Raw genomic sequence first — 55,796 nt, 5'->3', positions numbered from 1 at the left:
GGTATCTGTGCGGGCACTGGCGTGAAGCCCATCCGGACGGGCCGGCCTTGTCCAGCTTCATCCTCTATTTCCAGATCGAGATCTCGCAGCCTCCGGGCGTGCCGAAGGAAGTGGAAACCCAGCAGGTCTGGAGCCATGACTGTTTCGGCTGAAGCCTTTTTCCGCTCCTCTTCCTGAATTGTGCTTTCCGCGCGAGAGGCCTATATGTGGCCCCGCAATACACGCCCGCCAGCGATCCAGGAGACAGGCATGTCAGACGATCACGAAGCCCGTCTGGAAAAACTCGAAATCGATCTTGCCCACGCCACCAACACCATCGACGAACTCAACGCGGTGGTCGTGGACCAGGCGCGCAAGATCGAGCGTATGACCCGGCTTCTGGCCAACATGACCGATCAGGTGGAAGAGCTGATGGACAATGTCCTGCCTGGCCACCACGTCGAAAAGCCGCCACATTACTGAGGCGAAATCCTCCGCATATTTACGGATTTGATCCAGGCCATGGCGTCCCACCTATGAGAGGCTATGCTCACGGCCAATGGGAGAAGTGCGTCATGCGGTTGATGAAAATTCTGGGTCTCGTCCTGCTGCTCGCTGCCGGCATTGGCGGCTGGAACTGGTGGACGGCCCGCCCGCAAAAGGTCGAGGTGGTTGCGCCTTACAACGGCCGGGCAGCCGAAGTCGTCTATGCCACCGCCGTGGTGGAACCGGTCCGCTGGGCCAAGGTCACCAGCATCATCCGCGAGCGGATCATTTCTCTGTGCGGCTGCGAGGGGCAGGAAGTTGCCCAGGGCGATCAATTGGCCGAACTCGACAGCGGCGACGCAAGGGCGACCCTCGCCGAACTGGAAGCCCGGCAGGTATTGGCCCAGTCCGACCGGGAGCGGGCCCAGCAGCTTCTGGAACGCCGGGTGGTCAGCCAGCAGCTTTATGACAAGGCGCAAAGCGAGCTGGTCCGGGTCAATGCCATGATCGCCGCCCAGAAGGAACGGCTGCGCGACTATCGGATTGTCGCGCCGATGGACGGCATGGTGCTGCGCCAGGACGGCGCGGTCGGCGAGGTGGCGGAACCCGGCGAGATCCTGTTCTGGATCGGCCAGCCCAGCCCGCTGCAGCTGGTTGCCGAGGTCAATGAAGAGGACATTCCCAAGGTCGCCGAGGGCCAGACCGCCCTGATCAAGGCCGACGCCTTCCCGGACCGGGAGCTGACGGCCAAGGTCTCGCGGATCACGCCCAAGGGCGATCCGGTCCTGAAGAACTATCGCGTCTATCTGGATCTGCCCGAGGACACGCCGCTCAGGATCGGCATGACGGCGGAAATCAACATCGTCACGGCCGAAAAGACCGACGCCCTGCTGCTGCCGCTGGCCGCCTTTGATGGCTCGAAAGTGCAGATGATCGGTGAAGACAATCAGGTCCGTCTGGAGACGCTTCAGACCGGCATCCGCGGCACCCGTGCCGTTGAGGTTCTGGGTGGTTTAGGCACGGATGCCCGTGTGGTTTTTCCCTTCGACGCAACGCTCACGGAGGGCGATAAAGTGCAGCCGGAGACCGGAGCGCGGCCATGATCCTGCTGCTCCGGATCGCGGCGACCCACGTGCGCAACAGGCTGCGGCAGACGGTTGTCTCAACGCTCGGCGTTGCGCTCGGTGTCGGCTTTTCCGTCGCCATGGCCAGCCTGATGGAGGGTTCGCAGCGCGATTTCATGGCGACCCTGATCGAGGCCATTCCCCATGTCGAGATCCTTGACGAACAACGCGCGCCCAGAGATCAACCCGCCAGCCTCAAATACGATGCCGTCGTCTTTCACGGCCTCCGCCCCAAGGAAGACCTGCGCGGCATCCGCAACCCGACCGAGGCGCTGGCCTCGTTGCGTGACTGGGTGGGCGGCATGCTGGCGCCGCGCCTCAGCGGCCAGGCGGTGCTGCGCTACAGTGGGCAGGACATTGGCCTGACCCTGATCGGGGTGGTGCCGCGCCGGGAGCTGGCCGTCTCAAAGATCGGCGAGGACATGCGGCTCGGGTCCTTCAACGACCTGGACACAACCTCGAACGGACTGGTGATCGGCGACAAGGCAGCAAGCCGGCTGGGCGCGGACCTCGGCGACACGGTGACGCTGACCTCGGCCAATGGCGTCGCCAAGCGGTTCAAGATCGTCGGCCTGTTTCACACCGGCATCACCACCAGCGACGAAGGCCTTGCCTATGCGCCGCTGAAGGCGGTGCAGATCCTTCTGGAAAAACCGGACATCATCAATTCGATTTCCATTCACCTGAACAGGATCAAGGACGCCAACGAGGTTGCGGCGCGAGCCGAACGTCAGCTCGGCTACAAGGCGGTTTCCTGGGAAGAGGCCAATGAGGGCCTGATGGAGGCCTTCTTCGTGCGCAACGTGATCATGTACACGGTGGTCGGCGCGATCCTGGTGGTGGCCGGCTTCGGCATCTACAACATCGTCTCCACCATCGTGCATGAAAAGGCCAAGGACATCGCCATCCTGAAATCGCTCGGCTTTCCGGAAGGCGATATCCAGCGGATCTTCGTGCTGGAGGGCCTGGTGATCGGCGTGCTCGGTGCCATTGCCGGGTCTTGTCTCGGCTTCGCCCTGTCGAGCTATCTCGCCACCGTAAAATTCGAGCTGACGACCGACGTGGAAATGACACGCCTGCCGATCCACTTTTCCGTCTATCACTACGTCATTGCCTGCCTGCTGGCGCTGTTTTCCTCCGCCATTGCCGGCTTGCTGCCGGCGCGCAAGGCCGCCCGGCTCAATCCGGTCGACATCATCCGGGGGGCGACATGAGTGCGGCACCTCAACCGAAAGCGGACACCCCGCTGCTGGAGGTCAGCGGCCTCACCCGCATCCTGCCCGCCGTTGTGCCGGTGACGCTGGTCAAGGATGTGACCTTCACGGTGGGCGAGAGCGAGTTCGTCGCCATCACCGGTCCGTCCGGATCCGGCAAGTCGTCCCTGCTCTACCTGCTCGGTCTGCTCGACCGGCCGACGAAGGGCGAGGTCCGGATCGGCGGGAGCCCGACCCATGATCTGTCCTCCGCCGAGATGGCGCATCTGAGGCTGGAAAAACTCGGTTTCGTGTTCCAGTTCCACTTCCTGCTGCCGGAATTCACCGCGCTCGACAATGTGCTGATCCCGATGCAGCGGCTTGGCAAACTGTCCCGCAAGGCGCAGGAGGAGCACGCCAGGGGGCTGCTTGCGGATCTCGGCCTGGAGGCGTTCCTGCACCGGCGGCCGGAGCAGCTCTCGGGCGGTCAGCGCCAGCGGGTCGCCGTTGCCCGGGCGCTTGCCAATTCGCCGGACCTGATCCTGGCGGACGAGCCGACCGGAAGCCTGGATTCAGCCGCGACCGAGCAGGTCTTCGAAAGCCTTCAGAAGATCGTCGAACGGCAGGGCACCACGGTGATCGCCGTCACCCACGACCTGGAGCTCGCCGCCCGCATGGCGCGGCGCATTCATCTGGTGGACGGCATGGTCGATTTTGACCGGCGCAGCTGAGCCGTGATCACTCCGCCGCGTCACCGGCCAAAGGTTGCACTGCCGCAAGCAGCAGCAGCACAGCGACCGGCACCGCGAGCGCCCAGAAACCGGCGAGCGTCATCAGCAGGCTGGCCAGCAGGCCACCGGTGGCGAAGGCCGCGATGACCAGGGCCTGATGCACGATCCTGGCGCGGCTGTCGGCCCGGGTCTCCGGATGCTGGAAATAATCGGCAATGCCAAGCACCAGTTTCAGGGAGTTGCCTGTCATCATGGTGGTCGGCACGTGCCGGTTCAGAAGCGTCAGCATGATCACGTTCTGCAGCGCCATGGCCACAGTCGACAGGCCGACGGCAATCAGCGTCACGCTTCCCAGCGGTCCTGCCGCTTGCGGATCGCCCAGCCCCGCCACCAGCATGAAGCCCGCCACAAGTGCGGCCTCGAGGGTGAACAACTGCGCGACGCTGACCCTTTTTGCCTGGATCAGGCGGCTGACGGTTGTGTACCAGAACAGGGTGGAGACCAGGAACATCGCCAGCACGAAGACCTTCAATGCCGCGTTGTCGCCCTTGTGAAACACTTCGGTGCACAGAACCACAAGCGTGCCGGTGATAAAGGCTGTGAAGGTGTGGAACAGGCCGAGAATACACACGACGTCGATAAAACAGGCGCAGAAGGCCAGCAGGATCGGCACCAGCGGCCGGCTGTGATGCAAGGCGGATCGGTCCAGCAATGAAGGTCTCCGGTCATGCGGTTCAAGTAGATGTGCCATGCGCCGGGGGACTTGCCAAGCATCCTGTGTCGTGGCATAAGCGCGCCATCATCAAGAGAAGGGCTGGCGCCCTCGCCAACCTGCCGACCGGGCAAGGTGGTTTCCGCAACAGGGATGCGGCCGGATCGATCCTATTGGGGCGCTTCGGCAATCAAGCGGTTTTCTTCAATGCGCCAGTCCTCCTCGGGCAACCGATGGAGGATTAATTGTCTCAGGACCCGTTTGCCGGACGTGCGGCAGATCTGATCGAGAACCGGCTGGACGACCAGCCACATCTTGCCAGCGACGATATCTGGCGCAAGGCAGCGGAAGACTGCGTTTTGTCGCGGATCCGGACCTTGCGCATTCTCGGCGGCCTGCCCCGCCACAAAGCCCCGCTCAGCCATGATGCCAGGCTCGAGCGCCTCAAAGGCCTGCTGCAACTCTGGGCCAATGGCTGCACCTGCGCGGTCGACGAGGATCTCTTCGCCGACATTCTCAACCGGCAGCGGTCGGGTCGGCTTTCCTGAGTTTTTGGCAGGCCAGCACTTCGATCTATAGGAGCAACCACGCATTCGGCGTCATCCTGAGGGGCGCGCCTGCGCGCGTCTCGAAGGACCGGCTGCACGGTTGGAACAAGCGGCCCGTCCTTCGAGACGCCGCTTCGCGGCTCCTCAGGATGACGCTGTTGGGTGTAGCTAGCGCGGGAAACCAGGCCTCAAGACTTCCCTGCAACGGGAGGGTCGCTGAAACAATTCAGTAAAAGCCGTTTCAACAAGACCTTTTCCGCACCCATTGACGTCATCCTGAGGAGGACCGTCAGGTCCGTCTCGAAGGAGCGGCCGCTTGTTCCACCACTTGTGACTCGGCTTTCGAGACGCCGCTCCTAAGCAGGACGCCGCCGGGTGAGGCCAAGCTGCGATGAAAGAGACGACCCAAACACCTCAGTGCTGGGTGGGCACCGGGCGCGGTTTGCCGCTGTCGTCGACGGCGACCATGGTGAAGATCGCCTCGGTGACCTTTTCCCGGTGGCCGTAGCGATGGCGCAGGGCCCAGGCCTCGATCTTGATTTCCATGGACGACGTGCCGACCCGGCCGACGCTGGTATAGACGCATAGGACATCGCCGACATGGACCGGTCGGATGAACTTCATCTTGTCGACCGCGATGGTGACCACCCGCCCCTCGGCGCGCTGACCGGAGGCGATGCCGCCCGCCAGATCCATCTGCGACAGCACCCAGCCGCCGAAAATGTCGCCGGAGGCGTTGGTGTCGGCCGGCATGGCCATTGTGCGCAATGTCAGCTCGCCCGTTGGTTTGTCGTCGCTCACGCCTGATCCCCTCTTTCCGATTCAGACAGGAAGACTACCCGGAGGCGCGGCGAGCACAAGATCTTTCCGCTCAGATCACCATCATCAGAACGGCCATGATCCAGAGCGGCAGCGGCGCCGCGATCCAGATCAGAAGGATGGGCAGACCGCGGCTGAGAAGGTTCGAGGTGGACATTGGATAGCTCCTTCGGAGGGCGATCAGCTGATCGCCTTGATTTCAAGAACGGTCATGACGGCAAGCGCAACCATGCCGGTGACAAAGGCCAGCTTGGCGCTGCCGATCAGTGTGCGGCCGGCGATATCCAGCTTGGGCAGGGGCATGTCGCGGCTGTCCAGATACATGGACATCAGCATCAGCGAGAACACTGTGAACCAGACGGCCACGAGGGCTTCGGCGACAAGGACGACGGTTACCAGCATGATCCGCTCCAGTCAGAGTGTTGCGAGAAGAGTTCGGCGGGCGGGTTTGCCCCGGGCGTGCCGAAGGTGGCAAGCCAGAGGCTCTGGGCAATGCGTTCGGCGACGGCGATGATTTCGTCGGCGAGATCCGGCACGAACAATTCGCGGATCACCGGCCGGAACACGGACAGCCAGGCGGCGTAGTCGGCACTGACGAGTTCCTTCTGTTTCAGATGGGCCGGCACCGGCTTGCCCTTATAGGCGCCGTTCTTCATCAGCACCGACTGCCAGAAGGCTTCCATCTTGGGCAGATGTTCGTCCCAGCGGCCGGCGAGCCGGCGCTCGAAGATCTCGCCGAGACGCGGATGCTCGCGGATGCAGCCGTAGAACGTGTGCACCATGATATGGATCACCTGTTCGTCAATCAGCTCGTAGCGCTGCAGCCGGTCGCCTGTGTCGGGCGCGACCCGGCGCTTGAGCTTGTACCGATGTTCCGAAGTTTCACGGGCTTCCATCGCCGCCTCCAAACATTCATTTAAGATGCATCTTTTAAGTGACACAGGCCCGCGCTAAAATCAACATCTAAGATGAATGTTTTACGGGATGCAGCCATGCGCCTTAGTCAGGCCAGCGATTTTGCCTTGAGGATCCTGATGGCCGCCGGCCAGTCGGACGCACCGCAGACCGTCGAAAAATTGTCGACGCAGCTCGGACTGGCGAAGTCCCATGTCATGAAGATCGTCGCCCATCTGGCCAAGGGCGGTTACCTGGAAACGACCCGCGGGCGCGGTGGCGGCATCCGGCTGGCTAAGGCGCCGGAGCAGATCCGGCTCGGCGACGTGGTCCGCCTGATCGAGCCGGATCTCGGTGTCGTCGCCTGCCTGAAACCGGACACGGAGACGTCTTGCGCCTTCCTGCCCCGCTGCGCCCTGAAAGGCGCCATGGCCCGGGCGGCTGAGGCGTTTCTGGACAGTCTCAACACCCAGACGCTGGCGAGTATTCTTGTGGGGACGCAAAGGGCGGTGATGGTGGGAAGCAACTAAACTCGCCTCACCTCGGTGGTCATCCCCGACTTGATCGGGGATCTATTGGCCTCTCAACCCGGCACCAAATTGCACAGGTGTCTGTGAACTTGCGGCGCCCTTAGCACCAAATCCATAAGAGCTCTGGTGGTGATTGGGTCCCCGATCAAGTCGGGGATGACCACTGAATGTGTCGAATGTCCGAGTGCTTGGAAAAGGTCTGCAAGACTCCGCCCCCTAAAGCGTCGAGGCCTGTTCCAGGAACTCGATCTGTTCAATGCAGTAATAGCCGGAGATGCGGCTGATGGTGCCGGCGCGTTTCCAGTCGTTGAGCACACGGCTGACATTCTCGCGCGCGGCGCCGGCCATGTTGGCAATATCCGCCTGGCTGAGCTTGTAGTGGATCAGCAACCGGCCATCATCGAGCTGCTTGCCAAAGGTTTCCGACAATTGCAGCAGGGTTTGGGCGACCCGGCCCGGCAGTGGCAAGAAGGAGCGCGCGGCGAGCACGTCATTCGCGTGACGCAGGCGCTTGCCGACAATCGACAGCATATGGCGGTAGACCGCCGGGTTTTCATCGGCGAAGCGCTGGAATGCGGCCTTGTCGATGAAAGCGAGCTGGGCTTCCTTCAGCGCACTGACCGTTGCCGAGCGCGGGCGCCCGTCCAGAAGGGCCAGTTCGCCGACGAGATCGCCGGGACCGAGCACGGCCAGAAGCTGCTCATCGCCCTCCACCGACAGAAGCGCCACCTTGAGCGAGCCTTCCAAGACGGCGTAACAGCCGTTTCCAGGGTCGCCGTTTTCGAACAGGATCGTGCCCGCGGCAATTTTCATCGGCCGTGCCAGGCGCGACAAGCCGACCGCCAGCTCGGGGTCCAGCCCCTCCAAAGAAAAGCTGTTTCTCAAAAAGTCTTTAATTTCCGCCACACCGACCCCCTGCCTAGAGCGCTGCATGTGAAAAAGCGGATCAACAGGAAAACTTGTGATCCTCATCACGTGCAATGGAGCAAAATAACCCTATATCAAAGGACATGGAAGCGGGGTTGCCCCTCCCCCCTTCCAGACCTCCACGAAAAACGGTCCTGTTCCCCGCAGGACCGTTTTTTCGTTTCAATTCAGGAACACGTCCTTCTTTTCCAGCGTATGGAAGAATCTGTCGCTGGCAAGCACCTCATACTGACATTCCCTGATGGCAACCTTGCGGCGCGGCTCTTCGCGCCTCAGGCGGTCGTCCGGCTGCCCCGGAATGGCCGCCACGAAACTCCGGTCGCTCATGCCGTCAAAATGGTTGTGCAACAATCGCTGCAGCTCTTCCGGATCCTCGGTTTCCGGCAGGGGATCGGCCTTTGGCAGCATCTTCAAGCCGTAGGATTTCGCCAAATGCGCCAGGCGCATCGGTTTCAGACCGGAGCGCACCGGCGAGATCACCAGCGGGGGCCTGTCGTAATCGGCATGCACAATGGCCTTGAACACCAGCCGCGCCAGAGAGGTTCGGGCCAGCAGGCCTTCGCGCACGGCAACGAAATCCGGCTGCCTTTTCATCAGAACGCTGTAGCGGGCCAACTGTGCCTGGGCCTCTTCCAGAAGCAGCTCGTCGGGCAGCAGGCGGAACAAAGCACGGCGCTGCAATTGCTCACGCGTGAACATGCGGTCGCCATAGGTGTCCTGCATGCGGCCGCTGACCGGCGACACCCGGTCGCCGCTGAAGGCCAGCGTCACGCCGAAGAGCGCGCGGTCGCCAACTTTTTGAACCGTATCCTGAAGAGGACGGAATTCACGCGGCCACAGATCCGTGGTCACCATGGCCCCGAGCGCGCTCAAGCGCCCCTGCTCGACAAGCTCGCGCAGGGCGCGGTCGACCCCGAAGGCCAGACCGTAATCAAGGGCACCAAGTGTAATACGCTTCATATAATTCCGCGGACGGACCGGACAAACTGACTAATCGGTCATAATCCCTGCGGCATTCGGAGAAGCATTGCAAGTCAGTTGTTTAATGAAGGCGATCTCTGCTGCCAGTCATCTGTCCGCGATCGGCTCGAATACCGGACCGATCCGGCCGCCCAGCCTGTAGACCACCAGTGTCTCCAGAGGAACCCCCTTGACGGTCCGCGTCAGCTCGGCAATCGGCTTGACCTGGCCGAAGCTGTCTTGCAATTCGTCCGCCTTGTCGCGGCGCTCGACCGCCACATAAAGCCCCGGCCCGTCGAACAGCGACAGGTCCGGATCGCCGGCCATGATGTAGCGGATGCGCTCTGTCACCTGAACCACCGGAACGGTATCCTTCAAAAGGAAATCGAGCTGGCCGTTGAGGCCGTAGCTGGAGGTCGCGACGAAGCCCGCCCCTTCTCGATGCGCGATTTCTTTAAGCTCGGCGCCGATCTCCGGCCAGCCGCGAAGCTGGAAGGTGGGGTCCTTGCGGGCAAGGGTTCCCGTGATCGGCCAAACCGCATGCAGCTGCACGACAATCGCGACGATCAGGCCGAGCAGCACGCCCGCCTGCGCCAGCCGGGTCCAAGGCATCTTCGCGGCGGAAAGACCGGCCACGAACACGGCCGCCATCATGGCGAAAGCCGGGAACAGCGGCGCGGGCCAATTGGCCTGAACGCGGGCATGCAGCGAATGGTAAAGCAAATAGGCGAGGAACGGCAGCACGGTCAGCAGCAGCAGGGAAGCCGCGTTGTCGTGGTTCCTGAAGCGCCTTGCCAGGATCACAGCGCCCGGCACAGCCAGCACCGCGATCAGCGGATTCATCAGCCCGATCAGCGCGCCCAGAAACTCGAAGATATATTTAAAGGTGAAGCCGCCCGAGCCTGCCCGGCCGAACTGCTTGTAGAAGCTGACCCAGTCATGCAGGTGGTTCCAGTAGAGCACCGGCGCGAAGCAGAGAACGGCGATCAACCCGCCGGCCCAGAGCTGCCAGCTGGTCCACCAGCGGCGCGCCTGCGGCACCCACACCAGCCAGAGCACGATGCCCGCGCCCAGGAACAGGACTGAATATTTGGCCAGCAGTCCGAGCCCGGCCATCAGGCCGACAACCAGCCACCAGTTGGCGTTTCTTGATTCGGAAAGTTCAGCCAGCGCCCAGAGGCTCAGCCCCCAGAACAGCACCGACGGCGCATCGGGTGTTGCCAGGATGCCGCCGATGCCGACCAGAAGAGAGGTGTTCAGAAAAAGCACCGCCCAGCCGGCAACCTTGCGGTCGAAGAGCAGCAAAGCCGTGCGCCACAGCGCCAGCGAGCCGATCACGCCGGAGCCGATCACCATCGCCCTGACGGCAAAGACCGTGTCGCCGAAGAGTGCCTGGCCTGCCGCGATCCACCAGCCGATCATCGGCGGATGGTCGTAATAGCTGGGCGCCGGATAAAGCCCCCAGATCCGGTAATAGGCCTCGTCCTCGACGAAATGCGCATTGGACGCGGCAAAGATCTTCAACGCCGTCAGCAGGCCAACCAGCAGAGCCAGGCCGGCCGGGCGCAGGAAAAACGGAAGCTCGGCTCTAGGCTCTGTCGTCGTCACGCCGGACCTTCAGGACTTGCGCCAGGTCAGCGCCGAGCTCGCGGCATAGTTCCAGACCGCGCCCATGATCGCCCCGGCCGTGCCGGCGAACCACCAGTAGCTGGGATCGGCATAGATCAGGTTGGCGACGCCGACATTGGCGAGCACGCCGACCGAACAGACGGCATAGAAGGTCAACAGGCCGATCACCGCCTGAACGCCGCGCAGGCGCCGGTCGCGATAGGTCAGCTGATTGTTCAGAAAGAAATTCGAGGTCATGGCGACAAAGGACGCCGCCGTCTGGCCCATGTTGAAGTCCAGCCCGCCGAGCAGGAACAGGCGCAGCGCGACCAGGTGCACCACGAGACCGCTGGCGCCGACGAGGCCGAACATCAGGAAGCGCACGGATATGACGTCGCCGAAATATTTCGCCAGCAGCAGCCCGAAATAGTCGAAGGTGACCAGTGTGTCGAGCTTGCTCTCGCCATGCTGGCGCTCGCGGAAGGTGAAGGGCAGTTCCCTGATCCGGAGCGAGCCCTTGGCGCTGGAGACCAGATCGAGAAGAATCTTGAAACCCTGCGGCGACAGTTTCGGCGCCAGCGCCTCGGCCTTTTCCCGGCGCACCATGAAGAAGCCGCTCATCGGGTCTTCCAGGGTGACGTTCAAGAGCTTCTGGGCGAGCGAATTGGCAATGTTGGAGCCCCAGGCGCGAATTTTCGACAGCCCTTCGCCGACAGTACCGCCATCCACCTTGCGGCTGGCGACCACCAGATCGGCATCGCCGGTCCTGAGCTCCGCCAGCATTTTCGGCAGCATGGTCTCGTCGTGCTGCAGGTCGGCGTCCATCACGGCCACGAAGGGGGCGGAAGACGCCAGGATGCCTTCGATACAGGCGCCGGAGAGCCCCCGGCGGCCGATGCGGCGGATGACACGGATGCGCGGATCGATCAGCGCAATCTTGCGGGCGACATCGGTGGTGCCGTCCGGCGAGTTGTCGTCGACAACGATCGCTTCCCAGGCGATGCCGGCGAGCGCGGTGTGCAGCAGGTTGACGAGGATCGGGATGTTGGCGGCTTCGTTGAAGCTCGGCAGGATGACGCTCAGCTCGGCGGCCTGCGCCGCTACGCCCGTTTGAGCCTCCGCTCCGCCTTCGCCGGCATTGTCGTCTGACATGCGCACCGCACTGTCCATCTTCTACCCGTTCTGCCCGTCTTTGCCGGCCTTTTCCCGCCGGCAGGTCCCTGTGTCCCGCGATTGGCGCGGACCATAGTCCCATAGAGATTAAATACAAGGAAAGACAGAGCGGAAATCCGTCGGAACGCCCACCCGTTGCCCCGGCGCAGCTTTCGCCAGACCCTGCCTTGATCAAAGGCCTTTTAACCCGAACTGTGATGCAAACAAGGCGATGTCCCGTTTTCGCGCTTGAAAGCCTGCTTTTACGATCCAGAGCCATCGTCAACCGGGGTGTCACCCCGGACAAGTACAGCGCAGAATCCGGGGCCTACTCGCAGGGCTGCTTGTCGAAACAAGGGCGGTGTTGCCGGAAGCGCAACAGGGTCCGTCAGCACTCTGGAAACGAGTGGGCCCCGGCTCTCCCTGCGGTCGGCCGGGGTGACACTGGGAGGAACCGAGATCAGAAATCAGCGCTTCAGTCAGGACAAGATCGGTGAACGATGTCCGTGCGAGCCGTCAACCTGGTGCATTGCCTTGCCCTAGCGGCCTGTTTCGTCTAGGACATCGGCACCATCACCACGCTGGACGCCTGCGTTTTCAGGGCGCCGAACCACGACCTTAAGATTTTCATGGCCAAGAAACCGAACAAACTGAAGGCCCGCCTGCCGCGCGGCTTTGTTGACCGCTCTGCCGAGGACATCCGCGCCACCGACGAGATGATCGGCAAGATCCGCGGTGTCTACGAGCAATACGGCTTCGATCCGGTCGAAACCCCGGCCTTTGAATATACCGACTGCCTCGGCAAGTTCCTGCCCGACACCGACCGGCCGAATGCCGGGGTGTTTTCCGTGCAGGACGAAGACGAGCAATGGATGAGCCTGCGCTACGACCTGACCGCACCGCTCGCCCGCCATGTGTCTGAAAACATCAACGAGATCCAGCTGCCCTACCGCACCTACCGGGCCGGCTGGGTGTTCCGCAACGAGAAGCCTGGCCCAGGCCGGTTCCGCCAGTTCATGCAGTTCGACGCCGACACGGTCGGCGCCCCCGGCGTCCAGGCGGATGCGGAAATGTGCATGATGATGGCCGATACGATGGAAGCCCTCGGAATTCCGCGTGGCGACTATGTCATCCGCGTCAACAACCGCAAGGTTCTCGACGGTGTTTTGGAAGCGATCGGCCTCGGCGGCGAAGAGCATGAGGGGCGCCGCCTGACGGTGCTGCGCGCGATCGACAAGCTGGACAAGTTCGGTATCGAAGGTGTGAAACTGCTGCTCGGCGCAGGCCGCAAGGACGAGAGCGGCGACTTTACCAAGGGGGCTGAGCTGGACGCTGCGGCGATCGAGCAGATCGTCGGCTTCGTCTCCGGAACCGGATCCCTTGAAAACGAGGGCATGACCGAGCTCAATACCATGGCCGGCATTTTCGAGGCCTGCGGTTATGGCGAGGATCGCATCAAGATCGATCCGTCCGTCGTGCGTGGTCTCGAATATTACACCGGCTGCGTCTTCGAAGCCGAGCTGCTGTTTGATGTCACCAACGAAAAGGGCGACGTCGTCCAGTTCGGGTCCGTCGGCGGCGGCGGGCGTTACGATGGTCTCGTCAAGCGCTTCACCGGCCGCGACGTGCCGGCGACCGGTTTCTCCATCGGCGTTTCCCGCCTGATGACCGCGCTGAAGAACCTCGGCAAGCTCGGCAAGGCCGACGTGGTCGCCCCGGTTCTGGTCACCGTCATGGACGGCGATGTCGCCGCGCTCGGCCGGTATCAGAAGATGGTCCAGGACCTGCGCCAGGCCGGCATCCGCGCCGAGATGTACCAGGGTAACTGGAAGAAATTCGGCAACCAGCTGAAATATGCCGACCGGCGCAATTGTCCGGTCGCCATAATCCAGGGCTCGGACGAGCGCGAGGCCGGCGAGATCCAGGTCAAGGACCTGATCGAGGGCAAGCGCCTGTCGGAAGAGATCACCGACAACATCACCTGGCGCGCAAGCCGCCCGGCCCAGATCACCGTGAAAGAGACCGACCTGGTTGCGACCGTAAAATCCATCCTGGATGGCCAGGCGGACGACCGCCAAAGGGCAAGCGAGGCCTGAGCAAATGGGAGCGGCTGAGATGAACGGACTGGATCCGGCGAAGATCGACGCGGTGCTGGCGCTGTTTGAAGCCGCCGGCCACGCACTCGTCAGTCCGCCGATCCTGCAGCCGGCCGATGTCTTTCTGGACCTCACTGGCGAAGACATCCGCCGCCGCCTGTTCCTGACCAGCGGCACGGACGGTGTCGACCTGTGCCTGCGGCCTGATTTCACCATTCCGGTCTGCCGTCATCACCTGGCGGACGCGAAAGCGAAACTGCCGGCTGCCTATTGCTACAACGGCCCGGTGTTCCGCCAGCGGCAGGACGGGCTTGGCGAGATCCCGCAGCTCGGCGCGGAGAGCCTCGGCCGCTCAGATACGGCCGAAGCCGACGCGGATCTTCTGGCGCTGTCGGTGAAGGCCCTGGAAACCTTCGGTCTGAAAGACAGCCTGATCCGCATCGGTGACGAGACGATCTTTGCCGCCATTCTGGAAGGGCTCGATTTGCCGACCGTCTGGCGCCGGCGCCTGCGCGACCTCTTCGGCGAGACCGACCGGTTGAACGCCGCCATCGGCCGGATGGCCGGCAGCGCGGCCTCCGAGGATGACAGCCGCGATGTCCGTCTCGGTTTCCTGTCGGCCCTTGAAGGCGCCGATCCGGAAGCCGCCCATGCCGTTGTCGAGGACCTTCTGTCGATTGCCGGCATTTCCGCTGTCGGCGGGCGCACGCCGAGCGAAATCGCCGACCGGTTCCTGGAACAGGCGGCTCTGGCCAGCGGTGCGCGCGGCCATGACAAGGCCGCCGAGACGCTGACCGCCTATCTGTCGCTGAAGGCGGACGGTGCCGCCGCCCCCGGCGCCTTGCGCGATTTCGCCAGGGATTTCAGCCTCGGCCTCGACACGCCGCTCGCCGCCTTCGAGCAACGGCTTTCCGCGCTCGCCGCCAAGGGCATTGACCCGTCCCGGCTGAGTTTTGCCGCCGACTTCGGCCGGCGCCTCGATTATTATTCCGGCTTCGTCTTCGAGATCCATGCCGCCAGCACCAAGGTCGAAGGCGCGCTGGTCGGCGGCGGCCGCTATGACAAGCTGGTCACGCTGCTGGGCGCGGAACAGGATGTCCCGGCCATCGGATTTTCCATGTGGCTGGACCGGATTGCAGCGAGTGTAGACGCATGAGCAAACTGATTATCGCCATTCCGTCCAAGGGCCGCCTTCAGGAAAACACCAGTGACTTTTTCGGCCAGGCCGGGCTCAAGGTTCTGCAGCCGGGTGGCGCGCGCAACTACCGCGGCGCCATCAAGGGGCTGCCGAATGTCGAGATCGCGTTCCTGTCGGCTTCGGAAATTGCCCGGGCGCTCTCTGACGGCGATGTCCATTTCGGCATCACCGGTCTCGACCTGGTACATGAGAATATCAGCGACCCGGACTGCACCGTGCACATCGTCACACCGCTCGGCTTTGGCCCGGCGGATGTGGTTGTCGCCGTGCCCAAGGCCTGGATCGACGTTGAGACGATGGCGGACCTCTCCGATGTCGCCTCCGACTTCCGCAACCGGCATGGCCGCCGCCTGCGGGTCGCGACCAAATATGTCAATCTGACCAGGTCCTTCTTTGCCGCAAACGGAATTGCCGATTACCGCATCGTGGAAAGCGCCGGGGCGACCGAAGGCGCGCCCGTGGCCGGCTCGGCGGAGCTCATCGTCGACATCACCACCACCGGCTCGACGCTTCAGGCCAACAACCTGAAAATCCTGGCCGACGGCGTCATGCTGAAAAGCCAGGCCAATCTGGTCGCCTCGCTCAATGCCGACTGGTCGGCAACCGCGCTGACAGCAGCCCGCGCCATCCTGGACCGCGTGGCCGCCGAAGAAGCCGCGCGCAATATCAAACTGGTGAAAGCCGTCGTCGACAACCGCACCCAGGCGCTGCGGTCCGTCAGCAAGGTTGGCGCCCTGCAACGCTTTTCCGACAGCGATGACGCCCATCATGTCAGCGTGCTCTGCCCGAAGGACGCCGTCGCCGACTGTGCCCAGCTCCTGATCGACGAAGGCGCAGACACGGTCACGGTGGAAACGCTGGACTATGTGTTCTCGAAGGAAAACCGCCTGTTCGCACCGCTGAAGGCGAAGGTCGGCGGGTGAAATCCGCAGGAGACGGGCCCGTCCGCGCTCAGGATTGGATCGGGAGAATTGACCTGCCTCAACGGCACAATTTTATATTGAACGTCCCCGCCTATCTTTTCTAAGGTCAAGTCATTACGACTTTTCTGGTGGGGCTGTTTCAATGCAATTCAAATTTCTGCTGGGCGTCCTGTGCTTGGCGCTCGCTCTTTCAGGCTGCCGCGCGTTGACAGCCAATGAAAAAAACTTCGCGTCCAAGATCTATTCTGGTCAGCTCAACGCCAACAAAATTGAAGTCTATTCGCCCGGAAAGTCCTCACAAGACACAAACGACAAGCTCAAGAGCACTCTTGCCGAGGATTACGCATCAGCCAAATCCGTTGAGAGCTACGGTCTCACCAAATCGGAACTGTTGGAAAGGGCGGCGGTTTCGCTGCGCAGCAAACCCGAAGCGTTGGTGATCCACAATCGCATCTACTACAAGACAGGCTCCTACAAAGCCGATTTCGCTGAAGGGTTTCCGACGCGCGTAAACGTCGATGACCTGGACCTGCTTGCCCATGAGATCATGCATGTCTGGCAGTACCAGAACAGGGAAAGGACCGGCTTTTCCTTGCTCGCAATCGCCATGGAAAACATCCGTTACCGGGATCCCTATGCCTACACGATCGTTCCCGGGAAACGGTTTTTGAGCTACCGTTTCGAGCAGCAGGGAAAGATGGCCCAGGACTATGTCCGTCTGTCCTACATTCAGCCGAATTCCGCCAAGTTGAAAAAGCTGCGCAAACTTCTTTCAGAAGAATTCGACCTGAAAATTTTCAACGAGACCCTGATGTCCCAGGCCGGGTAAGTCGGCTCAGGATCCAGTGCGTTTTTCAGGTCTGCGAAACGTGTCCCTGGCCGCTTCCACACCGTTCCGGCAGCAGCAGCCTTCGAGGTGGTCGTTGACCATGCCCATGGACTGCATGAAGGCATAGACGGTGGTCGGGCCGACGAAACTCCAGCCGCGTTTTTTCAGATCCTTGGAAAGGGCCGTGCTTTCCGCCGTCTTGCCGAGGGTGCGCGCGGTAGCGAAGTCGATCCGTGCCGGGCGGTCTTCCGGCTTTGGCTCGAAGGACCAGAAATAGGCCGCGAGCGAACCGAATTCGGCGCGCAGGTCCAGCGCCCGCCTGGCGTTGTTGATGGTCGATTCGATCTTCCGGCGGTGGCGGACAATGCCGGCATCCTGAAGGCAGCGTTCGACATCGGCCTCGGTGAACTCGGCGACCTTGTCGAATTCGAAATTGGCAAAGGCTGCCCGGAAAGCGTCCCGTTTGCGCAGGATGGTCAGCCAGGAGAGGCCCGACTGGAAACCTTCCAGGCAGATCTTCTCGAACAGCCGCCGGTCCTCATCCACCGGCCAGCCCCATTCCGTGTCATGGTAGCGCTGGTAATCGTCCAGGCCCCCGTGCCACCAGCAGCGCTCCTTGCCGTCGCTTCCCATCAGCAACCCGGTGTCCGGATCGCGCTCCACCTTTGCCGCCGGTTGTTCGTCTGCCATGACCACCTCGATATTCACTCTTTGTTCTCGCCTTGGTAGCGAGTCCATCCATCAAGGGCAAGTCCTAAACGCGCCTTGTCCGCAAGGCAGTCTCCCCCCACCCGCATCTCGTCCCCCCAAGCCTATCGATCGTCATCTCGGACGCAGCGTAGCGGAGATCCGGGACCGGGGAGCCCGAGCCTGACGAACGTCAGCCACTGAATACCAAAGACATGTGGCTCCCCGATCCCGGCTCGCGCTGCGCTTGGCCGGGATGATGCTCGAAAGGGTGAAGGGGTCCCAAAAACAAAAAACCCGGCCAACCGGCCGGGTTCTTGAAATGGAACAGAAGTGCGAAGGATCAGGCGAACAGGGCGTCGATGTCGTCCTGGGTCGCGACATCGACATCGCTTTCCAGCGCCGGACCGTTGAGCAGGGCCGCGTCGCCTTCCTTCAGGTCGCGCTGCTCGACTTCGATGTCCTTGAAGGTCTCGATGCCGCCCCAGATGTCCATCATCTGGATAATGCGGTCCTCGACGAAGCGCAGGGTCGAGACAACCTTGGTGATGCGCTGGCCGGTGAGATCCTGGAAGTTACAGGCCTCGAAGATCTGGATGACCTTGTCCTGAATGTCGCCGGCAAGTTCCGCGTCTTCCTTGTCGATGCGCGCCGACAGGGTGTTGGCGGTCTCGTCAATGAATTCGGCGGCAGACAGGATGGTTTCCGTGGCCCCTTCCGTGCCGATGACAACCGCATCGAGCTCATTGGTGACACGGGTCATGTCTTCACCTTCCGCACCGGTGGTCTGGTGCAGGGTGGCGATTTCCTTCTTGGTCTGGGCAATCGCTTCGTAAATGGCGTCCAGTTCGACCTTCAGCTTGGCGGCTTCGGACAGTTCCTTGCGGAACTCCGCCATGAACTTTTCGCTCATGGCTTCCGGGTCAAGAGCGCCCTGCTGTTCGGGGCCCTTCTTGATCAGGGAGCGCAGGCCAGCGATTTCTGCCATGACTTCCTGGTGACGGCGTTCCTCTGCAAAGGCGGGGTCTTCCTTCGCCCCGGCATTCATACGTATCAAGCTCTCCGCTCGAAAGGATCTTTTCACCGCGGCCATGCCTACTCCCGTCCCCAGCCCTGCAGGCTTCCTTCATTCGCAATATGTTCCAGCTATAACAGTCGAAGTTTAAGGAATTGTTTTTTCGATGCTTGGCTCATCCGGCGGCGCGATTTGCGCTTTGGTAACGGTTTCTTGGCTTTCCTCTTCCCGGTCCATTGGCTATCCTCGCCCGGCCAAAATCAGACTCCCGCCAGGCGCCTGCCCAGGCCATGATTTTTAGGGCCAAGATGGTTGCAGACGGTGCTTAGAGCGATATGACTTTTATGCGGTGTTTCCTGGTTTTCCTGTTTCTGTTGACCGCCGCGGTAACCTCGCGGCCGGCCCTTGCCGCGAGTGGCTCCTTTTCCACCGAGGAACTTCTGGAAGGGTTTGAAAAAACCGTGTTCGGGCTCGAATACCGCAGCTGGAGCTGGCGCCCCTATCTGGTCAAGAAGTTCACCCGCCCGGTCCTGTTCTATGTCCACAATCTCGCGTCCCGGGACCGCAAGCACACGGTTCACCGGTTCGTGCGGGAAATGGGCACCCGCATCGGCGGCCTGACCACGGACGTCACCAATGATCCCGCCGCCGCAAATTTCGAGGTCTATGTCGTCGACCGGGCGCAATATGAGCAAGTGGTGAAAAAGGACATCTACAAGAACGACCGCGCTCGCGTGCCCGGCCGGTGTCTCGTTCGTGTCGTTTCGGGGCGCAACGGCATCAAGCGCTCGGCGGCTGTGATTGTCTCGGACGAGGGCGAGTTCCTGTTCAAGCGCTGCCTGGTGGAGGAACTGCTGCAGGGCCTCGGGCCGATGAACGACGATGAAGACCTCGTTCATTCCGTCTTTAACGATTCCTCCCGGCACAGCCGGTTCACCGTGTTCGACCAGATCATTTTGAACATGCTCTACGACCCGCGCATCAAGCCCGGCATGTCGATAAAGCAGACAAAGCCGATCCTGCCGCTGGTCCTGCGCGATGCCCGCAGGCGCGTGCGTTAACCAAGGAATCCTGGAAAGCGCAGAGGATTCAATCCCCGTTGAAATCGTTAACCAAACGACTGGTCCACGACTCTCGTTTTATTAAGCCTGTTCCTCAAGAAAAGAATAACCATAAGAAAAGATTACCTGAATTCTCCATGCGGGATTCACGATTAGCTGAGGACAGCCACTTATCATCCTTGCCAATCCGTTAACCGGCGGCTTGAGGACGGCCTCAATCCGCTGAACGTGGTCGATGACAAGTTTGCGAGTGCTGCCATGTTCTTTTCACGTGCATTTTCTCTCAAGGCGATCGGCATCGCCGGGGCATTGATTGTCTCCACCGGACTGACAGGCGTTCCCACGGCCTCTGCCCAGACCGCGCCGCCGCCTCTCGTGCTCAGTCCCAATCTGACCGAACCCTGGATGCTGCAGCTGCAGCCGCGTGTGCAGCGCCGGTCGACGGCCACGCGCTACCAGTTCCGCCAGGTACCGCAGCAACAGCAGCGCCAGGTGCGCCGCGCCAACTGGTGGTCGCCGCGCCAGCAGCCGGTGCGCCAGCAGCAGCGACGCGTTCAACAGCCGCAGACCCGGCAGATCTCACCGCAATTCCTGCCAACGGTGGTCGACTATGACGGCCCGCACAAGGCCGGCACGATCGTCATCGACACCAATGCCCGCTATCTCTATCTGGTGCAGAGCGACGGCACGGCCCGCCGCTACGGTGTCGGCGTCGGCAAGCCGGGCTTTGAATGGGCCGGCACGCACAAGGTCACGCGCAAGGCCGAATGGCCGGACTGGCGTCCGCCCGCGGAGATGCGCAAGCGCCGCCCTGATCTGCCGACCTTCATGGCCGGCGGACCTGAAAACCCGCTCGGTGCCCGCGCCATGTATCTCGGTTCAACCCTCTACCGGATCCACGGTTCCAACCAGCCCTGGACCATCGGCCACGCGGTCTCCTCCGGCTGCATTCGCATGCGCAACGAGGACGTCACGGATCTTTACGAACGCGTGCGGGTCGGCACCACGGTTCACGTGATCTAGGGTCTTTCGAACGATTAGAAAACGCGCGGCCAGCCCGCGCGTTTTTCCGTTCCGCAGCTCCCTTGCGCACCATGCGTTTTCCTTGCAGGCTTCTCGCTGACGCGGGTCGAATCGCCGGCCGGCACTGCCCATCACCCCAGCTCACCGGATCGCCGGCATGCAAGTTCCCTCCAGTTCATATTCCGCGAAATCGGATGCCGCCTATTTTGTGAAGGCCGCGCTCGTCGGCCTCCTGGTCGGCGCGCTGGCGACCGGGTTTCACACCGGCCTGGAGTTTCTGTTCGCTGAATACGCCGCGCTCAGAACCGCGCTCGGCACCGGCTTTTTGCCCTATGCCGTGTCGATGGCAATCTCCGCTCTTTGCGTGACCGGTGCCTTTTTTCTGGTCCAAAGGGTCGCGCCGGAAGCCGCCGGCAGCGGAATTCAGGAAATCGAGGGCGCGATGGAGGACAAACGTCCCCTGCACCCCGTGCCGGTGCTGGTCGCAAAGTTCTTCGGCGGTTTGCTGGCCCTTGGCTCCGGTCTGGTTCTCGGGCGCGAGGGACCGACCATCCATATGGGCGCGATGACCGCAGAGGCAATCGCACGCTCCCGGCCCCACTCGCCGGATGAGCACAAGGGCCTGCTCGCGGCCGGCGCGGCGGCAGGTCTTGCGGCCGCCTTCAACGCACCGCTGGCGGCGATCCTGTTCATCGTCGAGGAAACACGCCGGCAGTTTCCCTTCGGCTACCGGACCTATATGGCGGTCATCATCGCGTCGATCCTGAGCGCCGCGGTCACCGAGCAGCTCACCCATGTCGGGCCGCCGCTGCTGGTGGAAGTAAGCTATGTGCCGATCTGGAGCTTCTTGCTTCTGGCCATCCTGGGCTTTTTTCTCGGCGGCCTCGGTGTCTTGTTCAATCGCGCCCTGATCATGACCATGGATCTGTTTCTGAAGATCCCCAAGGGAATGCGCTGGCTGCCGGCGCTCGCGGTCGGTGCCGCCACCGGCATTCTCCTGAACGCCTTTCCGGATGCGACCGGCGGCGGCGAGGATCTGGTACACGGCCTGATCGCAAGCAAATACGGCATCCTGGCGCTGCTGTTGATGACGCTGCTCCGCTTTGGCGGCGTGCTGTTCTCCTATGCCTCCGGCGTGCCGGGGGGTATCTTCGCCCCGATGCTGTCGATTGCGACTTGTGCGGGCCTCGCCTTCGGCGTCCTTTTCGTCAGTTACCTGCCGATCGAGGACGAGTTCCGCGCCGCCTGCGCGGTCGCCGCCATGGGCGGGTTTTTCGCCGCTTCCGTGCGCGCGCCGATGGTTGGCGTGGTTCTGGTGATGGAGCTGACCGGCGCCTATGCCCTGATCATGCCGGTGCTGGTCACCTGCACCACCGCCTCGCTCACCGCCCATCATCTGGGCGGCCGGCCAATCTACGAAGAGCTGCTCGAACGCACCCTCCGTCTTGCGGGTGAAAAGGAGGACAGCGAACCGGACGACAAGACCCCGGTTCAGCTGGGCACGCGGGAAAGCTGAGCGGTCCTACTCCGCTGCTTCAGTGGTGCGAAGCACCGACGACAGCCCCTCCGGCTCCGGGCCGCCATAGACCCAGTCGAGCAGTTCGGCCGTGTGCAGAATCGGGATTTCCGTGCCGAGGCCGATCTGGGTCATGCAGCCGATATTGCCGGTCGCAATCAGGTCGGGCCGGGTCTTTTCGATATTGGCCACCTTGCGGTCGCGCAGACGACGGGCGATGTCTGGCTGGAGTATGTTGTAGGTGCCCGCCGATCCGCAGCACAGATGCCCCTCGGGCACGTCTTTCACGATAAATCCGGCGGCTTTCAGCAGGTCCTTAGGCTGGCGCGTGATCTTCTGGCCGTGCTGCATCGAGCAGGCGGAATGATAGGCCACCGTCAGGCCCGGCTTCAGGAGCGGCTCACCGAGCTCGATGCCTGATAGAAACTCGGTGATGTCCTTTGCCAGCGACGACACCCTTGCGGCCTTTTCCGCATAGGCCGGGTCGTCCTTCAGCATGAAGCCGTAATCCTTGATCGTGGTGCCGCAGCCGGAGGCGGTGATCAGGATGGCATCGATGCCCTCGCCTTCGGCTTCCGCCGTCCAGACATCGACATTGCGGCGGGCGTTTTCCAGCGACGCCTCTTCCTTGCCCATGTGATGGACCAGGGCGCCGCAGCAGACCTCGCCCTTCGGCAAGACGATCTCGTAGCCGGACCGGCGCAAAAGCCTAATGGTGGCATCGTTGATGCCCGGATTGAGCACCGGCTGGGCGCAGCCGCTCAACAGCGCCACACGGCCCTTGCGCGCCGGCGCCTCGGCTGTGAAGACGCCGGGACCTTCCAGCTGGCCGCGCACCGGTGCCCTGGCAGGCGCCAGTTCCAGCATCGCGCCCATCTTGGCCAGCGGTCCACCCATCATTTTCAGCACGCCGGCGAGCGGACGACCGAAAAACGCTCCTATGAGCGCCGCCCGGAAGCGTTTCGGGTAAGGCAGCACGAAGGCCAGCAGCGACCGCATCAGACGGTCGGTCAAAGGACGCTTGTAGGTCTTTTCGATGTGGATGCGGGCGTGATCGACCAGGTGCATGTAATGCACACCCGAGGGACAGGTGGTCATGCAGGCGAGGCAGGACAGGCAACGGTCGATATGCTTGACGATCTTCTCGTCCGCCGGCCGATCATTTTCCAGCATGTCCTTGATGAGATAGATACGCCCGCGCGGGCTGTCCAGCTCATCGCCGAGCAGCGTGAAAGTCGGGCAGGTCGCCGTGCAGAAACCGCAATGCACGCATTTGCGCAGGATCTTTTCGGACGCCGCGACGTGGCTGTCTTTCAGTTGTTCCGCGGTAAAATTGGTCTGCATGTCGGCTCGCGTCCCCTCACCCGATGCGGGTTATCTACCCTGAAGTGACGCGGATCGTACGGTCTGCCGAAAAACCGCACAAGGCACCTTTCGGGCATAAGGGTTTTGCGGTCAGGGACAATCTGTCCCACAGGACCAGGACCGGAACAGGATGCAACCACTCCCCGTCCGGCGCACAACCGCGCGCCGGCGGCCTGTCTCCAGGATGGATCGATTTGGACGGCCTTCAGAACATCCAGGTCTGCGGGTTCGGGACGGCCTCATTGCGCCCGGCCAGCTGCATGCCCTTGATACAACGCACGATCATCCAGATGAGCACCAGGAGGATCATCAGGAAGCCGATCAGGATGACGGTCAGAAGGGCACTGACAATGCCGAACAGAAGCCCGATCCAGAAGGTCCGGATCTGGTAGGTGTAATGGCTGTCGACCCAGGCGCTGCTCTGGCCCCGGTTCAGATAAGCGAAGATCACACCAACGATGGCGGTGAACGGCACGATAATATTGGCTAGATAAAGAATATAGATGAGCGTTGCGTTCTTCCCGCCCGGCTCCATGTAACCTGCAACGTCGGATTGCTGTTCCATAATCGAACTCCGCTAAAAATTGCCCCTCGACACGATCTCCTCCAGACTACAGACCGGTGACCATACGTCCAGGGTTTAGAACGCCTTTCGGGTCGAATTGCTCCTTCAGGCGCCGGGACAGCGCCGCCAGCGGCGACGGTTGCGGCTGGAACACGGCCGCCTCCGAGCGCACGGACGGATCCGCGCGCACCAGCGTGGCATGGCCGCCGCCGACCGCTTCAACCGCATTGCGCACCTTTGCCTGGTGGATGTCACCGTCGGTGCAGGACAGCCAGACCAGGCCGCCGCTCCAGTCATAGAGTGCATCCAGCTCGAAAGCGGTTTTCAGGCGCGCCACCAGTTGCGGTCCGGCCGTCGGAGCAACGGAAATCCGCCAGACCGGTGTATTCCGCGCGGCAAAGTCTTCCAGGTTCTTGATACCCGTCCAGAGTTTTTGCGATTCGTCCCTGTCAAGCTGATGGGAGGTCCCGTAGGCGCCGAGCCGATCGGCAAGGCTCTTCATCCGGTAGTCGACCGAGGACTTGAAGCCCTCCAGGCGCAGGACCGTCCTGCTCTTGTCACTATCGCCCCATCCTGGCAGATGCGCCGCGCCCGACACTTCCGCCGACGAGCCCATGGCCTCGCACAGCGCCTGGATGCCGTCCTGGTCGTCCAACCCGTTCAGCACGAATGTCACCGATGTCTCGGGCTTGGGATTGACCTTCAAGGTGACGCTGGTCGCCACTGCGAGCGTGCCGTAAGAGCCGCAGAGCGTTCGCGGCAGATCGTAACCGGTGACGTTCTTTACCACCTTGCCGCCGGACTTGAAGAGTTCGCCGCGTCCCGACACCGCTTCCATCCCGAGCACATGATCGCGTGCGGCACCGGCCTTGATCCGTCTGGGACCCGAGAGATTGACGGCCAGAACGCCACCGATCGTGCCGCGCCCCGGCGCTTTGCCGAACAGCGGGCCATAGTCCATCGGCTCGAAGGAAAGTTCCTGGCCGTTGTCGTCGACCAGTTTCTCAACCTCGGCAATCGGCGTGCCGGCTTTCACCGTCAGCACCAATTCGGCAGGCTCATAACTTTCAATGCCGGCGAGGCCGGAGAGATCCAGCACATGGGCGGCCTGGATCGGCCGGCCCAGAGCCCGTTTCGAGCCCTGCCCCAGGATTTCCAGCGGCTGGGTCTCGGCAGCCGCCCATCTGACGGCCTCTTCGACGTCTTCAGCGCTGCGCGGTTTCAAGGTTGCGTCCATGGTGGCCTCTCAGAACCGCGGAATGTCGGGAAAGGGCAATTGGCCCTTGTGCACATGCATCTTGCCAAGTTCGGCGCAGCGGTGCAGCACCGGGAAGACCTTGCCCGGATTGAGCAGATGCTTGTCGTCAAAGGCGCATTTGACCCGTTGCTGCTGTTTCAGATCGGCCTCGGAGAACATGTCCGTCATCAGGTCACGCTTTTCGATGCCGACGCCGTGTTCGCCGGTCAGAACCCCGCCGACCTCGACACACAGGCGCAGGATGTCCGCGCCGAAGGCCTCGGCGGCGTCCAGCTCCCCCGGTTTGTTGGCATCGTACAGGATCAGCGGGTGCAGGTTGCCGTCTCCTGCGTGAAACACATTGGCGACCCGAAGCCCGTGCTTGTCGGCGAGTTCGCGCATCCGCGCCAGAACCTTCGGCAATTCGCGGCGCGGGATGGTGCCATCCATGCAAAGGTAATCCGGCGAGATCCGGCCAACCGCCGGAAAGGCCGCCTTGCGGCCCGCCCAGAAGGTCATGCGTTCTTCTTCACTTTCGGAAACCCGCAAATGACGGGCCTTGTTGGCCTTGGCAATTTCCTCGACCCGGCCGATCAGGTAATCGACCTCGCCTTCCGGCCCGTCGAGCTCGACGATTAGCAGCGCCTCGACATCGCGCGGATAACCGGCATGGACGAAATCCTCCGCCGCGTGAATGGCGGGCTTGTCCATCATTTCCATGCCGCCCGGGATGATGCCCGCGGCAATGATGTCGGCGACGCAGCGGCCGCCATCCTCGCTGGTCGGAAAGCCGATCAGGAGCGCGCGCGCGGTTTCCGGCTTCTGCAGGATGCGCACGGTGACTTCGGTGACGACGCCCAGCAGGCCCTCGGAGCCGGTCATCAGCGCCAGCAGGTCATAACCCTCGCTGTCGAGATGCTTGCCGCCCAGACGGATGACCTCGCCGTTGATCAGCACCATTTCCAGGCCGAGCACATTGTTGGTGGTCAGGCCGTATTTCAGGCAATGCACACCGCCGGAATTCTCGGCGATGTTGCCGCCGATGGAACAGGCAATCTGGGAGGACGGGTCCGGCGCATAATAAAAGCCCTCGCCCTCGACCGCCCGTGTGATGCCGAGGTTGGTGACCCCGGGCTGAACCACGACGGACCTGTTGTCATAGTCGATGTCGAGCACCTGGTTGAACTTCATCATCGACAGCAACACGCCGTCTTCCAGCGGCAGGGCCCCGCCGGACAGAGACGTTCCCGCCCCGCGCGGGACCACCTTGACGTCATTGTCATGGCAGTATTTCAGGACCCTGGAGACCTGCTCGACCGTTTCCGGCAAAACGACGATCAGCGGCAGCTGGCGATAGGCCGTCAGGGCGTCGGTTTCGTAGGCGCGCATCTCGCGCTCGTCGTGGATCACGCCTTCGCCCGGAACGATCGCCTGCAGCGCGGACAGGATTTCCCGGCGGCGGGCGATCACGGACTGATCGGGAGCGGGCATCGCAATTGCGGTCACAGGGTAATGATCCTTCTACTATTTGTTACGTTGATCCAATCGGCTAGGTCCAACGTAAAGTGGCCATGCAGTGCAGCTCTTTTTCCGAAGTCTGGCAAGGTTCACGACCCGGGAAAAGGTACGGAAAATACTAATTGCCTTTCTGAGAGATTGAAAATGAGCAATCTGACGGACATGGAGATTTTCGCAAGAGTGGTCAGCGCCGGCAGCATGTCGGCGGCGGGCCGCGAGATGAGCCTGTCGCCAGCCGTTGTCTCCAAACGCATCCGCCGGCTTGAGGAAAAACTCGGCACGCGGCTTCTGCAGCGGACCACCCGCCAGATCGCCATGACCGAGGCCGGCCAGGGCTTCTATGAGCGCGTGGTGGCCATCCTGGCCTCCGTGGAAGAGGCCGAAACCTTCGTCTCGCGCGGCTCGGCCAAGGCGCGCGGCAATCTGAAGGTCGCCGTGCCTACTTCCTTCGGGCGCCTGCATATCGCGCCGCATCTGGGCACCTTCCTGACCGAGAACCCGGACCTGTCCGTCAATCTCGACCTCTCCGACGATTTCGTCGACATTGTCGGTGACGGCTACGATCTTGCCATCCGTATCGCGGAACTTTCCGACAGCAGCCTGGTCGCCCGGCGCCTGGCCCCTGTGCACCGGATCCTCTGCGCCAGCCCGGACTATATCGCCAAGCACGGCGCACCCGACAGCATCGACGATCTACTGACAAACCACGTCACCATCGCGGCGACCAACCAGGACCCATGGCGGCTCGCCGGCCCGAACGGCATCGAAACCGTTCGCACCCAGGCGCCGATCAAGACCAATTCCAACGAAGTCGTGCGCGAATGCCTGATGGCCGGCGTTGGCATCGCCCTGCGCTCCACCTGGGATGTCGGCCCGGAGCTGCGCGAGGGCAAATTGCAGATCCTGCTGCCGCAATACCGCGCTTCCAAGGATGTCGGCCTTTACGCCGTCTATCCCAGCCGCCAGTTCCTTCCCGCCAAGGTGCGGGTGTTCATCGACTTTCTTGCAGGCCTTTACGGCTCCTCACCTTATTGGGACGCGGGCCTGGAGGAGTGGCTGCGCCTGCCCAGCAGCGCGCGTGCCAGTTGATACCCGCCATCAGTAAACTACAAAGTTTACCTCATCGACAAGCTCCGGTCTGGGCTGCGACGGTGCGTCGCTTGCATCTCAGCCGGTCATCCTGTTCTGTGGGCTGGGGTTTCAACCACCCGAATTGAGGGAGAGACACATGCAGCGACTGCTGATGATCGCCGGAACCGCGCTTCTGGCCTTGAGCGTTCAGGCGAGCGCCGAGGGCGACGCCGCCAAGGGCGAAAAAGTTTTCCGGAAATGCAAGGCCTGCCACGCCGTTGGACCTGATGCCAAGAACAAGGTCGGCCCCGAGCTGAACGGCATTGTCGGCCGCGAATGGGGTGCGGTCGAGGGTTACAAGTATTCCAACGCCCTGATCGAGATGGGCGACGGCAAGGTCTGGGACGTGGAAACGCTCGACGCTTACCTTACCAAGCCGAAGGACGTGATCCCGAAGGGCAAAATGGCCTTTGCCGGCCTGAAAAAGGAAGACGACCGCGCCGACGTGATCGCCTATCTGGCCCAGTTCAACGCCGAAGGCGCGACCGAATAAGACGGTTCAACCATCAAAAAAGAAGAGGCCGGGATTTTCCCGGCCTTTTTCTTTTGTGGGTGGTGGATGTCGGTGAGGATAGCGGGTCTTTGGATTGGCGGGGTGAAGGGAGTTCCGGGTGTTTGCAAGAAATCTGGGACGAGGAAAAGAGATGGCTTCTTGAGGCGAGGTTGGTGTGGACTGGATCGCCTGCTTTGCGTGCCCATTGCGGTTGTTCGCAGTATTCAGGTCCGAGTTGCAAAGCAGCCGTTCGTTGCACGACGTGTGAAGGTCATTAGAGGGCGGGGCGCGGTCATTTACCGCGGTTGGGACGAATGTCCGAAACGGGGCCGGGAGCTGTCAGTCAACTTTTGAGAGAAATGTGCGAGCAGCTGTCTTAGAAAAATGGATTGCATCGATTGGTCCTCCCAATAATTTCTTTCCGTCCTATCTGCCGGCCAGTTGCTGTTTGCAGTCAAATTCCGTGTCAATTTAGCTCATTGTGTCTCAGGCACGACCGGCCAGTGATCGGGGGACTGAGCGGGTTTCTCGGAAGCATTGGGCGTGATGACGTTCATTGCGTCCACCTTGAACGCCCAAGCGCTGGCCATCACAAGCTGCCCGTCGACAACACGGGCCAAAACGCTATCAGGGGATGCATGCAGCGTCCCGGTGATTTCAACAAACGCGTATGGCTTCTCAGGATAGTTGGTGTTGGACGGTAACTTCAGTTGCACCAAATTGTTGGGAGCTGGCGGTGGAGTGTGGGAGCACATACCGAGTTCCGGCACCAGATAGGGCAGCACTTTCTTTTCCGATAATGAACCAGCGACCAGAAGATACCCTCTCAATTCCACTGTCCGACCGTCCAGGGCGGCGTTGACCGCCCACGCGGCAGTCTTGCGCTTTTCGGCAATGGCCCAACGCTGAGATAGGAGCCAATCAGGGTCGATGCCCGCTTCCTTGAGACCGTTTTCCTTAAGCCGCAAGCGTTCAACCAGACGCGGACGCGCTTCGTCTGCGACCTCATCACTCTCAAGTCGTTTTCGAAGCCGTTCAACCGTGGAAAGATCGCTCAATTCACGCACGGACAACGCTTTGAAGGGGTCTTCGAAGGTCTGAGCTTGCTGATCGACAAGGCTCGACCAGCTCACACTCATCTGCGTTGCCGACGCGGGCGCAATCGACAGGATCAATGCCGTCCAAACACTGATGAGCCGCATCGTTTTTTCTCCAACCCTCATCAGAGCGTGTTTTTGTAGATCACGCCATCTTTCATGATGAGATCGAAATTCTCATGAGGATCGGAGACGAGATCGATGTCTTCCAGCGGATTACCATCAACCAACAGGAGGTCCGCATAGGCCCCTTCCTCGATGACACCAAGCTTCCCCAGAGGATAAGGGGTTAGCGGGCCAGACAGCTTGAGCAGCTCTGCGTTGTCGCAGGTTGCCATTTTCAGGGCCTCGTAGGGTGTAAACCACTTTTTCAGCTTGGCGAGCTGCGCACCCTGACGTTTCGCCAGATCGGCGCTGAACAACGTGTCGGTGCCAAAAGCAATTTTGACACCAAGCTCTTTGGCAGTCTTGTAGACGAAATCGGTTCCATCGGTGACGAACTTGTACTTTGCCTTCTGGAAGTCGTTCAAAGCCGGCGCATCCTCATCATCCAGGAAGGGCTGCATGCTGAGCCAAACGTCTTCGTCGACGAACTTCTGGAGTGTCTCGCGGGTGGACATATGGCCGTGTTCGACGCTTTTGACACCCGCGTCGATGGAATGATTGACGGCTTCATCGTTGATGGCATGGGTGAGTACGTAGGTGCCCCAATTTGCCGCCTGTTCAACCGCCGCTTCCAGCTCGTCTTTGGTGTACTGCATCGTGTGGATCGGGTCATAGCTCGACGTAACGCCGCCACCTGCCATCAGCTTGATCTGCGTAGCACCCTGCATGAGGTTTTCGCGCACACGTTTCAGAACCTCCGGCACGCCATCGGCGATGTAAAACATGTCGGATGTTTCGAAGGAATTGAGTTTGTCAGGGGTCGCCGGAACATCGCGAGTCATCCTGAAGTCCATATGTCCCGAAGTCTGCGAGATCGCCGGACCGGAGGGGAAAACCCTCGGCCCTACAATAATACCAGCATCTGTTGCGCGAGCGATGTCGAACATCGGACCAGCCGTGTCCCGAACGGTTGTAAACCCGCGATAAAGCGTGTCGCGCTGCGCCACCGACGTCAGGAGGTTCCAATAGCCCTCGTTGGTCGTCATGAGTTCAACAATTGTAGCTGTCGCAAACACACCATGCCAGTGCGCGTCGATTAGGCCCGGAATCATGGTGTGACCATCGGCCACGATTTCATGACTGCCCTCGGGAGCTTGCAAGTCGGATCCGATTTTTGCGATCAGGTTGTCAGTGATCAAGACATCGGCTGACACCAGATCCTCATCACATCCGTTGAAGATCTGCGCCCCTCGAATGACGACATTGTCGTATTTAAGGGCCGGGCCATAGGTGTGACCATGAACGATCTTGCCACCGTCGGGTGAAAGCGCAATGGGTTCGTGCGCAAGCCCAATACCAGGTGTGACCGCCATGACTGTGCCAAGCAGGAAGGCTGTTGTCGTCCGCAGCATGGGTCAGTTCTCCAATTCGTTTTTGTAGATCACGCCATCTTTCATGATCAGATCGAAATTTTCGTGCGGGTCGGCGACCAGATCGAGGTTTTCAAGTGGATTGCCGTCCACCAGGATCAGGTCGGCATAGGCCCCTTCCTTGATGACGCCGAGCGGGCCTTCTTGATAGGGATGGCGCGGACCCGCCATTTCCATGAGCTCCGCATTGTCCGAGGTCGCCATTTTCAATGCTTCGTAGGGCGTGAACCAACGCGACAGCTTTGCCAGAAGCTTGCCCTGTTTTTCTGCCATTTCGGGATCCATCAGAGCGTCGGTTCCAAACGCGATTTTAACCCCGATTTCTTTTGCAAGCGGATAAACCTTTTCGGTTCCTGCCGTTGCTTCCAGCCATTTTCTTGTCGACTCCTGGGTCGGAAAAATCATTCGGTCTTCGTCATCGACCAATGGCTGCGTACTCAGCCAAACGCCGTTTTCTTTCATTATCTCAAGAGTTTCGCGGCCAATCAGCATGCCGTGTTCGATGGTCTTGATACCGGCTTCAACGGCCATTTGCACAGCCTCGTCAGTGAAGACATGTGCCGCGACATAGCTGTTGTAGCTATCGGCGACATCGACGGCGGCTTTCATTTCATCAAGAGAGTATTGACGCACGTCCAGTGGATCAAAAATGGAAGCCACGCCACCACCTGCTGCGATCTTGATCTGGCTCGCCCCCATGCGGAACAATTCACGAGCGCGCTTTTGAACTTCGGGTACACCATCGCCGATCACGAAGAAACCAGTCCGCCCCCAATAATCAAGGGTGCTGTCAGCCGGCACTTCGTGGGGCAGGCGGTAGTCGTAGTGTCCGCCGGTCTGACTGAGCGGCGCGCCGGCGACCAGCATGCGTGGTCCCAAGATCACGCCGGCGTCGATCAGCTTTTTGAGGGAAAAGCTGTTTCCACCGATGTCCCGCACAGTTGTAAAGCCTCTCATCAAGGTGCGTTCTGCCGTAGGGACCGCTCTGGCTGCGATCTCGTAAATGTCTCCGGTAATAATCGTGGTCTGGGGCACCTCTGCCATAGTCATGTGCCAATGCACATCGGTCAGGCCGGGAATCATTGTGCGCCCGCCACCGTCGATTACTGTCGCCCCGTTTGTATCGATCGAATCCGTTGTCACGGACTTGATGAGATTGCCTTCGATGAGGACACTGGCATTTTCCAAAAGCGCTTCGTTCTCGCCGTCGAACACTTGCACGTTTGTTATTAGTGTCTGCGAGGGTGTTTCCTGAGCGGCGGCAGGCAAGGCTGCAAAGGCGATAAGTGACGCAAGAAATAGGTTTTTCATAGGTTTCCTCTCAAAAAATTTTGTCTGCCTCAGGGTCAGTTGAAGGCATTGTAAATGAAGTTTGGAACCGTTGGCGTGATCTTGAAGGTCAGGCCAAAATCAGGTCCAAAATTGTCGTTCTTTTCGACATAGTAGTCGAAGGATGCCGAGAATTGAGTTGGTACATTCCCCAATTTGACAACTTTTCGTATCGTCGCATTGACAGGAACCGTCCATTGTTCGGACTGCCAGTCATAATTGATCTTGGGGTTGGTTCCGACGGTCCAGCCATCGCTGAGAAACTTGAGCGCGAAGAGCTCCAGGGTTGACGTGGAATAGTCAGGCCCGTTTCCGGCAACGTTCCACTGGTGCTGGGGGAAAGCTGCCACAGCACCTTCCTTGTTCAGGAAGGCAATCAGGCCTTCCGGGCCAAGCCGCAACTGCTCGCCCGAGAGCGTGGTGAAAGTCGGGATCGTTCCCTGGATACCGCCCACCATGATCAACCCACTGTCGAATGACTGGCCAACTGCCACATCAAAACCGATGTCGCCGAGCGAAATCTCGTGGGTGAAGCCTGTTCCGGTTGCATTCGGAACAGGCTGATTGGTCGCAAAGGAAAATCCTGGCCGGACGTAGAAATTGCGCGTGCCATCATCTGTCAGTGGAAAGGGGAACACAGGTTGAAACAGGAACATGTTTCCAACCTGATTGTCGGCGTCCGGCAGATCCCCACTGTAGAATGTCGTTATGTTCTGCAAGGTCAAGCTCGACAGAGGAGAGTTTGGATTGTTCAGCTGCTGCGCGAGCTCTTCCGTCGAAAGCTCATCTGGATCTTCAGTCGCTTCCTCCAGTTCGGCAACGGTGTCAATTTGCGCGTGATTGTCGACCGCGTTGAATGCCGCCGAGACCCTGTCCTGTGAAACTTCCTGGGCGATCCCAGGATGCACAGTGCAAGCAACGGTAAGCAAACCAACGGTGACAAATTTCGCTATTTTGGCCGGGCGGTTGATTGGCTTACCGTAGTATTCTGATATTCGGTCACCGGAGATCAGCGTCGCCAAACACGTTGGCAATGTCGTGTGTCTTTGAATAGGTGCTGGCACTTTTCTCTCCCAGAGCAGTCCTTCCCGCTCCAATCCGCTCACCTGCTTGAGTTGCCCCAACCCGGACAGGCTACGAAATAGGATGCGGTTCCGGATTGTGATGCCGCTATGAATTGAAGCGGTGGAAAAAGCTATTTCACCGCAACGTTATTTCAAACTTTCAGGTACCGGAACCTTATGTTTGTATGCGGATTTTATCATTTTCAGTCAGGTCCAAATGAAGATGGATGACAAAACTTCGGATTGATCGGAGAAGACCTCTTAATCCGACAAGATCCTGGACGTAGTTTATTTTCCGTTCAAACGGTTGTGTTTTTCATGGGGAGGGGCGCCGGACATTTTGAGAAGTCAGCAAACGTGATTGTAGTTCGACCCATCCAGCTCAGATTTGATTCAAAGGGAATATTCATTCAGACTAGGGAAACTGTGTTTCTACTCTCAAGGTGTTTGCCTGTTCAGTGTCGCAGATGGTCGTTCCCCGAATAAACGTCGGTACTCGACGGAGAACCGACCCAAATCCGTAAATCCCGCGGAAAAAGCTGCATATTTCACAGCTCCGCGTTGCGGGGACAAGTTCACGAGAGTTCTTCTGGCATCGGAGAGCCTCCGCTTCTGGAAATATGCTAAGGGCGGCATGTCACAGACTGAGTGAAATGCTCGATAAAGAGTCGCTTGGCTAACGCCTGCCGCAACGCAGAGATCGGCAAGGGAAACCGGCGCACCTTGCGAAGCATAAAACCGCTCCTCTGCCAGTCGAACAAGCTTCTCCGGTGCTCCCCCCCGGTAATTACGCGTTTCATGCTGAGTTGAGCGGAGGTAGACATCCACAAGAAGTCCGAAGATCGCCTCACCCTGATTGGCAGTTTCGAGACCTCCCACACCCTGTCTTTCGTGATGAATAGTCCTGTCCAGGCAACCTTTTATGTTTACTCGAAAACGGGCTGCTGCTTCAGGTAGGAGTTCCAGGGCCGATTGATTGAGCAATACATCTTCTGGACCAATTCCGCGGAGCGCTGCAACTGCTCCTATCAAGTCGTCTCGACAAACAGCGGCGCCCATAGTTTGGCGGGCGCCACCGACTGCGTGAAATCCGTCTTGTGCACCTTGCGAATAAAGGACAGTGCTCCGGGCGGTTTCACCATTTATCTTGCAGTTTTCCTGCCCGTCCCACCACATGAAGCCGAAGCACTCAGGTTTGGTGACGATTACTCCAACAGATGCGGCGTGATGATGTACCCCAAGTACCGAAACCTTCTCAGATGAGAATACAGCTAGGTTTGTGGGAGGGGGGCCTGATCGAAGCTGTACCACAGACGCTTCCTGGACCGGGAGCATTGGCTCCACTGTGCCCTGATAATCTACAACCTCGTCCATCTGGAGCGCTGAAACCGCATCTTCAGATTTGCCAATGTGGCCTTGTTCAGTCGATCTTTCCATAGGAATAAAGTTAGGTCACAAGTTAAGAACTGGAACCGCACAACAGAATTCGTTTCAATCGTGGAATAGCCCAGCCTGGAATGATGGTCCGTCAAGCCCAGAGGAAACGAGCTGCAACTTCCTTAAAATGAAGGCAACTTCGTACGCGAGGCCAATTCGCACAACGGGCAACGCTGACTTAAATTGGAGCAATACGATGGCAGCTTTCTTTATCAATCTTGTTAGGTTGCTCAAGGCGATAATCAGATCATGGAAAATCCCGGCATTTCGCTCTGGTGTTTTATTGGCAGTACTAGTCCTGTTTTCCGGAAGCATTTTCTACCGGACGGTCGAAAACTGGTCATGGATCGACGCGCTTTATTTCAGTGCAATGACCGCCGCCACCGTTGGAGTTGCAGACCTGTCACCTCAAACTGATCTCGGCAAGATTTTCACAGTTCTCTATCTTTTCGTAGGTGTCGGAGTCTTTATCGCTCTTTTCGCACAGATCACTCGAGCTCTGCTTAAACTGGAAGACGAGAACGGTAAGGATTAGGTCAATTGCGGGTAGTGACCCAGTTTGAAATTTAACATTTGCCGCATGCTGCCATTGGATGTGTAATCCTTTCGTTTCGAATGTCCGGTTTTGAATTCTGGTTGCGTGAGACTGTATGGCTGAAGTGGGAACGCGAAGCAGTCATTACCTCAACGCCTTGCGAATGACCGAAAAAGGCCGAAAGCTACCGCAGAAATAGTCCTAGCGAATGTCGGCTTAGGGAAGCGAAATTCCAGGAATTGACTGTCCGCTCACGGCCCCATTCCGGCCATTTGCTCATAGGCGGCTATGTCCGCTTCACTCGCACAGCAACACATCAGCCCGACCTCAATGCTCCCCGTGCTGCTGCCGGATCCGTTTCACCGTCCACCAGATCACCAGCACGACCACCGGCACCGAGACCCCCGTCATGATGCTGGCGTCCGGCAGGTGCAGGCCGGTGCCCTTGGCGGCTTTCGCCAGATAGGAAATCAGACCGACGACGTAATAGCTGACGGCGGCCACCGACAGCCCCTCGACCGTCTGCTGCAGGCGTAGCTGCAGCTGGGCACGGCGGTTCATGGATTCCAGGAGGGACCGGTTCTGGTCCTCCAGCTCCACGTCGACACGGGTGCGCAGCAAGGTGGTGGCGCGGGCCAGCTTTCGGGAGAGCATCGCCTGGCGATCCTCGATCGCCTGGCAGGTCCGCATGGCCGGAGCGAGCCGGCGGACCAGGAAGGATGCCATCGACAATTCGCCGGGCGCGGCTTCCTCCCGCAGCGCTTCAAGGCGGGCGCGGACGATCTGGTCATAGGCGCGGCTGGCACCGAAGCGGAAGGTGCTGGCGGTCGCGCCGGCTTCCAGCGCCGCGGCCAGCGCGCTCAGCTTGTCGAGCAGCTCCTGGTTCGCTCCCAGCGCGGAGGTGTCCTTCATCTGACCGGTCAGCTCGGCGAGCTCCAGTTCGAACTGCCGGATTTCGGGCTGCAGCCGTGTGGCCTCGAACAGGCCAAGCATCGCCAGCGTGCGGTAGGTCTCGACCTCCAGGAGCCGCTGAACGATCGCGCCGGACTGGACCTCGCTCATGGTGCGGTTACAGACCAGAAAGCGCGTCATGCCGTCGCCGTCCTGGCGAAAATCGGTTGCCACCAGAGCCGCCCCGTCCTCCAGCGTCGAAACCGTCATGCTGCTCTCGTCGAACTGGCTGCGCCACTCAATTGCCTCGTCGCCGCCCCGGACCTCCAGGCGAACGGCCACCAGCAGGTCGCCGGGTGCATGAAACGCGGCACCAAAGGGATGTTTGATCGGCACCTGCCCGAAAATGGTCTGTGCATGGGCCGCACCATCCCAGGTGTAGGTGGTGAATTCCGCGTGCTGTTCCCAGCTGAGCGTGCCGCCGCCAAAGGGGATGGTGTGGTGGCGCGCGCCGGGCGCCGGGCCGTGCCCGCCCCTCGACACGCAGAATTCGGTCAGCCAGGCGTGATCGCGCGCCGCCTCTTCCGCATCGGTCAGAAAGGCATAGTGCAGGATCGTGCGCGGACAGCCGATCGAGCGGAACGGGCGCGCATGGACCTCGCCCAGAACTTTTTCCCGAAGGGGAGATGTCCGAAAGGCCGGAAAGGACGACCCGTTTTCTGACCCCTGATCCAAGATGCCAACCTCGACGAAAGTAGTGTATCCGCCCTCACATTCCCCGAAGGCATCCCGGAAACCAACCGGCATTTTGGGACGCGAAACGATTTGACTGTGCGGCGCGACATTTCCGCAACAAGAATTGGATAAAAAAATTGACCAATTCTGAAATTGACGCTAGGGTCCGCGCAACCTGGAGATGGACACCGCCATGTTTCGCCCCGTCAGTCATCAGAAAACCGCGCTCAGCGCCGTGGAGCAGATCGAGGATCTGATCCTGAAAGGCGTGCTCCAGTCCGGTGACCGGCTGCCCGCCGAGCGCGAACTGGCGGAGCAGATGACCGTGTCGCGGCCGGTCCTGCGCGATGCCCTGAAAATTCTGGAAGAGCGGCACCTGGTCGAAGCGCGCCGGGGCGGCGGCACCTTTGTCGCCGACCTGATCGGTCCGATCTTTTCCGAGCCGGTGGTGCAGCTGATCGCCCGGCACCCGACCGCCAAGAACGACTATTTCGAGTTTCGCAGGGGCATAGAAGGCCAGGCTGCGGCGCTGGCGGCAACACGCGCCGCGCCCACCGATCTTGAACGGCTGGACGACATTGTCGATCAGATGAAGGTGGCCCATGAACTGGGCGAACTGGCCACGGAAAGCCGGCTCGATGTCGCGTTTCACCATGCGGTCGGCGAAGCCGCCCACAATGTGGTGCTGCTGCACACGCTCCGGTCCTGCTACCGGCTCCTGGAAAACGGCGTCTTCTACAATCGCGGCCGGCTCTATCATCACCCGACGGCGCGGGTCGAATTGCTGGCGCAGCACGTTGCCATCGCCGCCGCCATCCGGGCCGGCGACGCCGATGGCGCCAGGAAGGCCTCGGAAGAGCATATCGACTATGTCTGCGGCACCCTTGCCGAGGCGGAAGATCTCGACCAGCGCGAACAGCTTGCCGGGCTCCGGCACTTGAAAACCGACAAAACAAAACCTCGTTCCTGACCTTCGGGAGGATCTCTTATGACCGTTGTTACCGATGTTGCCGACCTGCAGGCCCTCGCCCGGCGCCGGGTGCCGAAAATGTTCTACCAATATGCCGATACCGGTTCCTGGACCCAGAGCACATACCGGGAGAACGAAGCCGCGCTGCAACGGCAGAAGTTGCGCCAGCGCGTCGCGCGCAATATCGACAACCGCTCTCTGAAGACGACCATGGTCGGCCAGGAGGTCTCCATGCCGGTCGCCCTTGCCCCGGTCGGCCTGACCGGCATGCAGCATGCGGACGGCGAAATCCTGGCCGCCCAGGCGGCGGAAGAATTCGGTGTGCCGTTTACCCTCTCCACCATGAGCGTCTGTTCCATCGAGGATGTCGCGGAGAACACCAAAAACCCGTTCTGGTTCCAGCTCTACGTGATGCGCGACCGCGGTTTTTCGGAAAACCTGATGCAGCGGGCGACGAATGCCGGCTGTTCAGCCCTGGTGCTGACGCTCGACCTGCAGGTGCTCGGCCAGCGCCACCAGGACATCAAGAACGGGTTGTCGACCCCGCCCAAGCCGAAGCCCGGCGTGCTCATCGACCTGGCCTTCAAGCCGCGCTGGTGCTGGAACATGCTGCAGACCAAGCGCCACCAGTTCGGCAACATTCACGGCCATGTCTCCGGCGTTGAAGACATGACCTCGCTGGCGGAATGGACCAACAGCCAATTCGACCCGACGCTGGACTGGTCCTCCGTCGAATGGGTCAAGAAGCACTGGAACCGCAAGCTGATCCTGAAAGGCATCAACGATGTCGAGGATGCCAGGATTGCAGCGGACCTCGGCGCCGACGCCATTGTCGTCTCCAACCATGGCGGCCGCCAGCTCGATGGCGCCCTGGCCTCCTATGACGTGCTCGCCGATATCGTCGATGCGGTCGGCGACAAGATCGAAGTGCATTTCGACGGCGGCATCCGCTCCGGCCAGGACATCTTCAAGGCAGTGGCGACCGGCGCGCACAGCACCTATATCGGCCGCGCCTTCATCTATGGCCTCGGCGCGATGGGCAAGGCCGGAGTGACCAAGGTGCTGGAGATCATGCGCAAGGAACTGGACGTCACCATGGGCCTGTGCGGCGAGACCGACATCACGAAAGTCGGCCGGCACAATCTGGTGCTTTGATCCTGGGCAGACAGGATGGGGCAATCCCGAGACGGGAACGGAAACAGGCCGTCATGTGGCTTTGCGAGGAAAACCCGGCCGCCGCGGCAATCTCGGCCAGCGGCTGGCCGGTTGTTTCGATCAGCCGGCGTGCGCGCTGCAGGCGGCGGCTCAGGATGAAATCGTAGGGCGACTGGCCGCAGCAGGCAGCAAAGGCCCGGCTGAGGAAACTCGCCGACACGCCGATCTCGCGGGCAAGTCCCGCCACGGTGAGACTGGTCTCGAGCCGGTCTTCGACGAGATCCGCCACGCGGCGGAATCTCGCCGGGGTCAGCCAGCGGGCTGCCTTCGGATCGCGCCGTTGAGGCTCCGCAAGATCCGTCAGCCGCTCGATCCAGGCTTCGCTTTCGAGCGCATCCGGCGCCATCTCAGCCAGCAGCCACTTCCTGAGCTCAGTAGCAACAGCCAGGGCGCCCGGCACCTGAAGGTTGGTCCGATAGGCCCCGTCGCGAAACCGGACCCCTTCGCCACTGACCTGGAGATATTCCCCGCCACGATCCGAACCCGAGCGGACATCGCAGCCCTTTGGCGTCAGCGCGAGCGAATTCGGCAGGCGGCAGAACGGGGACCGCCGGTCAGAGCCGATGGCGTGGCTGCCGGTCTGGCTGTCGAAAGCAAAGCCGAGCGTGTCCTCCGCGGCGACGAAGCCGATGTCATAGGCTTCCGCCGGCAACAGCACGAGCCGGTGCCCCGCGACGCTCAGGCAGCGCGGCTGATTGGTTGAGACGGTCTGTTTGAGGCCAGGTGTCATGGCCGCACACCCTGCCGGAGAGGCCCAGGCGACGCAAGCGCCTTCCGGTTCAGGATTTTGAAAGACACGGTTTGCTCAAGCCCGCTATCACTGTTCCAACGCCCCTGCCGGATCTCCGGCCTCCCTTGAGCGAACGGAGCCCGACCATGTCTCCCCTCTTCACCCTTGACGATCTCGACAGCGCCCTGCCCATCGTACGCCGCCTGGTTCCCGAAACGCCGGCCTATGCCTGGCCCCTGCTGAAGGAGCGGTTTGGCATCGACATTGCCGTCAAACACGAGAACCACACACCGATCGGCGCGTTCAAGGCGCGCAGCTCGATCGTCTACATCCAGAAGCACATCGAGGATCATGGCGCTCCGGCTGGCGTCGTCACGGCGACACGGGGCAATCACGGTCAGTCGATGGCGCTTGCCGCGCGCACCCTTGGCCTGCCCGCCACCATTGTCGTGCCGGAGGGCAATGCGCAGGGCAAGAACCGGGCAATGCAGGCCTTCGGTGCGGAGCTGGTGATCGACGGGCGGGACTTTGACATTTCCCGGCGCACTGCGGAGAGGCTGGCCGACGAGCGCGGCCTCCTGATGGTGCCGAGCTTTCACAAGAACATCGTGCTCGGCGTCGGCACCTACGCGCTGGAGTTCTTCCGCGCCTTTCCCGATCTCGATGTGGTCTATGTCCCGGTCGGCATGGGGTCCGGCGCCTGCGGCCTGATCACCGTTCGCGATCTGCTCGGGCTCAAGACCGAGATCGTGCCCGTGGTCACCGAAAACGCGCCCGCCTACGGTCTCTCCTTCGAAGCCGGCAAGATCGTCACCACGGAGAGCGCCTGTACATTCGCCGACGGCATGGCCTGCCGGGAGCCGGTTCAGGCCGCGCTCGACATTTTGGCCGCAGGAGCCGAGCGCATCTTGACGGTTTCGGACGCGGACATCGCCGAGGCCATAAGGACCCTCTTCGCCGACACGCATAATCTCGCCGAAGGCGCCGGGGCCGCCGCCCTTGCCGCGCTTGCCAAGGACGCGGGCCAGCTTAACGGCAAAAAGGCCGGCATCATTCTTTCCGGTGGCAATCTGGACGAGACCATGATGCAGACGGTTCTGGCGGGCGGCACGCCGGTGGTGTGAAGCGGTCTGTCTAAAGCAGTTTCACCCACGCGCGCGACAGCGCCGCGCCGGTCTCTTCGGCCGCAGTCGCATGGCGCTCGGCTTCGGCTTCGAAACGCACCGGCCAGTCCGGCGTGTGGGCGGCGATGTCATCCGGGAATTGCTCCGACCAGCTGCGCACTTCGCTCAGGCCGGTTTCGAAATGAAACTGCACCGCATAGGTGGCCCAGCCCATGCGGAAGGCCTGGACCGGTGTCATGGCGCTGGTCGCCAGATGGACCGCGCCCTCGGGCAAGGTGACGGTGTCGGTGTGCCAATGAAACTGCGGCCGGCCGGTTTGCAGTTCCTTCAGCACCGGATCGGCGCGGCCCTCCTTCGTCGGGATAACCTCGCGCCAGCCGAATTCGACCGGAAGATCGAGAAGGTTGCCGCCGCCGAAGGCGCGGGCAACCAGCTGCGAACCGAGGCAGATGCCGAGCACCGGCCGCTCGACCTGATGAAACCGCAGGATCAGATCGCAGACCTTAGGCAGATGCGGATAGGTGTCATCGGCAACAGCGTTCTGCGCGCCGCCAAGCACAACCAGGCCGGCAAAGGTTTCGATTTCCCAAGGCAGAGCCTCGCCCGCATAGGCCTTGACCGTTTTCCAGGAATGGCCTTCAGCCTCCGCCACCCGGCCCAGGACGCCAAGCTCGGTGTGCGGATAGTTTTCAATGACGAGAAAGTGCATGCTGCCCCCGGCACGATCGAACACGGCATCGTCAGATGTCAGCCCTGAGCTTATCCATCTCCCTGTTTGATGAAAACATCAAAAACAATCATTTGTGTTGAAGTGTTTCGCGCCGCACATTGCAGGATACGCCCCCGAAAAATGGTCTTGTCATGAGTGTTGCCTCGCCCGCCCTTCGCCCCGGCTCCACCGGTTTCAGCGCTACGGATTACGGCCTTTACGCCACGACCGTGCTTGCCTGGGGTTTCAGCTGGATTGCCATGAAGGGGCAGGTCGCGACCGTTGCACCGGAAGTTTCCGTGTTCTGGCGCTTCGTGCTCGCCTCCGCCATCATGATGGCCTGGGCACGCTACCGTGGCCATGGTCTCGCCTTTCCGCTCAAGGATCACCTGCGTTTCGCGGGCCTCGGCGCGTTGATCTTCTCGACCAATTTCACCCTGTTCTACTACGGCGCGGCCGTGCTGCCTTCAGGACTGCTGGCGGTGATCTTTTCGACCGCGTCGATCTTCAATCTGTTCCTCGGCCTGGTCCTGTTCGGCCAGCGGCCGAACCTGATGGCCCTGGCGGCGGGGCTGCTCGGTTTTGCCGGCATCGGGCTGATGTTCTGGCCGAAACTGGTCGGGGCGGAATTCAACACCGACGCCGCCTTCGGCCTGGCGCTTTGCGTTGGCGGCACGCTGTCCTTTTGCTTCGGCAACATGCTGTCGGCCGACAGCCAGCGTAAAGGCATCGGCGTTACCCCGGCAACGGCCTGGGGCATGGTCTATGGCATGATCTTCCTGGGACTGTTTTCGGCGCTGCGCGGACAAAGCTTTGCCGTCGAACTGTCCCTGCCCTATCTCGGCAGCCTGGTCTATCTGGCGGTTGTCGCCTCGGTGATCGCGTTTGCGTCCTATCTGACGCTTCTGGGCCGCATCGGCTCGGCGCGCGCGGGCTATGCCACGGTGATGTTCCCGGTGGTGGCGCTGACCCTGTCGACGATCTTCGAGGGCTATCAATGGACCCCGGTGGCCGCGGCTGGCCTCGTCTGCGTGCTCGGCGGCAACCTGATGATGCTGCGCGCCCGCTGACCAGGGCAGACCTTCCGCATTTGCTTACAGCTGGTTCTAATACGCCCTCGCTTCGGGCTATGAAATACCCACGACGGCTTTGGCAACTGACGGGTTTGAATAGTGCAGCAGCGTTGGGGGCACCCAGTGGGCGTGCTACCAATCACCGGCGTCACCCCGGGCAAATACGTGAGACCCGGGGCCTACTCGTTTCCAGAGCGCAACTTTTTTTGGGCGGGGAAGCCACTCATCAAAAAGACGCGAACGCTTCGACAAGAGTCTCTGCGAGTGGGTCCCGGCTCGCGCTGCGCTTGGCCGGGATGACACTGAGTTTATTTCTCCAGACATCAACAACGAATGAGGCCTTTGACCGCCACCATGTCTGCGCTCGCACATAACAGGCGGCCGATCAAATGTGGCTGCCCTGCATTCTCCGGGCTCATTCAGTCCAATGCGGATTTAAACCGAGACCTATTCCGCGGCGACCTGGGCGGCGCCGTTGCCGACATTGCCGATTGCCGCGACCAGATGGTTGCACAGCGTGTCATGCATGGCTTCGCGGGCGTTGTCGGAGCGCAAAAGGGCGATGTCGCAGAAGGGCAGCGACGGAAACCCATCCTTTTCGTCAAGGATACGCATGCCGTCGCGGATCGCGCTTTCCGGAAAGACGGTAACGGCCAATCCGGCCTGGACGGCCCCGACCAGAGCCGCACCGCTGGCGCTGGTGTAGGACACCCGGTAACGGCGCCCAGAGCGGTCCAGGGCCTCCATCGACAACCGCCGCCAGCCACACGAAGCTGGGCCAAGCGCCAGCCGGACCACGTCCTGGGTATGGGCGCAATGCTGGCTGGAAGTCACCCAATAGAGCGGTTCGCGCCGGATGATCTCGCCGCGCACTTCCATGGTATCGCCGGAGGTGGTGATGGCCACGTCGAGCGCGCCTTCGCGGATCGCCCCGGTGAGCTTGGCACTGGAGCTGCACTCCACCTGCACCTCGATCGACGGATTGAGCCGGTTGAACGCGGCCAGAACCTGGGGCAGCAGTCGGTCTGCATAATCGTCCGGCACGCCCAGTTTCACGTGACCGACTTCCTTCTGGCCGTTGAAGGCCGACAAGGTCTCGTCGTTCAGGATGATCATGCGCCGGGCAAACTCGACCAGCCGGAGCCCGTCCTCGGTCAGGCGGGACTGGCGGCCGTCCTTGATGAAGATCGGCTGACCGACCCGCTCTTCCAGGCGGCGCATCTGCATGGAGACGGCCGATTGCGTCTTGTGCACGGCCTCACCGGCCTTGGTGAAGCTGCCAAGCTCCGCGATCGCTAAAAACGTTCGCAACTGATCAATATCTAGTGCGTGATTCATAAAAGACCCTATAAATGAGCCACGGACCAGCCGTTGATTTGATATTCGAATTGATTTACCAAAGATACATCACAATCTCTGACACTTCAATGGTTTTTTACCAGGCGGCAAAATCGACCTCGATTGTAACCGTCTGAATTTATAACAATATTTTGGAAATTCCTGTCTATTCAGCAGCCTGAGGAACAGACAGGTTGTCCAGCGACGACACGATGTGCTCCACCAGTGCATCGGTGACGCGAGAGGAATTGTGCCAGGATCGCATGATGCCGATCTCGCATTCGGGCAATCTCGGAAATCCGTCCGCCTCGGTCAGCACGCGCATGCCTGAGCGGAGCGCGGATTCCGGCAAGACGGAAATGGCAAGACCGGCAAGCACCGCGGCACCGACCGCGGTCGAATTCCAGCTGGAATAGAGCAGGCGATGCTCGCGCATCTGATCGCCGAGCGCGTTGATCGCCGCCTTGCGCCAATCGCAGGTCGCCCGGCCGAGCGCCAAAGGCAAGGGGGATTCGTTTTCAACCGCATGACGGGCGGAGACCACCCAGAGCAGCGGCTCGCGGCGCACAACATCGACATTCTTGCGCCCCTTCTTCTGCACATGGGTAATGATGGCGACGTCCAGCTCGCCCTCCGCAATCATGTCGGCCAGATTGGGGGTCGGCGCGCAGACCACGCTCACTTCCGCTTTCGGGTTGGACCTTGAGAAGCGGGCCAGGATTTCCGGCAGGAACCGGTCGGCATAATCGTCCGGCGTGCCCAGCCGGACCAGGCCGGCCAGCTCCGTATCGTCAAAAGCCGCCAGGGTCTCGTCGTTCAGCTGCACCAGTCTGCGGGCATAGTGCAACAGGCGCTCGCCGTGCTCGGTCAGCCGCGATTGCCGGCCGACCCGGACGAACAGCGGCTTGCCGATACGCTCTTCAAGGCGGCGCATCTGCATCGACACCGCTGATTGGGTCTTGTGCACATTGTCTGCCGCGCGGGTGAAGCTGCCGCTTTCGGCAATGGCCACAAAGGTTCGGAGCTGATCCAGGTCGAGCATGGGCGCCTCAATTATCAGGGTTTCTCATGTTTAGCATGCCATTCATTCAATCAGGAAATGTTTTCAGACTCGAGGCCGAACCATTTTGACATCACAGGAAGTGATTATTTCAATCACAAACATTCGTTGGATTTATAGCAAGCCTCCCTCCATATTGAGCATGTTCCAACGACAAGGACCGCCAACGCTGGCGCGGAACAGGCTGCCGGAAATTTCTCCGGCCGCTCACAGGAGATTTTTGCCATGACACATACTGCAAGCACCCCGGTCTTCGCTCTCCTCGGGCAGATGATTGCCCGTGCATGGCGTGTATTTGAAAACCGGCGCCAATTCGCGGAACTGAAAGACTGGTCCGACGAACAACTGAAAGACATCGGCCTGACCCGGAGCGACGTTCGACGGGCGCTGGCCCAGCCGTTCTATGCCGACCCGACCACTCTGGTGAACGCCGCCAATGTGCAATCCGGCTGGTCTGCTATTCGACCCGCCAATCAACAACACGGCCAGCCGGAGCACCGTCTTGTCGGCGGCGCACCGGTCCAGTCCGGCCAAGTGGCCGCCTGATCCTAAGGACTATCTGCTGGTCCGACCTCCCCTTTAGCAGCCCCTGTCGGCATAGCCTTGCTGACGAAACTGACCCGCCTCCTCCGGCGGGTCTTTTTTTGCGCATGGCTTCAGCTGGCCACCCGCATTCTAGCCGCCATATCTGTTTGGTTTGGGCGTCGGCGACGCATTGCCGGTCGGTGTCACGGCCCCAGCTAGCTTGCAGGCTTGCCTTTTTCCACCTCGATCAACTCGCTCAAGGTCTCCTCGAATGCGCCATTGGCCTTCATTTGCATCACTGCGCGGTCGAAACGCTCAAGCAATTCCGTCTGATCGGGGTACGCATTGGAGACCATCAACGGAAATTCCGGGCTTTCTTCATAGGCCAAGTCCAGGATTTCAAGTTCCTCTTCCAACTCAAGTTGCCGGCGGAAGATTTCCAGAACCGGCCTGGCATGGACGACAATATCCACCCGGCCCAGTTTGAGTTGATTCAGGCAGTTTTCTATCGTCGGAGCCACAGAAAAACGTATCCCGCGTTTTGCGTAGAACTCCTCCGCCCAACCGTTGCCGAGCACGTCGCAATAATGGTGCTGGGTCAGATCACGCAGGGTCGGATCCTTCAAGATATCCTCCTTGAGGGGGCTATCCCGTCTGACGATCGGCTGGAACGGAATTTTCAGAGCCACTTGCGCGCTCTTGCGGGCAAAACCAAGGCGTTTCTCTGTTGCCGTTGCAACCATACCGTCGGCCCGCCCATGAAAAAAGACCTGCTGCGCCCGTTCCCATGGCAGACCGTTATGCACCAGCTCAAAGCCCTCAATTCGATCGAAGATCCGATCCATCAACCGCGGCAGGATGCCATCGACGCTGCTGCCGAAACCATAGGAATAGGGCGACCATTCCGCTGCATAGACAATTGTGAAGCTTTTCTTTTCCGTGTCCGTGGCACCGGCGGACGGAACAATTACCAAGGAGATGAGCATCATCAGCAGGGCCGGAAAAACTGCCGGGCCAGAGCGTGGTTGCAAAGTGCTCATTCGCTGTTTCAGCATCTTGTTCTGCCTCACCAGCTTTCCGGATAGGCCTGACCGGGAAACCAGGGTGCCAGGAACACCGGAAGAAGGATTTCTACTACCTGCATTCGTTTGCGTATGGAAACCGGCGGCTATTATTCACCACGAACGTCCTTCGCAGCCTTTTCGAAGAAGCTGTCGAAGGCCTTGAACTGGCTGGACTGGAAATCGCGGCCGGCAGACATCCAGCTGTTGACCATTTCACCGAATTCGGACGCCTCCGCATCCGGCTCGTCCTCCGGCTCATCTTCCGTCTCCGGCGGCAGCTCTTCTTCTTCCAATTCCGGCTCGTCCGGATGTTCGACAATGCGGGCCGGCTGCAGGAACGCGCCCCAGAAGGACTGCATGGCCTCGGCATAGCCTTGCAGATAATCGACAGGTGTCGGCTGCGGTTTCGGCCGTCCCCGGGCAAAACCGCGTAAATAAGCGTCAAGAAGGTTGCGTGCTTCGCCGTGCACGAAGGGGCGTGCGATCTGCCCCATGGCAAGGGTTGCCGCCACCGGCATCATTTCCTGGATGGCATCGCGTTGCAGGCCGGTCAGGCCGGAGATCTGGGCCGCCAGGGCCTGCTGCACCGCCTCGGGGCCGAAGAACGGAGTCAATGCCGCTTCCGACGGTGTCTGGAACAGACCGGAAAAACCGGCAAAGGCGGGCTGAGCAACTCCGGCCGGAGGAGAGGCCTGGCCGAGAAACTCAGAGAAGCCTGGAACGGTGCTGCCGAAATAGCGAAAGCCGTTCAGCGCGGCCGGCATCAGTTGCTCCATCACCTTGTTCAGGTCTTCATTCGACCAGCCGAAGCGGTTCCGGACATCCTCCGACAGGGAAAAAATGTCGAATGGGGGGGATGACGTCCCGCTGCCAGTCATCGCATTGCTCCGGTCACGCTGTTGCAAGGCCTTGAGATAAAAGACCAACCTTGACCAGAGTGACCTTTTGCGGGCGTCAGGTCAATTCGCCGTCGTCAACTCGGGTCGACATCCCCCGGGTAATCACATCCCCACCGGACCCCATGAAGCACCAATCGCCGGCATAAGCATGCGGCTAGGCGGCCTCAACATCCTCGAAGCAATGCGACTTCCGGCTCAGCCTGCTTACCGAAGTTGACTATTCGATTGTCAATATGGCAATAAAATTGTCATTTATGATGCCTCGTGCAAACACCACCATCCGGTGCCACACCAGCCTTGCAGCTGCTGCGGCGGCACCGGAAACCCTTTGTCATGGGAGTAATCGAATGAACTGGATGACCGCGACCCTGGCCGGAGTGTCGGGATTGCTTGTGCTGGCCATCGCGGTGACAGCAGCAGTAACCCTATGGCCGCGGCCAAACCCGTTCCGTGCTCAAGGACTTTCCGCTGCCCAATACCGCGCGATCGAGATCTCTAACGGCGTTGTTTTTGAACAGACTTTTCCCGCCCGCACGGTTCGCTTTGAAACCAGTGACGGCACCTCGATCGCCGCGCGCGTCTTCGGACCCGATACAGCAACGGATCTGATCGTCCTTGTCCATGGCATTGGTGCCGCGGGCGAGCGCTGGAACAATCCCGCGGGCTTGCTCGCAAGGGCAGCGCAGGCCCAGGTGATCGCGGTGGATCTCAGAGGGCATAACCTTTCGAGTGGCGCGCGCTATGACCTTGACCGGTTCGGTCAGTATGAGGACGACTTGGCCGAGATCGTTTCCGAGCTCGCCAAAACCAGGCCGTATGCGCGCATCTGGCTCGCCGGCCATTCCATGGGCGGCGGCATTGCGCTTCGTTATGCTCTCAAGCCGGATCGGCCGATCCTGTCGGGATATCTGTTGTTCGCGCCCTATTTCGGGCCCGGGCCGACCGAGCCGAAAGCCCCGGATCCCGTGTCCCCGCTTCATATCGACCGCTTCCGGGTGAGCGGGCTGATCCTGTTCAACATGCTGGGCATCGAAGCGTTCAACCACTTGCCAGTTGCCTATCTCAACGCGCCGCCGGACTATTCGGCCTACACCTTCCGGGCGATCGCGTCCGGCTTGCCGATGCCGCCGCAGACCGCCGCAGACGGACTGGCTGCGATGAAAGGAAAGGTGCTTGTGATCGCCGGTGACCGGGACACTGCCATCCACACGCCGGGCTTTAGGCAGGTTGCCGCGCCCTTTCCGCATGTCCAGGTCGAGATCCTGCCCGGACACGGGCACGACAGTCTCCTGAACGATCCGGCAACGCACGACCGCGTCGCGGCGTTTATGAGGCCGCAGACGCCCCTGTCAGAGCAAAGGGAGAGGCAAACCCGAACAACGGATGGCCCCGGGCGAGGAACTTCTCACTGTCGAATAGGGGCCACTGCTGGCCGCTCAGTAGGCGTATTCCTTGAACACCTTGGAAATGTCGCCGCCCCAGGAACCGTTGTAGCGCTGCAAGAGCACATCCGCCGGGCACATGCCGGAGGCGAGGCCTTCCTCGATCGGGGCCAGATGCACGCGCTCGTCGAGGTCGCCGTCGCTGAGGCGGTTGCGGCGCTTGAGACCTTCCTGTGACAAGGCCAGAACTTCCTTGGCGACGCTCAACAGAGTGCCGCCTCGGAATGGGGCCTGCAGCGCGTGTTCCGGCACGTCGCGGCGCAGCGCGGCGCGTTCTTCCTGCGTCCAGTCCTTGATCAGCTCATAGGCCTGATCCATCACACCGCTGTCGTAGAGGAGACCGACCCAAAGCGCCGGCAGGGCGCAGATGCGCCGCCAGGGGCCACCGTCGGCGCCGCGCATCTCGATGTATTTCTTCAGCCGCACATCCGGGAACAGGGTCGACAGGTGATTGTTCCAGTCGCCGATAGACGGGGTCGCGTCGGGCACCCTGCCCTCCAGGGCACCGTTCATGAACTGGCGGAACGTCGTGTCCGTCACATCGTAATAGGTGGTGCCGCGCTTGACGAAATACATCGGCACATCGAGCGCCCAGTCGACATAACGCTCAAAACCGAAACCGTCCTCGAAGGCAAACGGCATGTCACCGGTGCGATCCGCGTCCGTGTCGGTCCAGATCTGCGCCCGGAACGACTTGAAGCCGTTCGGCTTGCCTTCGGTGAACGGCGAATTGGCAAAGATGGCGGTTGCGACCGGCTGCAGCGCCAGGCCGATGCGCATCTTCTTGACCATGTCCGCCTCGGAGGAGAAATCCAGGTTCACCTGGATGGTCGAGGTGCGGTACATCATGTCGAGGCCGAGCGAGCCGACCTTTGGCATGTAGTTGGTCATGATGTCGTAGCGGGATTTCGGCATGCGCGGCATGTCGGCGCGCGACCAGGTCGGGGTCATGCCGATGCCGAGGAAACCGACACCGAGCGGCTCGGCCACCTGGCGCACCTGGGCCAGGTGCTGGTTCGCCTCGCGGCAGGTCTCGTGCAGGTTGTCGAGTGGTGCGCCGGAGAGTTCGAACTGACCGCCCGGCTCGATGGAAATCGCGCCGCCGCCATGATCGTCGGCAAGGCCGATGATCTTGCCTGCGTCCTCGATCCGCTCCCAGCCGGTGAGCTTCTCCATGCCGGTCAGCACGGCCTCGACGCCGTGTTCGCCCTTATAGGGGATCGGCGTCAACTCGTTCAGGCAGAAGCCGAATTTTTCGTGTTCGGTGCCGATGCGGAATTTTTCTTCCGGCTTGCAGCCCTCGGCGAGCGTCGCGGCCAGGTCCTGGACCGTTTCAATCGGGGTGGAATCGACCGTATCGCGGGCCATGGAAACGTCCTAGTTTTGCGCGGCCCGTCAGGTTGCCCCCTGCCTACCGCAATGATCCGGCGCGTTCTTCAAAAGAACACTTGAAAGCTTCGGTGATTTAGGAGTCCTGAAACAAGAATGCAAGCCGGGAAACGGCAGCGGATGGTTCTCACGCGATCCTGAAGACCGATAACGGCTCCGTGCGTCCACGCAGATGAACGGTTCCAAGACTGGTGGCGCTGGTGCCCTCGGGCAGATGCGCCATGGTCTCGCCGCTGACCAGGGCGATCACCTTTGCGTCCGGATCGACGGACTTGCCGTGTTCCTGCAGACGGGCGGCGACGTTCACGGCATCGCCGATGACCGTGTAGTTCATACGCGCGGCGGAGCCGATGTCCCCGACCACCACCTTGCCGGTGTGCACACCGATGCGCACCCGCATATGGCCGTCCGGCATCCGGGCAATCCTGTCCGCCAGGTTCTGGACCGCGCGGATCGCCTGCGCCGCATGCTCAGGCTGGTCGGACGGGGCGCCCCAGAAGGCCATCACGCCGTCGCCGAGGAACTTGTCGATGGTGCCGTCCTGTTCGGCAATCGCATCCGACACGGTTTCGAAATAGCCGTTCAGATAGGCGGCTGTTTCTTCCGCGCTCATGTGCGAGGCCAGATCGGTGAAGCCGGCGAGATCGGTGAAGACGATGGTCATCTCCTTGATCTCGATGTTGCGTGCGCTGGTCATGCCTTCCTCGATCAGCCGGGAAACCAGCTGCCGGGGCACATATTTGGCAAAGGCGTTGAGCGCGCCGATGGAGCCGTTGAAGGCCTGGTTGACATCGTCCAGTTCGGCCAGGCGCGACCGGGGCAAACGCTCGGAGGCGGCAAAGTCGAGTTGGCGCAGACTGGCGGCCGCATGCGCCAGCCGGTTCAAGGGCCGGCCGAGCAGTCGGCCGACGACGAAGGACAGGAACGCCCCGACGACGAGAGCGACCAGCGCCGCGTAAAGCACGATCCGGGTCTGGTCGAGCGCGGCGCCGAATTCCTCCGCCCGGTACAGGGTACCAAGGGTCCAGCCCGTCCCCGGCCCAGCGGTCACATCGGTGAAGATCGCCGTGAACATGCCCTGATCGCCCGGAAAGACACGCCCCTCGATCGAGCCGCCCATGGTATGGGCGTTGGCATTGTCTGCCCAGATGAGATGCAGCGGCGAGGCCTCAAGCCCCGCCAGCGCCGGCAGCGGTTGTTCGGGCGTCGCTCCGAAATCGCTCTCAGGCACGCCGGCGACCACAATGGCCCGGTCGCGACCGGACAGGAGAAACACCTGCTGACGGCCTTCCCAGGCCATCTCGCTGGCGACTTCGGCGAAGACCGGCTGCGGATAAAGGCCGCGCAGAATTTGGCCATTGCCCAGGTCGATTTCCGCGCTCTTCACCGCCGTCGAAAAGCCCGGCCGGTATTCGAAATCGGACCAGGCGACCTCCGGCAGGTCATCGGGCGGATATTCCGTCAGCACGGCGCGGGCAAGTTCGAAGGCTGCCCCCTCGGGAAGCAGGGCCTGGTAAGGCGCCAGATCGGCTTCCGTCAACTGGGCGCCCGACCTGCCGACATCAACCGCGAGAGTCTGCAGTAGCAATTGCTGCTGCTGGAAAAACTTGTCGAGGACCGCCTCATTGCTTTTCAGGACGGCGACGCCCTGTTCGTCCAGAAGACGGCCGGCGATGCTTCGGTCGGAGGTCGCCATATAGGTGATGATGATGCCGCAGATCAGCACGAGCAAAAGGGAAAACACCAGGCCGAGCGCGACGCCGACCGGCAGGCGCAGACGTTTTCCTGCTGTCCGGGAAGAGACATGTCCGCTCGGACCCTGCCGGTCGATGGCCCCTGAACCCGTTGTGTGGCCGGGACCGGCTTTTTCCGGCGGGAGCGTCTCTTCGGACATCACGTCACCTCCAGTCGCCAACCGTTGCCTGAATGATGGTGAGCGCGGCAACCGCCGCTGTGTCGGCCCTCAGGATACGGGGTCCGAGCGGGATCGGCGTGACAAAATCGAGGTTGCGCAACCGGTCCCGTTCGTCTTCGGAAAAGCCGCCTTCCGGACCGATCAGCACCGCAATGGGTTGCGGCCCCGCTTCCTTGATCTGGGCCAGGGTCAACAGCGGGTTGTTGGTGCCTTCGGCCTCATCGCAAAACAAAAGCCTGCGGCCGGGCTGTGCCTCGGTCCAGACATCCAGAACGTCGCTGAGCGGCTGGGGCGCCAGCACTTCAGCGACCGACAGCACACCGCATTGTTCGGCGGCCTCGATGACATTGGCTTCCATACGCTCCAGGTTGACCCGGCTTGCCTGGGTGTGCTGGGTCATGACCGGTTTCAGGCTGCCGGCTCCCATTTCCACCGCCTTTTGCACCATATAGTCGAGCCGGGCATGCTTGAGCGGCGCGAACATGTACATCAGGTCGTTGGCGGCCGTTTGTTCGCGTGTCTTTTCCATCAGCTGCAGCGCGCAGTCGCGGCGGCCGTTGCTGGAGATCTTGGCCAGCCACTCGCCGTCACTGCCGTTGAAGACCAGGACATAGTCGCCGTCCTTGAGGCGCAGCACGTTCAGAAGATAATTCGCCTGGCCGCGATCCGCTTCAATGCGGGCGCCATCGGCGAGGATGTGTCGCAAAAACAATCGTTGCATGTTGAACTCGTATTTGGCCATGACCAGACCCTAAGCCCGATTGTGTGGGTTTCAAGGCGAATGCCACCCCTTCCTCCTGTCATCCAAGCCTATTCGATTCTGCCCGCGCTCACACAGCCGCGTCGACGAAAACAGGCAACACAATCCGTTCCGCCATATAACACTCGTCGCTCTCCCCTTGACCCTCTTCCCTCAACCGGCCAGTTTTCTGCGATCAGAAGGAATCACCCGCGTGAGCGAATCCCAGTCCAACGTCGCCGAGTTCTCTGTTTCCGAAATCTCGTTTTCCATCAAGCGCACGATGGAAGAGACCTTTGGCTATGTGCGGGTTCGCGGTGAGCTGGGGCGGATTTCACGGCCAGGCTCAGGCCACATCTATCTGGACCTGAAAGATGACCGGTCTGTCCTGTCCGGCGTGATCTGGCGCGGTGTGGCCTCGAAGCTGAAGATCCAGCCTGAGCAGGGCCTGGAGGTGATCGCCACCGGCAAGATCACCACCTTCCCGGGCCAGTCGAAATACCAGATGGTGATCGACGCGCTGGAACCGGCCGGCGCCGGCGCGCTGATGGCGCTTCTGGAAGAGCGCAAGAAGAAACTTGCCGCCGAAGGCCTGTTCGCCGAAGAGCGCAAGCGGCGGCTGCAGCCGCTGCCGAAGGTGATCGGCGTGGTCACCTCGCCGACCGGCGCCGTCATCCGCGATATTCTTCATCGGATCTCCGACCGGTTTCCGATCCATGTGCTGGTCTGGCCGGTGCGTGTTCAGGGCGAGACCTCCGGCGCAGAGGTTGCCAACGGCATCCGCGGCTTCAATGCGCTTGAGCCCGGCGGGCCGATCCCCCGTCCCGATCTCCTGATCGTCGCCCGCGGCGGCGGCAGCATTGAGGATCTGTGGGGCTTCAACGAGGAAGCGGTTGTGCGCGCGGCCGCCGCCAGTGACATTCCGCTGATCTCCGCCGTCGGCCACGAGACCGACTGGACCTTGATTGACCTTGCCGCCGACCTGCGCGCGCCGACACCTACGGGTGCCGCCGAAATCGCCGTGCCGGTGAAAGCCGAGCTGATGGCAATGGTCGACGACCGCTCGCGCCGGCTCAATTCCGGACTGGTGCGTTTCGTCACCGGCCGGCGCACGGAACTTCGTGCCGCCAGCGCGGCCCTGCCGGCGCCGCAGGATCTCCTGGCCCTGCCGCGCCAGAAATTCGACAATCTGGCCAACGGCCTTGAACGCGCGCTGATCGTCAGCACACGCGCCCACCGCACCCATTTCCAGAATTTCGCCGGCCGCCTGTCGCCGCTGCTGCTGTCGCGCCTCAGCACCAAGGCGCGGCAGGATCTCGTCCAGGCGAGCGACCGGCAACAGCGCGCTCTCAAAGTGGCGGTAGCGCAGAAGCGGCAGTCCTTTGAAGCGCTGGCCGTGCGGCTGACACCTACAAGGCTCACCCAGCAGGCAGTGCTTGGCCAGGAGCGGCTCACCGGCCTCGGCGATCGGCTCGACCGGGCCTACCTTGCGCGTGTCACCCATGAAAAGGCCCGGCTGGACGGGCTGCAGAAACTCCTGAAGTCACTGTCCTACAAGGATGTGCTGGCGCGCGGCTATGCGGTGGTACGCGACGACAGCGGCCAGCCGGTGCGCTCCGCGGCCGATGTCGCATCCGGTGCGGCGCTCTCCATCGAGCTGGCCGACGGCATGGTCGACGCGGTCGCCATGAGCGACAGCGCCGCGCCCAAACCGGCCAAGGCAAAGCCGAAAAAAACCGGCTCGGGCAAGACATCGCCGGTCGATCAAGGCAGCCTGTTCTAAGCGGCCGCAAGCAACCGCCTCTCCGTTTGAAACGACCATTGTCACTTCATACAGTTTTAACTAATTCCTTTACGCCAATCTTAAGCTGCCTCGCGTAACGTCACGCCATTCTGTCAAGAGATTTTCGACGGGGGCACTGATGACGACGCAGCGAAAACAATTTGGAAAACGCGGGTTACCTCGACAACCCGGCCAGACCTGGGGCGGCCAAACATCGTCCTATGGCGCCACAGCGGCCTACGCTTCGCCTGGCCACAGCGCGCCTTCGAGAGACGAAGACAGTTTTTCCGTTTTGAAAATCTTCGGATTTGTTTTTGGCATGTTGTTCAGTTTCCAGGGCCGTATCGGCCGGATGGAATACTGGACGATCGGCATTGTCCGCTTCATCGTCTTCGTCGTCGCGATCTTCGGTTTCGTCAGCACCTTCCCGCCAACCTCCGGCGAAGTGGAGTCTGCGGAAGTCATGCGGCACCTGGTGAGTTCGCCGGGCGGTCTTACCTATCTGACGCTGTTTCTGGCACTGACCCTTTGCCTGTTTTCGCTTGAGGTCAGGCGCTTGCACGACCGGGACGCCTCCGGTTTTTGGGTCCTGATCCTGTTCATTCCGATCATCGGCGGTTTTTACGGGCTCTGGCTGTTCATCGCCAACGGATTTTTCCCCGGAACCCCGGGGACCAACCGCTTCGACACCGCCGGCAGCCAGGCAAGCGTCTTCGACTGACATCGTCTAACCTGACGACGAGTGCGCAAGACAAAAGCGCCGCTGAAGAGCTTCCTTCAGCGGCACTTAGTGTTTTTCAGGTTCGGGCCTGTGCGGTCTAGCCCATCAGTTCCGGCAGGATCGTGATGATCGACGGGAAGGCGAGCAGGCCGGCGAT

General features: G+C 61.1%; 54 protein-coding genes, 1 pseudogene and 1 riboswitch (2 of these 56 only partly in view). Of the genes and pseudogenes, 25 read left to right on the top strand and 30 right to left on the bottom strand.

What is annotated here, in order from left to right:
- The 5 genes from M0H32_RS00765 to M0H32_RS00745 all read left to right on the top strand — a co-directional run.
- Positions 1–152: the 3' portion of an HTTM domain-containing protein gene (locus M0H32_RS00765; RefSeq protein WP_248149491.1), read on the top strand. Its footprint begins 1,624 nt before the window's first position; only the last 152 of its 1,776 coding nucleotides appear in the window; the start codon falls outside the window, past its left edge; it ends in the stop codon at positions 150–152.
- Positions 153–249: 97 nt separating this feature from the next.
- Entirely contained in the window at positions 250–462 is a 213-nt protein-coding gene (locus M0H32_RS00760; RefSeq protein WP_248149489.1) for a SlyX family protein, read from the top strand.
- A 92-nt stretch (positions 463–554) separates the two neighbouring features.
- Positions 555–1,568, top strand: a complete 1,014-nt coding sequence (locus tag M0H32_RS00755; protein WP_248149487.1) for an efflux RND transporter periplasmic adaptor subunit — start codon at positions 555–557, stop codon at positions 1,566–1,568.
- Positions 1,565–2,803, top strand: a complete 1,239-nt coding sequence (locus M0H32_RS00750; protein ID WP_248149485.1) for an ABC transporter permease — start codon at positions 1,565–1,567, stop codon at positions 2,801–2,803. Before M0H32_RS00755 ends, M0H32_RS00750 begins: the two co-directional genes overlap by 4 nt.
- Complete coding sequence (locus tag M0H32_RS00745) at positions 2,800–3,513, top strand: ABC transporter ATP-binding protein (protein WP_248149482.1); 714 nt, start codon at positions 2,800–2,802, stop codon at positions 3,511–3,513. The genes M0H32_RS00750 and M0H32_RS00745 overlap by 4 nt, the downstream gene beginning before the upstream one ends.
- 7 nt (positions 3,514–3,520) lie before the next feature.
- Here the strand turns inward: M0H32_RS00745 and M0H32_RS00740 are convergent, their stop codons facing one another.
- The gene (locus M0H32_RS00740; RefSeq protein WP_248149478.1) at positions 3,521–4,225 is read right to left on the bottom strand and encodes a YoaK family protein; all 705 of its coding nucleotides are present in this window, start codon (positions 4,223–4,225) and stop codon (positions 3,521–3,523) included.
- Positions 4,226–4,307: 82 nt separating this feature from the next.
- A riboswitch (SAM-I-IV-variant riboswitch) is annotated at positions 4,308–4,429 on the top strand.
- A gap of 41 nt (positions 4,430–4,470) precedes the next feature.
- On the opposite strand from M0H32_RS00740, the gene M0H32_RS00735 reads away from it, so the two are divergent.
- Positions 4,471–4,773 carry a hypothetical protein gene (locus M0H32_RS00735; RefSeq protein WP_248149476.1) on the top strand — a complete coding sequence of 101 codons (303 nt, stop codon included), beginning with the start codon at positions 4,471–4,473 and terminating at the stop codon, positions 4,771–4,773.
- Between the two features lie 414 nt (positions 4,774–5,187).
- On the opposite strand, the gene M0H32_RS00730 is transcribed toward M0H32_RS00735, so the two are convergent.
- The 3 genes from M0H32_RS00730 to M0H32_RS00720 all read right to left on the bottom strand — a co-directional run bounded on the left by M0H32_RS00730 (position 5,188) and on the right by M0H32_RS00720 (position 6,488).
- Positions 5,188–5,532, bottom strand: a complete 345-nt coding sequence (locus M0H32_RS00730; RefSeq protein WP_248150516.1) for an acyl-CoA thioesterase — start codon at positions 5,530–5,532, stop codon at positions 5,188–5,190.
- A 240-nt stretch (positions 5,533–5,772) separates the two neighbouring features.
- Positions 5,773–5,994 (bottom strand): hypothetical protein, encoded by a 222-nt coding sequence (locus M0H32_RS00725; protein ID WP_248149473.1) that lies wholly within the window; start codon positions 5,992–5,994, stop codon positions 5,773–5,775.
- On the bottom strand, positions 5,985–6,488 hold the full coding sequence (locus tag M0H32_RS00720) for a group III truncated hemoglobin (protein WP_248149470.1): 504 nt from the start codon (positions 6,486–6,488) through the stop codon (positions 5,985–5,987). Before M0H32_RS00720 ends, M0H32_RS00725 begins: the two co-directional genes overlap by 10 nt.
- Positions 6,489–6,584: 96 nt before the next feature.
- Here M0H32_RS00720 and M0H32_RS00715 point away from each other — a divergent pair, with 96 nt between their 5' ends.
- Positions 6,585–7,016: an RrF2 family transcriptional regulator gene (locus M0H32_RS00715; RefSeq protein WP_248149467.1), complete on the top strand. Its 432-nt coding sequence runs from the start codon at positions 6,585–6,587 to the stop codon at positions 7,014–7,016.
- A gap of 216 nt (positions 7,017–7,232) precedes the next feature.
- Here M0H32_RS00715 and M0H32_RS00710 read toward each other — a convergent pair whose 3' ends face one another.
- The 4 genes from M0H32_RS00710 to M0H32_RS00695 form a co-directional block, all read right to left on the bottom strand.
- Entirely contained in the window at positions 7,233–7,922 is a 690-nt protein-coding gene (locus M0H32_RS00710) for a Crp/Fnr family transcriptional regulator (RefSeq protein WP_248149464.1), read from the bottom strand.
- A 183-nt stretch (positions 7,923–8,105) separates the two neighbouring features.
- Positions 8,106–8,903 (bottom strand): ChbG/HpnK family deacetylase, encoded by a 798-nt coding sequence (locus M0H32_RS00705; RefSeq protein WP_248149461.1) that lies wholly within the window; start codon positions 8,901–8,903, stop codon positions 8,106–8,108.
- Between the two features lie 108 nt (positions 8,904–9,011).
- Positions 9,012–10,511 (bottom strand): ArnT family glycosyltransferase, encoded by a 1,500-nt coding sequence (locus M0H32_RS00700; protein WP_248149459.1) that lies wholly within the window; start codon positions 10,509–10,511, stop codon positions 9,012–9,014.
- Positions 10,512–10,520: 9 nt separating this feature from the next.
- The gene (locus tag M0H32_RS00695; RefSeq protein WP_248149456.1) at positions 10,521–11,663 is read right to left on the bottom strand and encodes a glycosyltransferase; all 1,143 of its coding nucleotides are present in this window, start codon (positions 11,661–11,663) and stop codon (positions 10,521–10,523) included.
- A 629-nt stretch (positions 11,664–12,292) separates the two neighbouring features.
- Here M0H32_RS00695 and hisS point away from each other — a divergent pair.
- The 4 genes from hisS (at position 12,293) to M0H32_RS00675 (ending at position 16,709) form a co-directional block, all read left to right on the top strand.
- Positions 12,293–13,759, top strand: a complete 1,467-nt coding sequence (hisS, locus tag M0H32_RS00690) for a histidine--tRNA ligase (RefSeq protein WP_248149453.1) — start codon at positions 12,293–12,295, stop codon at positions 13,757–13,759.
- 19 nt (positions 13,760–13,778) lie between these two features.
- Complete coding sequence (locus tag M0H32_RS00685) at positions 13,779–14,915, top strand: ATP phosphoribosyltransferase regulatory subunit (RefSeq protein WP_248149450.1); 1,137 nt, start codon at positions 13,779–13,781, stop codon at positions 14,913–14,915.
- On the top strand, positions 14,912–15,880 hold the full coding sequence (hisG, locus tag M0H32_RS00680; protein WP_248149448.1) for an ATP phosphoribosyltransferase: 969 nt from the start codon (positions 14,912–14,914) through the stop codon (positions 15,878–15,880). The genes M0H32_RS00685 and hisG overlap by 4 nt, the downstream gene beginning before the upstream one ends.
- A gap of 142 nt (positions 15,881–16,022) precedes the next feature.
- The gene (locus tag M0H32_RS00675; RefSeq protein WP_248149445.1) at positions 16,023–16,709 is read left to right on the top strand and encodes a hypothetical protein; all 687 of its coding nucleotides are present in this window, start codon (positions 16,023–16,025) and stop codon (positions 16,707–16,709) included.
- A gap of 6 nt (positions 16,710–16,715) precedes the next feature.
- Here the strand turns inward: M0H32_RS00675 and M0H32_RS00670 are convergent, their stop codons facing one another.
- Complete coding sequence (locus tag M0H32_RS00670; protein ID WP_248149444.1) at positions 16,716–17,399, bottom strand: DNA-3-methyladenine glycosylase I; 684 nt, start codon at positions 17,397–17,399, stop codon at positions 16,716–16,718.
- Positions 17,400–17,739: 340 nt separating this feature from the next.
- Positions 17,740–18,489, bottom strand: coding sequence for a protein phosphatase CheZ (locus M0H32_RS00665; RefSeq protein WP_248149443.1), 750 nt, complete (start codon positions 18,487–18,489; stop codon positions 17,740–17,742).
- Positions 18,490–18,746: 257 nt separating this feature from the next.
- On the opposite strand from M0H32_RS00665, the gene M0H32_RS00660 reads away from it, so the two are divergent.
- The 3 genes from M0H32_RS00660 to clcA all read left to right on the top strand — a co-directional run bounded on the left by M0H32_RS00660 (position 18,747) and on the right by clcA (position 22,011).
- A complete protein-coding gene (locus tag M0H32_RS00660; RefSeq protein WP_248149442.1) occupies positions 18,747–19,472 on the top strand; it encodes a DUF2927 domain-containing protein in 726 nt (241 codons plus the stop codon).
- 258 nt (positions 19,473–19,730) lie between these two features.
- On the top strand, positions 19,731–20,495 hold the full coding sequence (locus M0H32_RS00655) for a L,D-transpeptidase (protein ID WP_248149441.1): 765 nt from the start codon (positions 19,731–19,733) through the stop codon (positions 20,493–20,495).
- 157 nt (positions 20,496–20,652) lie between these two features.
- The gene (clcA, locus tag M0H32_RS00650) at positions 20,653–22,011 is read left to right on the top strand and encodes a H(+)/Cl(-) exchange transporter ClcA (RefSeq protein ID WP_248149440.1); all 1,359 of its coding nucleotides are present in this window, start codon (positions 20,653–20,655) and stop codon (positions 22,009–22,011) included.
- Between the two features lie 6 nt (positions 22,012–22,017).
- Here clcA and glcF read toward each other — a convergent pair whose 3' ends face one another.
- From glcF to M0H32_RS00630, 4 genes are all read right to left on the bottom strand, one after another.
- Positions 22,018–23,355 (bottom strand): glycolate oxidase subunit GlcF, encoded by a 1,338-nt coding sequence (glcF, locus tag M0H32_RS00645; RefSeq protein WP_248149439.1) that lies wholly within the window; start codon positions 23,353–23,355, stop codon positions 22,018–22,020.
- Positions 23,356–23,581: 226 nt separating this feature from the next.
- Positions 23,582–23,941 (bottom strand): DUF4870 family protein, encoded by a 360-nt coding sequence (locus M0H32_RS00640; RefSeq protein ID WP_248149438.1) that lies wholly within the window; start codon positions 23,939–23,941, stop codon positions 23,582–23,584.
- Between the two features lie 46 nt (positions 23,942–23,987).
- The gene (gene glcE / locus M0H32_RS00635; protein WP_248149435.1) at positions 23,988–25,178 is read right to left on the bottom strand and encodes a glycolate oxidase subunit GlcE; all 1,191 of its coding nucleotides are present in this window, start codon (positions 25,176–25,178) and stop codon (positions 23,988–23,990) included.
- Positions 25,179–25,187: 9 nt separating this feature from the next.
- Complete coding sequence (locus M0H32_RS00630) at positions 25,188–26,669, bottom strand: FAD-linked oxidase C-terminal domain-containing protein (RefSeq protein ID WP_282449060.1); 1,482 nt, start codon at positions 26,667–26,669, stop codon at positions 25,188–25,190.
- Positions 26,670–26,840: 171 nt separating this feature from the next.
- Between M0H32_RS00630 and M0H32_RS00625 the strand changes: the two genes are divergently transcribed.
- Complete coding sequence (locus M0H32_RS00625; protein WP_248149428.1) at positions 26,841–27,785, top strand: LysR family transcriptional regulator; 945 nt, start codon at positions 26,841–26,843, stop codon at positions 27,783–27,785.
- A 139-nt stretch (positions 27,786–27,924) separates the two neighbouring features.
- Positions 27,925–28,320: a c-type cytochrome gene (locus M0H32_RS00620; protein WP_248149426.1), complete on the top strand. Its 396-nt coding sequence runs from the start codon at positions 27,925–27,927 to the stop codon at positions 28,318–28,320.
- 476 nt (positions 28,321–28,796) lie between these two features.
- Here M0H32_RS00620 and M0H32_RS00615 read toward each other — a convergent pair whose 3' ends face one another.
- From M0H32_RS00615 to M0H32_RS29695, 5 genes are all read right to left on the bottom strand, one after another.
- On the bottom strand, positions 28,797–29,522 hold the full coding sequence (locus M0H32_RS00615) for a DUF3299 domain-containing protein (protein ID WP_248149424.1): 726 nt from the start codon (positions 29,520–29,522) through the stop codon (positions 28,797–28,799).
- A gap of 20 nt (positions 29,523–29,542) precedes the next feature.
- Positions 29,543–30,934 (bottom strand): metal-dependent hydrolase family protein, encoded by a 1,392-nt coding sequence (locus M0H32_RS00610; RefSeq protein WP_248149423.1) that lies wholly within the window; start codon positions 30,932–30,934, stop codon positions 29,543–29,545.
- Positions 30,935–30,937: 3 nt separating this feature from the next.
- Positions 30,938–32,263 (bottom strand): metal-dependent hydrolase family protein, encoded by a 1,326-nt coding sequence (locus M0H32_RS00605; protein ID WP_248149417.1) that lies wholly within the window; start codon positions 32,261–32,263, stop codon positions 30,938–30,940.
- A 35-nt stretch (positions 32,264–32,298) separates the two neighbouring features.
- Positions 32,299–33,345: a hypothetical protein gene (locus M0H32_RS00600; RefSeq protein ID WP_248149414.1), complete on the bottom strand. Its 1,047-nt coding sequence runs from the start codon at positions 33,343–33,345 to the stop codon at positions 32,299–32,301.
- A 438-nt stretch (positions 33,346–33,783) separates the two neighbouring features.
- On the bottom strand, positions 33,784–34,404 hold the full coding sequence (locus tag M0H32_RS29695; protein ID WP_425607283.1) for a helix-turn-helix domain-containing protein: 621 nt from the start codon (positions 34,402–34,404) through the stop codon (positions 33,784–33,786).
- A gap of 574 nt (positions 34,405–34,978) precedes the next feature.
- Between M0H32_RS29695 and M0H32_RS00595 the strand changes: the two genes are divergently transcribed.
- Entirely contained in the window at positions 34,979–35,317 is a 339-nt protein-coding gene (locus tag M0H32_RS00595) for a potassium channel family protein (protein WP_248149412.1), read from the top strand.
- A 327-nt stretch (positions 35,318–35,644) separates the two neighbouring features.
- Here M0H32_RS00595 and M0H32_RS00590 read toward each other — a convergent pair whose 3' ends face one another.
- Positions 35,645–36,943, bottom strand: a complete 1,299-nt coding sequence (locus M0H32_RS00590) for a DUF3422 family protein (protein ID WP_248149411.1) — start codon at positions 36,941–36,943, stop codon at positions 35,645–35,647.
- A gap of 193 nt (positions 36,944–37,136) precedes the next feature.
- Between M0H32_RS00590 and M0H32_RS00585 the strand changes: the two genes are divergently transcribed.
- Complete coding sequence (locus M0H32_RS00585; RefSeq protein ID WP_248149409.1) at positions 37,137–37,913, top strand: FadR/GntR family transcriptional regulator; 777 nt, start codon at positions 37,137–37,139, stop codon at positions 37,911–37,913.
- Between the two features lie 18 nt (positions 37,914–37,931).
- Positions 37,932–39,068 carry an alpha-hydroxy acid oxidase gene (locus M0H32_RS00580; protein WP_248149407.1) on the top strand — a complete coding sequence of 379 codons (1,137 nt, stop codon included), beginning with the start codon at positions 37,932–37,934 and terminating at the stop codon, positions 39,066–39,068.
- On the opposite strand, the gene M0H32_RS00575 is transcribed toward M0H32_RS00580, so the two are convergent.
- Positions 39,034–39,858, bottom strand: coding sequence for a helix-turn-helix domain-containing protein (locus tag M0H32_RS00575; RefSeq protein WP_248149406.1), 825 nt, complete (start codon positions 39,856–39,858; stop codon positions 39,034–39,036). The genes M0H32_RS00580 and M0H32_RS00575 overlap by 35 nt on opposite strands.
- 146 nt (positions 39,859–40,004) lie before the next feature.
- On the opposite strand from M0H32_RS00575, the gene M0H32_RS00570 reads away from it, so the two are divergent.
- Positions 40,005–40,982 (top strand): threonine dehydratase, encoded by a 978-nt coding sequence (locus tag M0H32_RS00570; RefSeq protein ID WP_248149405.1) that lies wholly within the window; start codon positions 40,005–40,007, stop codon positions 40,980–40,982.
- A gap of 10 nt (positions 40,983–40,992) precedes the next feature.
- Here M0H32_RS00570 and M0H32_RS00565 read toward each other — a convergent pair whose 3' ends face one another.
- Positions 40,993–41,691: a type 1 glutamine amidotransferase gene (locus M0H32_RS00565; protein ID WP_248149403.1), complete on the bottom strand. Its 699-nt coding sequence runs from the start codon at positions 41,689–41,691 to the stop codon at positions 40,993–40,995.
- 152 nt (positions 41,692–41,843) lie between these two features.
- Between M0H32_RS00565 and M0H32_RS00560 the strand changes: the two genes are divergently transcribed.
- Positions 41,844–42,761 carry a DMT family transporter gene (locus tag M0H32_RS00560; protein ID WP_248149402.1) on the top strand — a complete coding sequence of 306 codons (918 nt, stop codon included), beginning with the start codon at positions 41,844–41,846 and terminating at the stop codon, positions 42,759–42,761.
- Between the two features lie 450 nt (positions 42,762–43,211).
- Here the strand turns inward: M0H32_RS00560 and M0H32_RS00555 are convergent, their stop codons facing one another.
- Both M0H32_RS00555 and M0H32_RS00550 read right to left on the bottom strand, forming a co-directional pair.
- Positions 43,212–44,102 (bottom strand): LysR substrate-binding domain-containing protein, encoded by an 891-nt coding sequence (locus M0H32_RS00555; RefSeq protein WP_248149401.1) that lies wholly within the window; start codon positions 44,100–44,102, stop codon positions 43,212–43,214.
- A gap of 166 nt (positions 44,103–44,268) precedes the next feature.
- Positions 44,269–45,144, bottom strand: a complete 876-nt coding sequence (locus tag M0H32_RS00550) for a LysR substrate-binding domain-containing protein (RefSeq protein ID WP_248149400.1) — start codon at positions 45,142–45,144, stop codon at positions 44,269–44,271.
- Positions 45,145–45,387: 243 nt separating this feature from the next.
- Between M0H32_RS00550 and M0H32_RS00545 the strand changes: the two genes are divergently transcribed.
- Positions 45,388–45,708, top strand: coding sequence for a DUF1127 domain-containing protein (locus M0H32_RS00545; protein ID WP_248149398.1), 321 nt, complete (start codon positions 45,388–45,390; stop codon positions 45,706–45,708).
- A 194-nt stretch (positions 45,709–45,902) separates the two neighbouring features.
- Here M0H32_RS00545 and M0H32_RS00540 read toward each other — a convergent pair whose 3' ends face one another.
- Entirely contained in the window at positions 45,903–46,742 is an 840-nt protein-coding gene (locus M0H32_RS00540) for a substrate-binding periplasmic protein (protein WP_248149396.1), read from the bottom strand.
- Between the two features lie 116 nt (positions 46,743–46,858).
- Positions 46,859–47,629, bottom strand: a complete 771-nt coding sequence (locus M0H32_RS00535; RefSeq protein WP_248149394.1) for a DUF937 domain-containing protein — start codon at positions 47,627–47,629, stop codon at positions 46,859–46,861.
- 254 nt (positions 47,630–47,883) lie between these two features.
- Here M0H32_RS00535 and M0H32_RS00530 point away from each other — a divergent pair.
- Positions 47,884–48,939 (top strand): annotated as a pseudogene (locus M0H32_RS00530) (alpha/beta hydrolase); the annotation flags it as partial.
- 147 nt (positions 48,940–49,086) lie between these two features.
- On the opposite strand, the gene M0H32_RS00525 reads toward M0H32_RS00530, so the two are convergent.
- The 3 genes from M0H32_RS00525 to M0H32_RS00515 form a co-directional block, all read right to left on the bottom strand.
- Entirely contained in the window at positions 49,087–50,460 is a 1,374-nt protein-coding gene (locus M0H32_RS00525; RefSeq protein ID WP_248149391.1) for a glutamate--cysteine ligase, read from the bottom strand.
- A gap of 148 nt (positions 50,461–50,608) precedes the next feature.
- Entirely contained in the window at positions 50,609–52,375 is a 1,767-nt protein-coding gene (locus M0H32_RS00520; protein ID WP_248149389.1) for an adenylate/guanylate cyclase domain-containing protein, read from the bottom strand.
- 4 nt (positions 52,376–52,379) lie between these two features.
- Positions 52,380–53,138, bottom strand: coding sequence for a 16S rRNA (uracil(1498)-N(3))-methyltransferase (locus tag M0H32_RS00515; protein ID WP_248149388.1), 759 nt, complete (start codon positions 53,136–53,138; stop codon positions 52,380–52,382).
- 211 nt (positions 53,139–53,349) lie between these two features.
- Between M0H32_RS00515 and xseA the strand changes: the two genes are divergently transcribed.
- Both xseA and M0H32_RS00505 read left to right on the top strand, forming a co-directional pair.
- The gene (xseA, locus tag M0H32_RS00510) at positions 53,350–54,918 is read left to right on the top strand and encodes an exodeoxyribonuclease VII large subunit (RefSeq protein WP_248149387.1); all 1,569 of its coding nucleotides are present in this window, start codon (positions 53,350–53,352) and stop codon (positions 54,916–54,918) included.
- Between the two features lie 319 nt (positions 54,919–55,237).
- Entirely contained in the window at positions 55,238–55,639 is a 402-nt protein-coding gene (locus tag M0H32_RS00505) for a DUF805 domain-containing protein (protein WP_248149386.1), read from the top strand.
- Positions 55,640–55,736: 97 nt separating this feature from the next.
- Here the strand turns inward: M0H32_RS00505 and M0H32_RS00500 are convergent, their stop codons facing one another.
- Positions 55,737–55,796: the 3' portion of a TRAP transporter large permease gene (locus tag M0H32_RS00500; protein ID WP_248149385.1), read on the bottom strand. The gene runs 1,311 nt beyond the window's last position; only the last 60 of its 1,371 coding nucleotides appear in the window; the start codon falls outside the window, past its right edge; its stop codon occupies positions 55,737–55,739.

The organism is Roseibium sediminicola (assembly GCF_023156505.1).
In the GTDB taxonomy this organism is placed as follows: Bacteria; Pseudomonadota; Alphaproteobacteria; order Rhizobiales; family Stappiaceae; genus Roseibium; species Roseibium sediminicola.
The sequence above is the reverse complement of the archived record's forward strand: the minus strand, read 5'-3'. Positions and strand labels throughout refer to the sequence as shown.

Excerpts from the sequence above, each read along its gene's own strand:
- M0H32_RS00760 (WP_248149489.1), top strand. The coding sequence starts at position 250 with ATGTCAGACGATCACGAAGCCCGTCTGGAAAAACTCGAAATCGATCTT.
- M0H32_RS00755 (WP_248149487.1), top strand. The coding sequence starts at position 555 with ATGCGGTTGATGAAAATTCTGGGTCTCGTCCTGCTGCTCGCTGCCGGC.
- M0H32_RS00750 (WP_248149485.1), top strand. The coding sequence starts at position 1,565 with ATGATCCTGCTGCTCCGGATCGCGGCGACCCACGTGCGCAACAGGCTG.
- M0H32_RS00745 (WP_248149482.1), top strand. The coding sequence starts at position 2,800 with ATGAGTGCGGCACCTCAACCGAAAGCGGACACCCCGCTGCTGGAGGTC.
- M0H32_RS00730 (WP_248150516.1), bottom strand. The coding sequence starts at position 5,532 with ATGGCCATGCCGGCCGACACCAACGCCTCCGGCGACATTTTCGGCGGC.
- M0H32_RS00725 (WP_248149473.1), bottom strand. The coding sequence starts at position 5,994 with ATGCTGGTAACCGTCGTCCTTGTCGCCGAAGCCCTCGTGGCCGTCTGG.
- M0H32_RS00720 (WP_248149470.1), bottom strand. The coding sequence starts at position 6,488 with ATGGAAGCCCGTGAAACTTCGGAACATCGGTACAAGCTCAAGCGCCGG.
- M0H32_RS00715 (WP_248149467.1), top strand. The coding sequence starts at position 6,585 with ATGCGCCTTAGTCAGGCCAGCGATTTTGCCTTGAGGATCCTGATGGCC.
- M0H32_RS00705 (WP_248149461.1), bottom strand. The coding sequence starts at position 8,903 with ATGAAGCGTATTACACTTGGTGCCCTTGATTACGGTCTGGCCTTCGGG.
- M0H32_RS00695 (WP_248149456.1), bottom strand. The coding sequence starts at position 11,663 with ATGTCAGACGACAATGCCGGCGAAGGCGGAGCGGAGGCTCAAACGGGC.
- hisS (WP_248149453.1), top strand. The coding sequence starts at position 12,293 with ATGGCCAAGAAACCGAACAAACTGAAGGCCCGCCTGCCGCGCGGCTTT.
- M0H32_RS00685 (WP_248149450.1), top strand. The coding sequence starts at position 13,779 with ATGAACGGACTGGATCCGGCGAAGATCGACGCGGTGCTGGCGCTGTTT.
- hisG (WP_248149448.1), top strand. The coding sequence starts at position 14,912 with ATGAGCAAACTGATTATCGCCATTCCGTCCAAGGGCCGCCTTCAGGAA.
- M0H32_RS00675 (WP_248149445.1), top strand. The coding sequence starts at position 16,023 with ATGCAATTCAAATTTCTGCTGGGCGTCCTGTGCTTGGCGCTCGCTCTT.
- M0H32_RS00670 (WP_248149444.1), bottom strand. The coding sequence starts at position 17,399 with ATGGCAGACGAACAACCGGCGGCAAAGGTGGAGCGCGATCCGGACACC.
- M0H32_RS00665 (WP_248149443.1), bottom strand. The coding sequence starts at position 18,489 with ATGGCCGCGGTGAAAAGATCCTTTCGAGCGGAGAGCTTGATACGTATG.
- M0H32_RS00660 (WP_248149442.1), top strand. The coding sequence starts at position 18,747 with ATGACTTTTATGCGGTGTTTCCTGGTTTTCCTGTTTCTGTTGACCGCC.
- M0H32_RS00655 (WP_248149441.1), top strand. The coding sequence starts at position 19,731 with ATGTTCTTTTCACGTGCATTTTCTCTCAAGGCGATCGGCATCGCCGGG.
- clcA (WP_248149440.1), top strand. The coding sequence starts at position 20,653 with ATGCAAGTTCCCTCCAGTTCATATTCCGCGAAATCGGATGCCGCCTAT.
- glcF (WP_248149439.1), bottom strand. The coding sequence starts at position 23,355 with ATGCAGACCAATTTTACCGCGGAACAACTGAAAGACAGCCACGTCGCG.
- M0H32_RS00640 (WP_248149438.1), bottom strand. The coding sequence starts at position 23,941 with ATGGAACAGCAATCCGACGTTGCAGGTTACATGGAGCCGGGCGGGAAG.
- glcE (WP_248149435.1), bottom strand. The coding sequence starts at position 25,178 with ATGGACGCAACCTTGAAACCGCGCAGCGCTGAAGACGTCGAAGAGGCC.
- M0H32_RS00630 (WP_282449060.1), bottom strand. The coding sequence starts at position 26,669 with ATGCCCGCTCCCGATCAGTCCGTGATCGCCCGCCGCCGGGAAATCCTG.
- M0H32_RS00625 (WP_248149428.1), top strand. The coding sequence starts at position 26,841 with ATGAGCAATCTGACGGACATGGAGATTTTCGCAAGAGTGGTCAGCGCC.
- M0H32_RS00620 (WP_248149426.1), top strand. The coding sequence starts at position 27,925 with ATGCAGCGACTGCTGATGATCGCCGGAACCGCGCTTCTGGCCTTGAGC.
- M0H32_RS00615 (WP_248149424.1), bottom strand. The coding sequence starts at position 29,522 with ATGCGGCTCATCAGTGTTTGGACGGCATTGATCCTGTCGATTGCGCCC.
- M0H32_RS00610 (WP_248149423.1), bottom strand. The coding sequence starts at position 30,934 with ATGCTGCGGACGACAACAGCCTTCCTGCTTGGCACAGTCATGGCGGTC.
- M0H32_RS00605 (WP_248149417.1), bottom strand. The coding sequence starts at position 32,263 with ATGAAAAACCTATTTCTTGCGTCACTTATCGCCTTTGCAGCCTTGCCT.
- M0H32_RS29695 (WP_425607283.1), bottom strand. The coding sequence starts at position 34,404 with ATGGGCGCCGCTGTTTGTCGAGACGACTTGATAGGAGCAGTTGCAGCG.
- M0H32_RS00595 (WP_248149412.1), top strand. The coding sequence starts at position 34,979 with ATGGCAGCTTTCTTTATCAATCTTGTTAGGTTGCTCAAGGCGATAATC.
- M0H32_RS00585 (WP_248149409.1), top strand. The coding sequence starts at position 37,137 with ATGTTTCGCCCCGTCAGTCATCAGAAAACCGCGCTCAGCGCCGTGGAG.
- M0H32_RS00580 (WP_248149407.1), top strand. The coding sequence starts at position 37,932 with ATGACCGTTGTTACCGATGTTGCCGACCTGCAGGCCCTCGCCCGGCGC.
- M0H32_RS00575 (WP_248149406.1), bottom strand. The coding sequence starts at position 39,858 with ATGACACCTGGCCTCAAACAGACCGTCTCAACCAATCAGCCGCGCTGC.
- M0H32_RS00570 (WP_248149405.1), top strand. The coding sequence starts at position 40,005 with ATGTCTCCCCTCTTCACCCTTGACGATCTCGACAGCGCCCTGCCCATC.
- M0H32_RS00565 (WP_248149403.1), bottom strand. The coding sequence starts at position 41,691 with ATGCACTTTCTCGTCATTGAAAACTATCCGCACACCGAGCTTGGCGTC.
- M0H32_RS00560 (WP_248149402.1), top strand. The coding sequence starts at position 41,844 with ATGAGTGTTGCCTCGCCCGCCCTTCGCCCCGGCTCCACCGGTTTCAGC.
- M0H32_RS00555 (WP_248149401.1), bottom strand. The coding sequence starts at position 44,102 with ATGAATCACGCACTAGATATTGATCAGTTGCGAACGTTTTTAGCGATC.
- M0H32_RS00550 (WP_248149400.1), bottom strand. The coding sequence starts at position 45,144 with ATGCTCGACCTGGATCAGCTCCGAACCTTTGTGGCCATTGCCGAAAGC.
- M0H32_RS00545 (WP_248149398.1), top strand. The coding sequence starts at position 45,388 with ATGACACATACTGCAAGCACCCCGGTCTTCGCTCTCCTCGGGCAGATG.
- M0H32_RS00540 (WP_248149396.1), bottom strand. The coding sequence starts at position 46,742 with ATGCTGAAACAGCGAATGAGCACTTTGCAACCACGCTCTGGCCCGGCA.
- M0H32_RS00535 (WP_248149394.1), bottom strand. The coding sequence starts at position 47,629 with ATGACTGGCAGCGGGACGTCATCCCCCCCATTCGACATTTTTTCCCTG.
- M0H32_RS00525 (WP_248149391.1), bottom strand. The coding sequence starts at position 50,460 with ATGGCCCGCGATACGGTCGATTCCACCCCGATTGAAACGGTCCAGGAC.
- M0H32_RS00520 (WP_248149389.1), bottom strand. The coding sequence starts at position 52,375 with ATGTCCGAAGAGACGCTCCCGCCGGAAAAAGCCGGTCCCGGCCACACA.
- M0H32_RS00515 (WP_248149388.1), bottom strand. The coding sequence starts at position 53,138 with ATGGCCAAATACGAGTTCAACATGCAACGATTGTTTTTGCGACACATC.
- M0H32_RS00505 (WP_248149386.1), top strand. The coding sequence starts at position 55,238 with ATGTTGTTCAGTTTCCAGGGCCGTATCGGCCGGATGGAATACTGGACG.